Genomic DNA, 57,303 nt, shown 5'->3' on the forward strand with positions numbered 1-57,303 from the left:
TGCGGCGGAGCCAGGCCGATCAGCGGCAGCGCGACCGAACCGCGGTCGTGCACCTCGCACACCAGCTCGCCCGGTCGGGCCCACACCGACAGCCCCGCCTCCGGTGAGCCGTGCTCGACGGCGTTCGTGGCGACCTCGTTGACGGCCTGCACCATGTCCTGCCCACGGACCGTGTCGAAGGCGCAGGTCCGGGCGGCCCCGGCGACGGCCTCGCGCACCCGGGAGAGCTCGAAGGTGTTGTACTGCAGGCGCAGGTCCGGTGGCCCGAGCAGGTGCGGCGGTGCGAACGCCCAGGTGGCGAGTACCTCGGCGGGGGAGCGGTGCGCGGGGTTGGGCAGCAGCTCACCGGCGCCCAGCCGCAGCGGATGGTTGGCCAGGGCGGCGTCGCCGACGGTGCCGTGCAGCGGCAGCCGCGGGTAGACGCAGAGCTGGGTGACCGGCAGGCCGTCGAGCGAGATGTTGAGCGCCGCCTCCAGCTCGATCCAGAAGCCGCCGTCGACGCCGTCGAGCTCCGGGTCGTGCTGGGCGATCACGAGCACCGGCCGTCCCGACGAGGACAGCGCCCGCAGCTCCCGGGACCGCCACGCGGCGACCGTCTGGCCGGACTCCCGGGCCGAGCGGGTCAGCGTGGTCAGTTTCCCGACGCGTGCCCCGCTGTCCGCGAGCTCGTCGCGCAGTGCCTGCTCCACCGGCTCGGTGACCGCCAGCGCGAGCTGCGCGCCGGTGTCCCGCACGGCGGCGGTGGCCGCCGGGACGACCCGCGACACGATCTCGCCCGGGTCGTCGGCGTGCACCAGTGCGTGCACGAAGCCCGGCGGGCGTGGGACGGCGTTGATCTGCATCGCAGCGCTCCGGTCAGCGGGCGGGCGGGGGAGGGTCGAGCTGCGGGGGGTCGTCGTCGAACACGAGCTGCGCGGAGAACGCCGCCCCGCACCGGTCGAGGATCCGCGCCACCCGCGGCCGGACCCGGTGCAGGACCAGCCGGTGCGACGCGGGGAAGCTCTCCGCGGCGTGCACGAACGCGACGGCCGAGGCGACGTCGACGAACCGGACCGAGGCCATGTCCAGGCCGATGTCGGCCGGTGCGTCGGCGGAGCGCAGCACGGCGTCCAGCTGCTGGTGGAGCAGCGTGGTGATCTTGGGGCGGTTGCTGTGGTCGATCTCGCCGGCGAGTCGCGCGTGCCCGGCCCCGACCCGCACGATCCGCAGCAGCCCGTCGTCGTAGGCCCCGGTCACGGCCATGTGGTCCCGGTGCAGGGCCCGCATGATGTCGATCTGGTGGTCCGGGAAGTGCTCGTGGTCGTAGGTGCACAGCGCCGAGAGCGACTCCCGGTTCTCCCGGATCAGCCGGGCCAGCAGGCCGTCGAACTCGGGCAGCGTGCCCGAGGCCCCGGGGGCGAGCGTGGCGTGCATCTGACCGGTCAGCCGGGTGCCCGCCCAGCCCTCGTCGCGGTAGCGGGCGATCTCGGCGGTCATGCCGGCGTGGATGTCGGGCAGCCGGGTGCGGAAGGTCGCCCGGGTGGCCTCCTCGGGCTGGATCTCGAGCTGGCCGCGGCGCAGCGGCTCGTCGATCTCGACGCCGTCCTCGGTGAGCCTGCGCAGCAGCGCGTCCGCCGCGCCGTCGTCGTCGAAGTAGAGGATCTTCTCGCCGCGGCCCAGTCCGTGCGCCACGAACTCGGCCGCGAGCTCGCCGAGGTGCTCGGCGCTGTCCGGGATCGCGCAGACGTGATCGCCGGACGAGACATCGCCCGCGAGCTTGATCACGAATCACCTGCCGTGGCGCACCCGGACAGCACGGGTACGCCCTGTGACGCCTTCCAGGACGGATTCACCGTACGGACGTCCGAACAGTGCACCGGAGACCTCGGAGCGTGCCGGGCGCCGAACAGACGGTGACACGCGACGAGCGGCCCGCCACTGGCGTGCACGCGCGTACGGAGGAAAGGGGGTGTCGCCGTTCGGCGCACGACGAGGGGGTCCGGCCGGGCCAGTGGCGGCAGGCCGCCCGGGCCCGGCCGCCCGGTCAGGACCGGGTCTCGACCTCGACCGAGGTGGTGGCGCTGCCCTTGATCGTCTGCAGGACGACGCAGTAGCGCTCGGTCAGCTTGATCAGCGTGGCGACCTTCTCCTCGTCGGCACCGTTCGTGTCGATGTCGAAGGTCAGCCGGATGTCGCGGAACCCGACCGGCGCGTCCTTCGCGACGCCGAGCGTGCCGCGGAAGTCGAGGTCGCCCTCGGCCCGCAGGTTGCCGGTCACGTCGAGCTCGAGGGCGGTCGCGACCGCCCGCAGGGTCACGCCCGCGCACGCCACCAGCGCCTCCAGCAGCATGTCGCCGGAGCAGAGCTGGGTGCCGTCGCCCCCGGTCGCCGGGTGCAGGCCGGCCTCGGCGAGCGCCTGGCCGGTGCTCACCTTGCAGGCGACGCCGCTGCCCAGCTCGCCGTCCGCGGACAGGGTGACGACCGCGGAGTTCGGGTCGTCCCGGTACTGCTGCTTGAGCGGGGCCTGGAGGTTCTTCAGTGCTGTGGTGTCGGTGTCCGTCACGCCCTCCATCCTCACCCACGGGCGCGACGCACACAGCCCGGAGGCCCGTCTAGGCTGGCCGTGTGGGCGGGGAGGCGGATACGGGTCGGACGGCCGCCGTGCGCCGCAACGCCCGCGAGACGGTGCGCGAGGCCCGGGCCACGGTGCGCGACACCGTCCGGGACTCGGTGCACGACGTCGCCGGTCCGCCCACCGGTGCGGACCGGCTGTGGACCGTCCCGAACGCGCTGAGCGTGGTGCGGCTGCTCGGCGTCCCGCTGTTCCTCTGGCTGATGCTCGGCCCCGAGGCCGACGGCTGGGCCGTCGCGGTGCTGGCGATCGGTGGCTTCACCGACTGGCTCGACGGCAAGCTCGCCCGGGTCCTCGACCAGTACAGCCGGCTCGGGGCGATGCTCGACCCGGCCGTGGACCGCCTCTACATCCTGGCCGCGCTGGTCGGGCTGGCCGTGCGCGACATCGTCCCGTGGTGGGCGGTGCTGGTGCTGGTCGCCCGGGACGCGGTCCTGGCCGGGTGCGTGCTCGTGCTGCGGTGGCGCGGCTACGGCCCGTTCGAGGTCGTGTACGTCGGCAAGGCCGCGACCTTCGTCCTGCTCTACACCTTCCCGCTGCTGCTGCTCGGGGACGGGCCGTCGACCGCCGAGGCGGTGGTGCGGGTGATCGCGCACGCGTTCGCGGTCTGGGGGGTCGTGCTCTACCTCTGGTCCGGGGTGCTCTACCTGGCCCAGTTCGTCCTGGCGCTGCGCCGGCCGCTGCCCGGACGGGCCCTGCCGCCGCCCGGTCCCACCCGGTTCGATCACGGTGGCACGGGGGGCTAGGCTCGCCGCGTGAGCTCGGAGATTCCGTCGGACCTGATCTACACCGAAGCCCACGAGTGGGTTCGCGAGACCGAGGGCGGGGTGGTTCGGATCGGTATCACCGACCATGCCCAGTCCCAACTGGGTGACGTGGTGTTCGTTCAGCTGCCCACGGTCGGTGACACCCTGACGGCCGGGGACGCGATGGGCGAGGTCGAGTCGACCAAGTCGGTCTCGGACATCTACGCCCCGCTGGGCGGCGAGGTCGTGGCCGTCAACGAGGCGCTCGACGCCAGCCCGGAGCTGGTCAACTCGGCCCCGTACGGCGACGGCTGGATCGTCGAGATCAAGACGGCCGAGGGCGTGTCGACGGCGGGCATGCTCGACGCCGAGGCCTACCGGCAGTTCGCCGACGGCACCTGAGGGAAGCGGCGGGACCGCCCGACGCACCGGCCGGGCCGGGCGGCGTTCTCCGTATCGTCGCCGGGGTCGTACCGGTAGGTTCAGCCCCTCTGGCACCGTCAGCACCGTCACCGGCACCGCCGCCTCCGCGCGACCGGCGCCGCTGATCGCCACCCGGACCGCGTCCGGGACCCGTTCCCTACAGGAGGAGACCCCGAGGTGACCACGAACGACCCGCGCGACGTGCCACCGGAGCGCGCACCGGAGACCACGTCGGTCTTCCGGGCGGACTTCCTCGCCGACGTCGAGCAGCCGACCGAGGAGCCGGCCGTCTCCGGTGTCGACGGGCTGCCCGCCGGGTCGGCGTTGCTGGTCGTCCGGCGCGGTCCGAACGCCGGCTCGCGTTTCCTGCTCGACGTGCCGACCACCAGTGCGGGCCGGCATCCGGACAGTGACATCTTCCTGGACGACGTGACCGTCTCCCGCCGGCACGCGGAGTTCCGCCGTGACGCGGGCGAGTTCGTCGTCGTCGACGTGGGCAGCCTGAACGGCACCTACGTCAACCGTGAGCCGGTGGACACCGCCGTCCTCGCGAACGGCGACGAGGTCCAGATCGGCAAGTTCCGGCTGGTCTTCCTGACCGGCCCCCGTGAGCCCGGCCGGGACTGATCCGGGCACGGACGTGAATGCGGGGCGTCGAGCCGACACGCCGTGCGGAACGAGCGTGTGACGATGATCGAAGTACCCCTGCACTCCCCGTCCGGAGGCGCGCATCGGGGGCTCGGCCCGTGTAGCGTCGGAACGTGTCGGTGTCGGGAGCAGGAGCGACCTCGGCCCGCATGACACGGACCAGGCGAGCAAGGTGATCCGGGCGGTCGGGGTGGCGGGTTCACCCGGGCCGGCCGACAGGCCCGCAAGGGCCGGGGAGGCGGGCTGATGAGCGAGATGCGCGTCGTGGGTGTCCGGGTCGAACTCCCGGCGAACCAGCCGATCCTGTTGCTGCGGGAGACCAACGGGGACCGCTACCTGCCGATCTGGATAGGGTCCGTGGAGGCGACGGCCATCGCCCTGGAGCAGCAGGGGGTGAAGCCGGCCCGCCCGCTGACCCACGACCTCCTCAAGGACGTCATCGGGGCGCTCGGCAGGCGCCTCGAGCAGGTGCGGGTGACCGACCTCCAGGAAGGCACCTTCTACGCCGAGCTGATCTTCGACGGCGGGGTGACCGTGTCCGCGCGGCCGAGCGACTCGATCGCGCTGGCGCTGCGGACCGGGGTGCCCGTCCACGCCGACGAGAGCGTGCTGGCCGAGGCCGGGCTCGTCATCCCCGACGAGCAGGAGGACGAGGTCGAGAAGTTCCGCGAGTTCCTCGACTCCGTCTCTCCCGAGGACTTCCGCGGCGCCCAGCCCGGCTGACGGAAATCGCCGCTCGGCGCCATGATCGACCGTTGGGCGTGACCGCCCGACGGCCCGCTGCGGCGGTAGGCGGTGTCCGGTACGCGTACGTCGGCGAGCCGCGTTGACCACCCCGTCCACCGGGCATACCGTCATCAGCACTGATGACATCCGTGGAACTCATCGTCACTCAGCGTGATGATGGTGACGATGCAGAGCCACGGTGCGGCCGATCGAGGGAGAGCACGCGGTGCATACGCCACCACCCGAGGGGCCGGGCCAGGGAGAGCTCTTCCCGGACCCGCTCGTCGGTGAGGGGCTGGACGGGGTGTCCGATCGCCTCGTCGGCTTCCGCGGCCCGACCGCGTGCCAGGTCGTGGGGATCACCTACCGGCAGCTCGACTACTGGGCCCGGACCGGGTTGGTCGTACCGTCCATCCGCGGCGCGGCGGGATCGGGCAGCCAGCGGCTGTACTCGTTCAAGGACGTCCTCGTCCTGAAGATCGTGAAGCGGCTGCTGGACGCGGGCGTCTCGTTGCAGAACATCCGGATCGCCGTCGAGCACCTGCGCAGGCGCGGGATACGGGACCTGGCCGGCATCACGTTGTTCTCCGACGGCACCACGGTCTACGAGTGCACCTCCCCGGAGGAGGTCGTGGATCTGCTGCAGGGCGGTCAGGGCGTGTTCGGCATCGCGGTCGCGGGCGCGATGCGCGAGATCAGCGGCGTGATCAAGGACTTCCCGGCGGAGCGCGCCGACGGCGGCACAGTCGACGAGGCCCCGGAGGACGAGCTGGCCCGCCGGCGGGCCCGGCGGGCCATCTCCTGAGCTTGCCTGCCGCTCACGCGGCCATGCGGTACGGGTCGTGCTCGGCGAGCAGCTTCTCCATCCGCGCCTGGTCGACCCGGTTGACGACGGTCAGGCTGTCCTGCTTGTCGCGCACGCACTTCGCCAGAGTGAACGCCGAGGTGACGGCGTACAGCACGGCGATCGCGAGGAAGGCCTTCACCCAGCCGTCGACCGGCAGGTAGACGGTCCCGATCACGACGGCGGCCAGCGAGACGCCGAAGGACAGGACCGCCTGCATGTGGAACGCGGCGGTCGTGGCGGGCGTGGGGCTCGGGGTGCCGGAGTTGGTCATGGCGCAAGTGTGATCCGACCCGCTCACGGACGACGCCGTGAAAGTACGCAGCAGACCGGTATCCTCGAGGGGTAGTCGTTGACGCCGCGCGGGAGAGCCCCGGTGCAGGAGACCGGGCGCCGAAGGAGCAAATCCCTTCCCGGAATCTCTCAGGCACCAGGACCGTGCGGCCGAGACACCTCTGGAAAGCGATCGGCACCACGGGGAGCCGGTCCGCCGACGGGGAAAGCCGGAAGCCTCCGGTGAATCTCTCAGGCGCCCCGCAGCGGGCACGGACAGAGGGGGAGGGGCCGACCGCCCTGCCCCGACCTGCCTTCCGGAGGCGCCGTGAGCCCCAACCCGCAGCAGGACCACCGCACGCTCGCCGAGCTCGAGCGCGGACTGCCGTTCGCCGACCGGCACATCGGGCCCCGCCCCGGTGAGCTGGCCCGGATGCTCGACGAGCTCGGCGTCGACTCGCTCGACGCGCTGGCCGACCGTGCCCTGCCGGGCACGATCCGGGATCCCGAGCCCGTCGGGTCCTCGCTCCCCGCACCCGCAGGGGAGGCCGAGATGCTCGCCGAGCTGCGCGGCCTGGCCGACCGCAACACCGTGACCGTGCCGATGATCGGGCTCGGCTACCACGGGACCCGTACGCCGTCGGTGATCCGGCGCAACGTGCTGGAGAACCCGGCCTGGTACACCGCCTACACGCCGTACCAGCCGGAGATCAGCCAGGGCCGGCTGGAGGCGCTGCTGGCGTTCCAGACGATGGTCTCGGACCTGACGGGACTACCGGTCGCCGGCGCGTCGCTGCTGGACGAGGCCACCGCGGCGGCCGAGGCGATGACGCTGCTGCGCCGGGCCGGTCGCTCGAAGAGCCCCCGGTTCGTCGTCGACGCCGACACCCTGCCGCAGACCCTGGACGTGCTCCGCACCCGGGCCGAGCCGCTGGGCATCGAGCTCGAGGTGGCCGACCTGTCCGGGGGCACCCTTCCCGGCGGCGAGTTCTTCGGCGTCCTGCTGTCCTACCCCGGCGCGTCGGGCAGGGTCGCGGACCCGGCCGCACTGATCGCGCAGGCGCACGAGCGGGGTGCGCTCGTGGCCGTCGCGTCGGACCTGCTGGCGCTGACCCTGCTGACCCCGCCCGGCGAGCTCGGCGCGGACGTCGCCGTCGGCTCCACCCAGCGCTTCGGCGTGCCGCTCGGGTTCGGCGGCCCGCACGCCGCGTACATGTCGGTGGGCGACAAGCACGCCCGCCAGCTGCCCGGCCGTCTCGTGGGCGTCTCCCGTGACGCCGACGGCAACTACGCGCTGCGCCTGGCGCTGCAGACCCGCGAGCAGCACATCCGTCGGGAGAAGGCGACCTCCAACATCTGCACGGCGCAGGTGCTCCTGGCCGTGATGGCCGCCTGTTACGGCGTGCACCACGGCCCGGAGGGACTGGCGACGATCGCCCGGCGCACCCACCGCATGGCCGCCGTACTGGCCGCCGGCCTGCGTACCGGTGGCGTCGAGATCGTCCACGACGCGTTCTTCGACACCGTCCTGGCCCGGGTGCCCGGCCGGGCGGGCGCCGTGGTCGACGCGGCCCACGAGGCCGGGATCGCCCTGCGGACCGTGTCCGGCGACGCGGTGGGCATCTCCACCTCGGAGATCACCACCGTCGCGCACCTGCGCTCGGTCTGGTCGGCGTTCGGCGTCGAAGTGTCCGATGTGGATGCTCTCGACGCGGCCACCACCGACGCACTGCCCGCGGAGCTCGGGCGGACCAGCGGGTACCTGACGCACCCCACGTTCCACGATTACCGGTCGGAGACCGCGCTGATGCGCTGGCTGCGCCGGCTCGCCGACGCCGACCTGGCGCTGGACCGCACGATGATCCCGCTGGGCTCGTGCACGATGAAGCTCAACGCCTCCGCGGAGATGGAGCCGGTCACCTGGCCGCAGTTCAGCGACCTGCACCCGTTCGCGCCGGAGGCCGACACCGCGGGCTCCCGGGAGATGATCACCCAGCTGGAGACCTGGCTGGCCGATCTCACCGGGTACGCGGCCGTGTCGCTGCAGCCGAACGCGGGTAGCCAGGGCGAGTTCGCCGGGCTGCTGGCGATCGCCGCCTACCACCGCTCGCGCGGCGAGGACGAGCGCGACGTCTGCCTGATCCCGGCGTCCGCGCACGGCACCAACGCCGCCTCGGCGATCATGGCCGGGATGCGGGTCGTGGTCGTCGGCACCGACGGCCACGGCGACGTCGACCTCGACGACCTGCGGGCGAAGATCGCCGAGCACGGCGACCGGCTCGCCGCGCTGATGATCACCTACCCCTCGACGCACGGCGTGTACGAGGCGCAGGTCCGCGACGTCTGCGGTGCCGTGCACGAGGCCGGTGGCCAGGTCTACGTCGACGGTGCCAACCTCAACGCGCTGGTCGGCGTCGCCCGCCCCGGTGCGTTCGGCGGCGACGTCAGCCACCTGAACCTGCACAAGACGTTCTGCATCCCGCACGGCGGCGGCGGCCCGGGGGTCGGTCCGGTCGCGGTGGCCGAGCACCTGGTGCCGTTCCTGCCCGGCCGCACGTCGCGGGAGGACGGCGGGGTCGGCCCGGTGTCCGCGGCCCCGTACGGGAGCCCGGGCGTGCTGCCGATCTCGTGGGCGTACCTGCGGATGATGGGTCTCGACGGGCTGCGCCGGGCCACCCTGACCGCGGTCGCGGCGGCGAACTACGTCGCGAAGCGGCTGGCCGAGCACTACCCGGTGCTGTACTCGGGCGTCGACGGCTCCGTCGCCCACGAGTGCATCCTCGACCTGCGCCAGATCACCAAGGACACCGGCGTGACGGTGGACGACGTCGCCAAGCGGCTCATCGACCACGGTATCCACGCCCCGACCATGTCGTTCCCGGTCGCCGGGACGCTGATGGTCGAGCCGACCGAGTCCGAGGACCTGCCCGAGATCGAGCGCTTCGTGCAGTCCATGATCGCGATCCGCGGGGAGATCGCCCGGGTCGCGGCCGGGGAGTGGCCTGCCGACGACAACCCGCTGCGCAACGCCCCGCACACCGCGGCCTGCCTCTCCGACGACAAGTGGGACCACCCGTACCCGCGCGAGCTCGCCGCCTACCCGGCCGGTGGGACGCCGGGGGTGCACGACCGCAAGGTCTGGCCGCCGGTGCGCCGGATCGACGGGGCGCACGGCGACCGCAACCTGGTCTGCTCCTGCCCGCCGCCGGAGGCCTTCGCCTGATCGGCCGGGGGCTCCGCGGGAACCCGCTCACCGGATGAGCGGGTTCCCGAGGGTCAGGCCCGGGGCAGGCGGGAGCGGCGGTGCGCGGCCATCCGGACCGGCGCGTCGGCCCAGCCGTGACCGTCGTGGGTCCCGGTGCGCTGCACCAGGATCAGGAACAGTCGCCCGCCGAGCAGCTCGGTGCAGACCCCGATGAGGTCGCCACCGCCGTCGCGCTCGTGGAACACCCCCAGCTCCCGGTACGCGGCCATCGTCGCGTCCGGGAGCTCCAGGCGGGCGGCCAGGTCGTCGTGGTAGTTCGCCGGCACGGCCAGCAGCGGGGCGCCCGCGTCCCGGGCGGCGGTGGCGGTGGCGACGACGTCGTCGCAGGCCAGCGCGACGTACTGCGGGTCCGCCACGGCGGGGCTCCACCCGCCGCGCCGCAGCAGCGACACGGTGAGCGCGATCCGGATACGGCGGGCGGGATCGGCCAGCGCGCGGCTGCGGATCAGGCCGAAGGGTGCGGCGAACTCGCCGTCGGCGACGGTGTCCAGGCCGAGCACGGACCGGTGGAACAGCACGGCCTCGTCGAACGCGTCGTAGGGCTGGGTGAGGCCGACGTGGTCGATCCCGGTGATGCCGGTACCGGGGACGGGCGGTTCGTCGACGGCCACGAAGTCGTGCGACCAGACCGGGCCGGGGCCGTCCGGGGCGGTGCGGCAGAAGAACAGTGAGGTGCCGTCCGGGGCGGAGACCTCGGCCAGGTCCGCCTCGTCGGGCCCGGTGCTGCGGGGGAGCAGCGGTGCGCAGAGCCGGGCGGCGCGGCGGGCGGACGCCGCCGGGTCCGCCGACTCGAGGCCGAGCGCCACGATCGCACTGCCGGTACCGCTGCCGCTGCCGCCTGTGTCGGCGCCGGCGTTCACCAGCAGCCGGGCGTCGCCCTGCTCGTAGCGCTCGACCTGCTTGGTGCGGTGCACGCCGGTGCGGCTGAACCCGAGCGCGCGCAGCGCCCGGCCGAGCTCCGGGCCGGCGGCCAGCTCGACGAACGCGGGCCCGGTGAGTGCCGGCGGTCCGGTGCCGACCGGATCGGTGCCGACGCCGCGGTGCGCCGTCGCCTCGGCCAGCGCGAGCAGCGACCGGCGCGCGTCCACGGCGGTGCGGACCGGGTCGGCCTGGCGGAAGACGTCGTTGAACACCTCCAGCGACAGCGGCCCGGTGTAGCCGGCCCGCAGCACGGGGGCGAGGAACCTGGGCAGGTCGAAGCCGCCCTGGCCGGGGAACAGGCGGTGGTGGCGGCTCCAGGACAGCACGTCCATGGACAGCTCGCGGGCGTCGGCGAGCTGCAGGAAGAACAGCTTGTCGCGCTCGACGCCGGCGATCGGCGCCGGGTCGGAGCCGCGGGCCAGCACGTGGAACGAGTCGAGGCACAGCCCGAGCGCCGGGTGGTCGCCGGCCTGCACCGCCCGCCAGGACGCGTCCCAGGTGTTCACGTGCCGGCCCCAGGCCAGTGCCTCGTAGGCGATGCGGATGCCCCGCTCGTGTGCGCGGCCGGCGAGGGTGTGCAGCTGCCCGGCGAGCCGGTCGGGGTCGGCGACCGCGTCCGGGGCGACCGACGAGCAGACCAGGACGGTGTCGGCGCCGAGGCCCGCCATGACGTCGAACGTGGCCTCGGCCCGGCGCAGGTTGGCGGCGAACCGGTCCGGGTCGGTGGAGTCGATGTCACGCAGCGGCTGGTAGAGGTCGATCGACAGGCCGAGGTCGCGGCAGCGGGCGCCGATGCCGGCCGGTGGGAGCGGATCGGCGACCAGGTCCGGCGCGAAGATCTCGACGCCGTCGAACCCGGCGACGGCGGCGGCGTCGAGCTTGTCCTCCAGCGTGCCGGACAGGCAGACCGTGGCCAGCGACAGGCGCGGGGTCTCACGCGACACGACCGGCCTCCTGCGCCGTGTCGTGCACTGTCCCGTGCCCGGCCTGCTCGGCGTCGACCAGCTCGGCGAGGTGGGCGAGCATCCGGGCCGGGTCCGGGGTACGGCCGGTGAACAGCCGGAACGCCTCGGCGGCCTGGTGCACGGCCATCCGCCCGCCGTCGACGGTGCGGCAGCCCGCGGCCCGGGCGGCGCGCAGCAGCGCCGTGTCCAGCGGCCGGTAGACGATCTCGGCGACCCACGGGCGCCCGGCGAGCAGGTCCGCGTCGAAGGGCAGACCGGGATGGTCGGCCATGCCGACCGGGGTGGCGTGCACGACGCCGGTGGCGCCGGTCAGCAGCTCGGCCAGCTCGTCGCGCGGGTGGGCGGTGACGGTGGCACCCGCGGCCAGCAGCGGGGTGAGCGTGGCGGCGAGCCCGGCGGCGCGCTCGCCGTCGACGTCCACGACGTGCAGCGCGCACACACCCTCGCGGGCCAGCGCGACGCCGGCGGCCGCCCCGGCGCCGCCCGCGCCGAGCAGCACCACCCGGTCCGGCGACGCGCCGGGAAGGCCCTCGCGCAGACCGTCCCGGAAGCCGGACCAGTCCGTGTTGTGGCCGGCCAGCGAACCGTCCGCGCCGATCACGACGGTGTTGACGGCGCCGACCGCGGCGGCGTCGGGGGACAGCGTGTCGAGATGCGGGATGACGAGCTGCTTGCAGGGATGGGTGATGTTGAGCCCCCGGTAGCCCTCGGTGCAGGCCCGCGCGAGCAGGTCACCGACGTCGGCCGGCGCTGCACCGAGCGCGTCCAGGTCCCAGCGTTCGTAGCGCAGCGGCAGCCGGAGCGCGGACGCCTCCCGCTCGTGCAGGGCCGGGGACAGCGACGGTCCGATCCCGGCGCCGATCAGCCCGGTCCGTACGGTCCCGGTCGTCGCGGTGGCGGTCGTGGTGCTCTGCACGTGCCCTCCCATTTTATGTACCGTCTGGTTAGTTGTACCGGACGGCGGACGAGTCGCACCAGCCCCGGTCGCCGTGCGGCGGTAGCGTCCGGCCCCGGCGCACAACGAGGAGGTCGGACGTGTCGGCAGCCCCGCAGGGGACCGGGCGGCAGCGGGATCCGGAGCGGACCAGGGCCGACATCCTGGACGAGGCGACCGCCGAGTTCGCCGAGCGCGGGTTCGCCGGCGCCCGGGTCGACGAGATCGCCGCCCGTACCCGCACCACCAAGCGGATGCTCTACTACTACTTCGGGTCGAAACAGGGTCTCTACCTGGCCGTCCTGGAGCGGGCCTACATCGGGATCCGGGCGCTGGAGCAGAACCTCGAGGTCGCCGAGCTCAACCCCGCGAGAGCCGTGCGGGCGGTGGCCGAGCTGACCTTCGACCACCACGAGACGCATCCGGAGTTCATCCGGCTGGTGGCCATCGAGAACATCCACCACGCCGAGCACCTGCGCAGCTCGCCGGAGCTGTCCGGGCTCTCCGGGACGGCCGTCGACGTCCTCGACGGGATCCTGCGGCGCGGCCGGGACGCGGGCCTGTTCCGGGCCGACGTCGACGCGCTCGACGTGCACATGCTGATCAGCGCGTTCTGCGTGTTCCGGCTGTCCAACCGGCACACCTTCGCCGCTCTCTTCGAGCGGGACCTGCTCGACCCCGGCCGTCGCGAGCACTACCGCCGGATGGTCGGGGACCTGGTCGTGGAGTACCTGACGGCGCACGTCGGACGGTCCTGAACCGGTACCGAACGTCTCCGGGTTGACAGCGCCGGATGCTCAACTCACCATTCGGTACGTAACTGGACGGTACATTAGCGCGGCAATCGCCGCCGTGCCTCTGCAACGACGCATCTGCCTGGAGGACCCGTGAGTCCCAGCCCGTCACCGGCCGCCCCGGCCGGCGGCCTGCCCTCGACCGCCCAGCCCAGGCGGGCGGCCCTGGCCGCGTGGGTCGGTAGCGCTCTGGAGTACTACGACTTCTTCATCTACGGCACCGCCGCGGCGCTGGTGTTCAACAAGGTCTTCTTCCCGGAGACGAGCCCGGTCGCCGGCACCCTGCTCTCGCTGGCCACCTTCGGCGTCGCCTACATCGCCCGGCCGCTCGGCGCGGTGCTGTTCGGCCACATCGGCGACCGGCTCGGGCGCAAGAAGGTGCTGGTCGCGACCCTGCTCATGATGGGGGTCGCCACCCTGGCGATCGGCTTCCTGCCGTCGTACGACCAGATCGGTGCGCTCGCCCCGGCCCTGCTGGTCGTCTGCCGGCTGCTGCAGGGCCTGTCCGCGGGCGGCGAGCAGGCCGGCGCGAACTCGATGACGCTGGAGCACTCGCCGCAGGACCGGCGGTCGTTCTTCACCAGCTTCACTCTCTCCGGCACCCAGGGCGGCCAGATCCTCGCGACCGCAGTGTTCCTGCCGGTCGCGCTGCTGCCCGAGGAGGCGCTGCTGAGCTGGGGCTGGCGGGTGCCGTTCTGGGCGAGCGTGCTGGTGCTGGTCGCGGGCGTCCTGATCCGGCGCACGCTGCACGAGACCCCGGTGTTCGAGCGCGAGATCGCCGGCACCACCCCCGACGGCGCGCCGACGCCGGCGACGAAGGACCAGCTGCCGATCGCCGCCCTGCTGCGCGGGCACTGGCCCAACCTGCTGCGGGTGTCGCTGGCCGCGACCGTGGCGTCGGTCAGCACCCTGATGACGGTCTTCGCACTGTCGTTCGCCGTGAACACCGTCGGACTGGAGCGTTCGACGATGCTGTGGGTCGTCGTCGCCGCCAACGTCGTCGCGCTGGCCGCGATCCCGCTGTTCGCGACGCTGGCCGACCGGATCGGGCGCCGCCCCGTGTTCATCGGGGGCGCGCTGGGCAGCGCCGTGCTGCTCGCCGCCTACCTCTGGGCGATCTCGACGGGGAACCTGGTGCTCGTCTTCGTCACCGGCATCCTGCTCTCCGGGGTGGTCTACAGCGCCGCGAACGGGGTCTGGCCGGCGTTCTACGGCGAGATGTTCCCGGCGAAGGTCCGGCTCACCGGCACCGCCGTGGGCACCCAGATCGGGTTCGCGCTCGGCGGGTTCTCCCCGACGATCGCGGCCGCGCTGGCCGGAGGCAGCGCCGCCGGCTGGATCTCGGTCGCCGTGTTCGGTGCGGTGATCTGCCTGGTCGCGGCTGCTTCGGCGTACAGCGCCCGGGAGACCGCGCACCTGAGCCTGCAGGACATCGAGACGCTGCAGGACCGGCCGAGCCGGGTCGGCGCCGGCGCCGGCGCCGGCGTCTGAGGATCCCGGACGAGGTACGGCGCCGCGGTCCCTGGCCGCGGCGCCGCACCCGGTTCTAGCGTGCGGGGCATGGCGAATCGATCACTGCGGATCGGCAACATCTCCGGCTACCTCGGCGACCGCTACTCCGCCGTCGACGAGGCGATGGACGGTGACCCGGTCGACGTCCTCATGGGCGACTACCTCGCCGAGATCACCCTCGCCGCGCTCGCCGCCTCCGCGCGGCGCGGGAAGCCGGGCTACGTCGCCTACGCCATCGACCAGCTCACCCCGCACCTGGCGGAGATCGCGCGGCGCGGGATCCGGGTCGTCACCAACGCCGGCGGGTTCGACCCGGCAGGGATGGCCGACGAGCTCCGCCGCCGGATCGCCGACGCCGGGGCGGACCTGCGCGTCGCCCACGTCGCCGGGGACGGGGTGTTCGAGCGGCTCGCCGACTTCCACGCCGGCGGCCACGGGATGGAGCACCTCGACACCGGTGCCCCGCTCAAGGACTGGGGCGTCGAGCCGATCGCGGCCAACGCCTACCTCGGCGGGTTCGGGATCGCCGCGGCGCTGGCGGCCGGCGCGGACATCGTGGTGACCGGACGGGTCACCGACGCCTCGCTCACCGCGGGCCCGGCCGCCTGGTGGCACGGCTGGAGCCCGGACGACCACGACGCGCTGGCCGGTGCCGTCACCGCCGGGCACGTGGTCGAGTGCGGCGCGCACGCCACCGGCGGGAACTTCTCCGGGTTCCGGGACGTGCCGGGCATGCTGCGCCCCGGCTTCCCGATCGCCGAGATCGCCGCCGACGGCTCCTCGGTGATCACCAAGCACGCCGCGGACGGCGGCGCGGTCACCGTCGACACCGTCACCGCGCAGCTGCTCTACGAGATCCAGGGCCCGCGCTACCTCAACCCGGACGCGACCGTGCACCTGGACACGGTGCAGCTGTCCCGGCAGGGCCCGGACCGCGTCGCGATCGGCCCCGTCACCGGATCCCCGCCGCCGCCGACGGCGAAGGTCGCGGTGTTCGCGCCGATCGGCTACGAGATCTCCACGATGCTGTTCTGCACCGCCCCGGACGTCGCGGGCAAGGTGGAGCTGCTGCGCAACCAGCTCCGCGCCCAGCTGGAGGGCCACGTCGACCAGCTCGACGTCACCCCGCTCGGCGTCGCCGCGGAGAACCCGGCGACCCAGTGGGCGGCCACCGTGCCGATCCGGGTGATCGCCACCGCCCGCGAGGCGGAACCACTGCGCCGGTTCGCCCCCGCCGTCGGGTCGCTCTACCTGCAGGGTTTCCCCGGCTTCCACCACGACGGGCACGCTCCGCGGGCCGCCGAGCCGTGGCCGCGGATCGAGTACTGGCCGGCGCTGCTGGACTCGGCACTGCTCGATCACCACGCCGTCCTCGACGACGGCACCCGGGTCGAGGCGCCCCGCTCGGCCCGTACCGCGACACCCGACGAGCTGGCCCAGCCGGTGCACCCGGAACCGGGCCTCCCGGTCCCGGACGGTGAGCCGGTCGAGCTCGGCGCGCTGACCTTCGCCCGGGCCGGGGACAAGGGCGGCAACGCCAACGTCGGCGTCTGGGCACCGGACCCCGCGCACTGGGACTGGTTGCGTGCCACGCTGTCCACCGCGCGGGCGAAGGAGCTGCTGCCCGAGGCGCAGGGCGCGATCGTGCGGCACGAGTTCCCGCACCTGCGTGCGGTGCACCTGGTGCTCGTCGGGCTGCTGGGCTCGGGCGGCTCGGCGAACCTGCGTGTCGACCAGATCGGCAAGTCGGTCGGGGAGTATCTGCGGGCCAAGCATGTGGCGGGACCTGCGTGAGCGTCACCGAACGCGTCCGCGTCGTCGGTCGCGGCCCCGCCACCGACGACGCGTTCGACCCGGGAGCCGCCCTGGCCGCCACGTCGGTCGGGATGGCGGCGGTGCACCGCGACGTCGGCGCTCACCCGGCGAGCTGAGCCCGCTGCCGGGCCCGTGCCGCCTCGGTGACCGGGGTGAACAGGTTGACCAGGTTGCCGTCCGGATCACGGAACAGCAGGGCCCGGTTCCCCCACGGCATCGTGGTGGGAGGCGTGACGACGTCGTCGAGCCGGTCGACGAGCCGGGCATGGGTCGTGTCGACGTCGTCCACCACGAACTCGACGATCGCGCTGCGGTTCGCCGCGGGTACGGCCGAGCCGGGACCGAACAGCGGAACGGTGGCGACGTCGGCGAGGGCCAGGGTGCCCGCGGGTGAGCGCAGTTCTGCGAACCGAGGAGTGGCCCAGTCGGCCTGCAGGCCCGTGACCTCCTCGTAGAAGGCGACGAGACGGGGGAGGTCAGCAGTGATGATACGGATCGACACGAGGTTCATGATCGGCACGCTAGCGGCGATAGTGGGCAGGAACGGTCCAGTATCGTGGGGAGATGAGCCGTCCGACCTCCCGCGTGCTCACCGTGCTGGAGCTGCTGCAGACCGGCGGTACCCGCACCCGTGCCGAGCTCGCCGAACGGCTCGGCGTCGACGAGCGCACCGTGCGGCGCTACGTCGGGCACCTGATCGACCTGGAGATCCCGGTCGTGTCGGTCCGGGGGCGGTACGGCGGCTACCGGTTGGGCCGCGGGTACCGGCTGCCCCCGCTGATGTTCACCGACGAGGAGGCGGTGGCCGTCTGCCTCGGACTGATCGCCGGGTCGCGTACCGGACTGACGACGGCCGCGGCCGCCGCGGGAGAGACCGCGCGAGCCAAGATCCGGCGGGTGCTGCCCACGGCCTCGGGGGCCCGGCTGGACGCCCTGCTCGGCACGGTGTCGTTCACCGGTGATCCGGTGCGCCGCCCGGCTCCCGGGCCGGACGTGCTCCTGGCCGTGGCCGACTCGGTGCAGCATCGACGGCCGCTCGCGTTCGGCTACACGAACGCCACCGGGGAACGCAGCGCTCGGAGGGTGCACCCGCACGGCCTCGTCGCGCATTCCGGCCGGTGGTATGTCACCGCCCTCGATCCCACCATCGCCGAGGACCGCACCTTCCGCCTCGACCGGATGAGCGACGTCCGAGCGGTGGAGGGTGCGTTCGCACCACCGGAGGATCGGGTCGACGCGGCGACGCGGGTCCTGGACGGCATCGCCGCCGCGCCGCGGGGGCACGAGGTGGTGGTGCGGGTACGCGGGGTCGCGGAGGAGGTCCGGGCCCGGCTGCCCGCGGGTCTGGCCGTGGTCGAGCGGCTGGGACGGGAGTCGCGGGTGACCTTGCACGCGGAACGCCTCGACTGGGTCCCCGGGGTCCTGATCGCGCTCGACCGCGGTTTCGTGGTGGAGCGGCCGCCCGAGCTGCGGGAACGGCTCGCCGAGCTGGCGGCGCGCCTCGTCCGGGCTGCCGTGGCCTCCGAGCACTGACCGCGGCGCGTGTCCGCGGGCGCGCCGTGCGGGGTTCCGGTGCGGGTACCTACCGTGGAACGGTCCGCACCCGTCGAGAGGATCGCATGACCCGACCGCACCGCTCCCGTCCCGGCGCCGGCTCGGGCGGCCCGCCCCGTCGGGGTGGACCGCGCCGGTCCGACGCGCCGCCGCCGTCCGGGATCCGGGGTGACGGCGACGAGCTCGGCTCCCGGCTGCACGGCCTCGACGGCGCGAGCTACGGCGCCTACAAGGGGCTCGCCGGGCGCTGGCAGATGGACGGCTTCGAGCTGGAGGTCCGCAAGGTCCAGGCCGACCCGTTCGCGCCGCCGTCGCGGCTGCGGGTGACGGTCCCCGCGGCCACCGCCGCACTACCCGCCGAGCTCCACCGGACCCGGGTCCGCGCCCGCGCGCTCGGCGGGTTCCTGCTGCGCGCGTTGCGGACCGCGCTGCGCGGCACCCCGGTGACCGTCGACGCGGGCGGCCAGGAGGTTCTCGACCGCAGCGCGATCCGGATCGGGGGCGACGGCGAGGAGCCCGGCACGGTGATCGTCGAGCTCGGCGCCCCGTTCCCCGGGCACGGGCGCCGGATCGCCGGGCACGCTGCGGCCCGCACCCTCACCGACGACCTGCCCTCCGCCGTGCACGCGGCCCTGACCTGGGAACGCGCCGACCAGGACGCCGCGAACGAGTTCGTGGACACTGTGGAGGACGCCGGCGCGTTGCGGGACGCGCTGCGCGACAACGGGCTCGTCGCGTTCGTGGCGGACGGCGCCGTGCTCCCTCGGGCGTCCGGTGTGGACGACCGACGGCTGCGTGACGGGGTGCCGTTCGCGTCGCCGGAGTCGCTGCGGGTGACGCTGCCGGTGCCGCACCGCGGCGAGGTGACCGGGATGGGGGTCCCGGAGGGCGTCACGCTGATCGTCGGCGGCGGCTACCACGGCAAGTCCACGCTGCTGCGCGCGCTGGAGACCGGGGTGTACGACCACGTCCCCGGTGACGGCCGCGAGCTCGTCGTGGCCCGCCCGGACGCGGTCTCGGTCCGGGCCGAGGACGAGCGCTCGGTGCAGCGGGTGGACGTGCGCGCGTTCGTGTCCGATCTGCCGTCGGGGAAGCCGACCGGGGACTTCTCGACCGAGTCGGCGTCCGGGTCGACCTCGCAGGCGGCGTCGACGATCGAGGCGCTCGAGTCCGGCGCGGACGTGCTGCTCATCGACGAGGACACCTCGGCGACGAACGTGATGATCCGCGACGCCCGGATGCGCGAGCTGATCGAGTCCGAGCCGCTGGTGCCGTTCGTCGACCGGGTCCGGCCGCTGCACCGCGGCCGGGGCGTGTCGACGGTGCTGGTGATGGGCGGGTCCGGTGACTACCTCGACCGCGCCGACACGGTGATCCTGCTGCAGGACTACCGGATCTCCGACATCACCGGGCGCGCCCGCGAGATCGCCGGCACCGCTCCCGAGAGCGCCGACACCCCGTTTCCGGACTTCGGCCGTCGCGTGTTCGACCCGGCGAGCGTCGACCCGCAGGTGCGCGGACGGCGCAAGGTCACCGCACGCGGTCGCGGGCGGCTCACGTTCGGCGGCGAGGACATCGACCTGTCGGCGGTGTCCCAGCTGGCCGACCCGTCGCAGACAACCGGCGTCGGGCTCGCGCTCGCCCATCTCGACCTGGACGGCGGCACGCTCGCGGAGGCCCTCGACCGGCTCGACGCCGACGTCGGGCACGGGGGAGCGGCCGCGCTCGCGCACGGATCGCTCGCCGACTTCGCCGTGCCCCGGCGGCACGAGATCGCCGCGGCGCTCAACCGCCTGCGGCCCGCCCGGGTGACCGGCCACCGGGCCGACGGCGAGCGCTGACCCGGATCATCACCCCATCGGGCGGCCTCAGGAACCAGCACACCCGGCCCGCCGACCCCTCACCCGTGGTGCGGGCGTCCGCTCGTGCCGCGGACCGACGAGGGGAGCGCCCGCGTGCGTCACATCGCCACCTTCTGCGGCAGCTGCAACTGCGGCTGCCCCGAGCTCTACGTCGACGACACGGCCGCGCCGGACAAGCGCATCGTGCTCACCGACGACTTCGGGCAGCAGGTCCAGATGAGCACCGACCAGCTCGCCGACCTGGTCGCGTCCGCCCGCAACGGCGTCCTGGACCAGCTCCACGACGCCTGAGCTCGATCGTCGGCCCCGAGGCGCTGCTGTCGTCGGGTCGCTGCAGGTGACCGGAACGTGCTCATCCGTCGTCCGTTGCGGGGAGGAGCTGCTCGATCAGGATCGAGGACAACCAACGTTCGTAGCGTTCGCCGCTCCAGGCCCGGTCGGTCACGAGCAGGCGATACACCTCGGGTGAGGCCAGCGCATGCACGATGTCGCCGGCGTCGGCCTCGCTCAGCCCGTCCCGCAGCGCGCCCGTCCGGGCGAGAGCACCGGTGATGCGCTGCTGGCCGTCGTGGCGCTGCTCGGCGATCTCGGCAAGCGCCGCGGCGGCGCCGCGGTCGGAGCGGGCCGCTTCTTCCAGCACGCGGTGCACAGACGCGGTGCGGGCCATCAGCCCGGCGACCAGCGCGGCGAATCCGTTCAGGGTGTCGCGCGGGTCGGGGTCGTCGACCAGGGCGCGTACCTGGGGGCGGTCGAGCATCGCCACGGCCCGGTCGTCGCCGGCGATCGAGACCTCGAGCACGGCTCGGAGGATCCCCAGCTTGGAGGAGAACAGCCGGTACACCGTGGGCTGGGGCGTGTCGGAGGCCTCGCTGATCGCCTCGATCGTGGTCGCGGCGTACCCGCGCTCGAGGAACAGCTGCCGCGCCGCCGCCACCACTGCCGCCCGGGTGCGCCGGGTCCGCGCCTGCGGTGCAGCGGTGGCGTGACCGCCCTTGACATCGTCAACCACGCTCGTGATAGTAACACTCTCAAATCGAGGGTGGCACTCTCGATTTGACGGATGCCGTCGCACGGCGACTCCGTCCCGCTACACAGAGAGGACCCGTCATGACCCGGATCGAGTCGGTCATCCTGGAAGCTCGCGACCCGGCGGCCGCCGAGGACTTCTACTCCGCGGCATTCGGACTCGGCGACCGGTTGCGCGTCCGCGCCGGCGACAGCCCGACCAGCGGCTTCCGCGGCTTCACGCTCTCGCTGGTCGTCGCCCGGCCCAACATCGTCGACACCCTCATCGACGGCGCCACCCGAGGCGGGGCCACCACGCTCAAACCGGCCACCAAGAGCTTCTGGGGCTACGGCGGGGTGATCCAGGCCCCCGACGGGGCGATCTGGACGCTGGCCTCGTCACAGAAGAAGAACTCCGGGCCCGCGACCCGCCAGATCGACGACTTCGTGCTGCTGCTCGGCGTGGCCGACGTCAAGGCCACCAAGCAGTTCTACCTCGACCAGGGCTTGACCGTGGCCAGGAGCTTCGGCTCCAAGTACGTCGAGTTCGACACCGGCGGCTCGCCTGTCAAGCTCGCCCTCCACAGCCGACGGGCAGCGGCCAAGAACGCCGGGGTCCCTGCCGAGGGCAGCGGCTCGCACCGCATCGTCATCCGCAGTGGCAGCGGGTCCTGTGCCGACCCGGACGGCTTTCTCTGGGAGCCCCCGGTCGCCGGCGGAGACCGCGCCGCAACCCCCTGACGGCCTGACGACGTCGCAGGGAGAGGCACGGACCCGGCGTGCGTGTCTCCCCGGGCGATGAGACGCGACCCACCGCGGTCGGTAGCCGAACCGTCGCTCATGTCACTGCGGACGCCGACGGCCCCTGTCTCTCGACCGTCGTTACACACCGGGGGCCAGGGTCGCGGCGATCCCGATCAGCCGCTCACGCAGGGGCTCGGCGCGGGCGGTGAAGCCCGTCTGGGCCCGGACGTACTCGGCCCGCCCCTGCGGGGTCTCGATCGGAATCGGGGTGAACCCGTGGCCGGTCAGGTCGTACGGGCTCGCCCGCATGTCCACCTCGCGGACGTCCGCGGCGAGTGCGAAACAGTCCGCCACCAGCTCCGACGGCACGGCGGGCGCCAGCTTGTAGGCCCATTTGTAGAGATCCATCGTCGCGTGCAGGCAGCCCGGCTGCTCGAGCTCGACCTGGGACTCCCGGGTCGGGGTCAGCGCGTTGCGGGGCGCGGCGGCGTCGGTGAAGAACCGGTAGGCGTCGAAGTGCGAGCAGCTGATCCGCATCGACTCGACGACCTCGTCGGTCCCGCGCGACCCCAGCCGCAGCCCGGTCGTGGCACCGTGGCGCGGCTGCTCGGCGCGGTAGACCATCGCCCACTCGTGCAGCCCGAAGCAGCCCAGCTGCGGGGCCCGGGACCGGGTCGCGGTGAGCAGCCGGTGCACGAACGCGGCGGTGGTCCGCAGCCGGTCCGGTGCCGCGGCCGGGTCGAACACGACACCGTCCCCGCCGGTGCGGCGGTAGCCGGGACGGTCCAGGAACGCCTCGGCTCCCGCGCCGGTGAGCACCGTCCCGGGCCCGGCGTCCCACCGCTCCAGCAGCGCGGGCCGATGCGAGTAGTAGGTGAACAGGAAGTCCCACACCGGGTGCGCCTCGCCGCGCCGGCGCCGCTCACGGTGCGGGCCGGTCCAGGCGGAGACCCGTTGCCGGTGGGCGGTCGCCCGCGCACGCCACGCCGCGGAGTCGAGCACGGTGCTCCCGCCGGTCGGCGCGGGGCCGGGGTCGGTCCGGGCGTCCGTGGTCACGGGCCGACGGTACGTCCCACCGGTCCGCCGGCCCTGCCCCGGGCGGGAGGCCCCGCCTGGCGGCGGGCCGTGCGCTGCGCCGAACCGCGCCGCGTCGAACCGCGCCGCGTCGAACCGCACCGCGTCGATCCGGGCCCGACCGGGCGTGCCCATCCTCCCGCCGAGGTGCGCCTCATGGCGAATTGTCGATCACCGGACAGCCGTGGGCTGCATCTCGGCGGGGATCCGTGGGGCACGGCCCGGTTCCCGCGGTGCCGGTCGAGGGACGCCGTGCCGGTCAGGGCGCGGTCCCGGTCAGCTCGGCGTGGGTCAGCTCGGCGTGCCGGGGGCGTGCGTGGCGTCCCGGACGGTCCCGACGAACGCCTCGGTCACGTCCTCCATCGTCACCACCCCGACGGTGTCGCCGCGGCCGTCGACGGCCCGGGCCAGGTGCGCCCGCGCATCACGCATGGTCGCGAGCGCCTCGTCCAGGCGGGCGGTGACCGGCACCGAGGGCAGGCTACGGACCCGCTGCGGCGGGATCGGGGCCGAGCCGGCGCCCGCGAGGTCCAGCGCGTCCTTGACGTGCACGTACCCGGTGAGCCTGCCCTGCGCGCCGCGGATCGGGAACCGGGAGTACCCGGTGCGCTCGACGGCGTCGGTGAGGTCCGCGACGGTGGGGCCCGCAGGTAGGCAGACCAGGTCGGCCGACGCCACGACGACGTCGGCCACCGTCGACTCCGCCGAGGTCAGGGTGCGCGCGATCCGGGTGGACTCCTCGTCGTCGAGCAGCCCCTCGCGCCGTGAGTCGTCGATCATCTCGGAGAGCTCGCCGGAGGTGAACGCCGTCTCCAGCTCGTCCTTCGGCGTGACCCCCAGCAGTCGCAGGGTGCCGTTGGCCAGGTGGTTGAACAGGTCGATGAACGGCTTGGCCATCGCCGTCCACACCAGGAACGGCGGGACCAGCAGGATCGCGGCCCGCTCGGGGCCGGTGATCGAGATGTTCTTCGGCACCATCTCGCCGAGCAGCATGTGGGCGATCACCACGATCAGCAGCGAGACCCCGAACGCGATCGGGTACGCCGCCGCGGCCGGGACGCCGAGGGCGTCCAGGGGGCCGTCGATGAGGTGGGCCACGGCGGGCTCGCCGAGCCTGCCGAGCAGCAGCGAGGCGATCGTGATGCCCAGCTGGGAGGCGGCCAGCATCCGGGAGAGGTCGTGCGCGGCGCCGAGCACCCGCTGCGCCCCGGTGGACCCGGCCTCGGCCATCGCCTCGAGCCGGTCCTTGCGCGCCGAGATCAGCGCGAACTCGGCACCGACGAAGAACGCGTTCGCGCCGAGCAGCGCGACCGCTGCGACCAGGGCCCACACGTCCGAGATGCTCACGCGCGCACCTCCCGGTCCGTGGCACGGCCGAGCCGGATCTCCGCCACCCGGTTGCGGTCGCGCCGCAGCACGGTCAGCAACCGGTCGCCCACCACCAGCTGGTCGCCGACGTCCGGGATCCGTCCCAGCCCGGCGTTCACCAGGCCGGCCAGGGTCTCGTACCCGCCGCGCGGTACCCGGAAGCCGGTGGCCTCCTCGACCTCGTCGGTGCGCATCAGCCCGGACAGGACCCAGCCCTCGTCGCCGATCGGGCGGGCCGGGCTCTGCTCGGGCCGGTCGTGCTCGTCGCGGACGTCGCCGACGATCTCCTCGACCAGGTCCTCCATCGTGACCAGGCCCGCGGTGCCGCCGTACTCGTCGACGACGACGGCGGTCTGCAGCCCGGCCGACCGGAGCCGGGTCATGAGCTCGTCCCCGTCCAGCGACGACGGGACGGTCTCCAGCGGCCGGGCGAGCTCCCGCACCGGTGTCGTGGACCGCCGGCCGGCCGGTACCGCGAACGCCTGCTTGACGTGCACCAGGCCGAGCGGCGTGTCCGGGTCGCCGTCGATCACCGGGAAGCGGGAGAACCCGGACCGCCGGGCCAGCGCGACCAGGTCGGCCACGGTCCCGGCGGCGTCGATCGTCTCCACCCGCACCCGCGGGGTCATCAGGTCCGCGGCGACGCGGTCGGTGAACCGCAGCGACCGCTCCAGCAACGTCGCGGTCCCGGCGTCGAGGCTGCCGCTGGCGGCACTGGCCCGGACCAGCGAGCTCAGCTCGCCGGGGGAGCGGGCCGACCGCAGCTCCTCCGCCGGTTCGATGCCGAGCCGCCGCACGATCGCGTTCGCCGCACCGTTCAGCCCGGTGATCAGCGGGCGGAACGTCGCCGCGAAGCCCGCCTGCAGCCAGACCACCGCCCGGGCCACCCCGAGCGGGTGCGCGATGGCCAGGTTCTTCGGCACCAGCTCGCCGAACACCATCGACAGCGTGGTCGCGAGGACCAGCGACAACACGGTCGCGGTGCCCGACGCCCAGCCCCCGGGCAGCCCGACCGTCTCCAGCACCGGGCGGATGAGCCCGGCGACGGCCGGTTCGGCGATGTAGCCGGTCGCGAGCGTGGTGACGGTGATGCCCAGCTGGCAGCCGGAGAGCTGGAACGACAGCGTGGTGTGGGCGCGGTGGACCGCGCGGGTGCGCCGGTCGTCGCTGCGGGCCAGCGCGGAGTCGATCCGGCTGCGTTCCAGCGCCGTCAGGGAGAACTCCGACGCCACCGAGACCGCCGTGCCGAGAGTGAGGGCCAGCACCGCGAGCAGGCCGAGCAACGCGACCAGGACGGTCACCGAGGACCACCCCGGGATCGGTGGGGAACGGGTCGCATCGGGGCCCGACGATACGCACGGTCAACGGCCTGCGCGCGTCGGATCTGCGAGTGATGTCACCGTCCGTACCCGCCGTCCGGGGTCTAGGTTGGTCTGCCATGACCACGGCGACGACGCCCTCCACCCGAGCGCCCCTGGCCGGCCCCGTTCGGGTCGCCGAGCACGCGCTGAGCTCGGTGGCCCGGTGACCGCGGCCGCGTCCATCCCGCCCTACGGCGGGCGCAAGCCGTCGGGGCTGGCGAAGGGCAGCGCGTCGCCGTTCGTCGACTTCGACCGGAGATCGTGGGCGCAGCTGGCGTCCTCGACCCGGGTGCCGCTCTCGGCGGAGGAGCTCGACCAGCTGCGCAGCTTCGGCGACTTCGTCGACCTCGACGAGGTCCGCGAGGTGTACCTGCCGCTGTCGCGGCTGCTGAACCTGCACGTCGAGGAGGGCGGGCGGCTCTACCGTGCCTACCGCCGGTTCCTCGGCGCGGCCAGCGCCCGGACGCCGTTCGTGATCGGCATCGCCGGGTCGGTGTCGGTCGGCAAGTCGACGACGGCCCGGCTGCTGCGGCTGCTGCTCGCGCGCTCGCCGGAGCACCCCAACGTCCAGCTCGTCACGACCGACGGGTTCCTGTACCCCAACGCCGAGCTGGAACGGCGCGGGCTGATGGAGCGCAAGGGCTTCCCCGAGGCCTACGACCGCCGCAAGCTGCTCCGGTTCGTCTCCGAGATCAAGGGCGGCCGGCCCGAGGTAACGGCGCCGGTGTACTCGCACCTGGTCTACGACATCATCCCGGACGAGCGGCTGGTCGTGCGCCGTCCGGACATCCTGATCATCGAGGGGCTCAACGTGCTGCAGCCCGCGGTGGCCGGCGCGCTCACCGTGTCGGACTTCATCGACTTCTCGGTCTACGTCGACGCCGCCACCGCGGACGTGCGGCGCTGGTACGTGGAACGGTTCCTGCGCTTGCGCGAGACCGCGTTCCGCGACCCGCAGTCCTACTTCCGGCGCTACGCCGAGCTCGACCACGACGCCGCCGTCAGCCGCGCCGAGACGATCTGGTCCTCGATCAACGCGCCGAACCTGGAGCAGAACATCCTGCCGACCCGCTCCCGGGCCAGCCTGGTGCTGACCAAGGGAGCGGACCACGACGTCACGCGGGTGCGGCTGCGGAAGCTGTAAGAGGAGCTTGCGGAACGAACCTCAGCGGTGAGAGGAGCTTGCGGAACGAACCTCAGCGGTGAGAGGAGCTTGCGGAACGAACCTCAGCGCAGCCCCTCTACCAAACCGTCGGTGCAGGCCACGATGTTCGCGGCCGAGCAGGTCTCGTCGGTGACGTGCGCGAGCTCCGGGTCGCCCGGGCCGTACACCAGCACGGCCGGATCGCCGAGCAGCCCGGTGAGCACCGACGCGTCGGTGAAGTAGGAGGCGAACGCGGGCGGGCCGTCGTGGCCCAGCACCCGCGCGACCGACGACGCCCGCGGGTCGGCCGGGTCGGTGGCGACCGACGGCAGGTCGATCAGGGTCTCGATCCGCGGTGTCCGGCCGGGCGCCGCGGTGCGGGCGATCTCGGCGACGCGTTCGCGGGCGGCCACCGCGTCGACGCCGGGGACCAGCCGCAGGTCCAGCTCCAGCTCGGCGTGGTCGGGCACCAGGTTCGGCTGGGTCCCGGCCCGGAACACCCCGGGGTTGCAGGTGACGTCGCCTTGCGTGGTGCCGGTGGGCCAGCTGTGGTCGTGCAGCGCCGCCGCGACCCGGCCGAGCGCGACGAGGGCGTTCTCGCCGAGGTCGGGTCGTGAGCCGTGCGCGCTGATCCCCTCCTGCACCAGCCGCAGCCACAGCACGCCCTTGTGACCGTGCAGGACCCGGTTCGAGGTCGGCTCGGTGACCAGCAGCAACGGCGAGGGCTCCAGGCCGGTCAGGGTCCGGGCGCCGTCGCAGCCGGTCTCCTCGCCGAAGGTGAACACCAGCTGCAGCGGCGTGCCGGGGTCGCTGCGCAGCGCCGCGACGGTGATCGCGGCGACGCCGGCCTTCATGTCGGTGGTACCCCGCCCGCGCAGCCGCCCGTCGACGACGTCGCCGGCGTGCGGGTCGAACGACCAGCCGGCCGGGTCGGCCGGGACGGTGTCGAGGTGCCCGGTCAGCGTGGTCGGGGGCGCCGCTGCGCCACGGCGCGCGACGAGGTTGGCCCGTCCGGGCTCCTCCTCCCGGACGTGCACGTCGAAACCGCCGTCGTCGAGCAGATCGGCGAGCAGGTCGGCGGCGGCCCGCTCGCCGCCACCGCGGGTGTCCAGGGCGACGAGGCGGCCGGCGAGGTCGACGGGATCGTGCACGGAGGTCCTCCTTTGCGTGGGTACAACGATCGTGACACGCGACGGGGCCGATGCCGTCGCGCACGCCGATGTTTGGCACGATGTCCCGATGGGTCCGAATTCCGGCCGTGCCGACGCTGCGACCACGGCGGTGACCAGCCGGTTCGAGACGCCCGACGACGAGGTCGCCGCCCGGCTGCGGCTCGCGGTCGGCCGGCTCAACCGGCGGATCCGGATCGACGGCAGCGAGTCACTGCCCCCGTTGCAGCTCTCCACCCTGGTCACCGTCGAGCAGCTCGGCCCGCTGCGGCTCTCCGAGCTCGCCCGCCGCGAGGGCGTCACCGCGCCGACGATGTCGCGGGTGCTGTCGACCCTCGACGAGCAGGGGATGGTGCGGCGTGCCCCCGACCCGGGCGACGCCCGCGGTGTCCTGGTCTCCGTCTCCGAGGACGGCCGGGCCAAGCTGCGCGAGGTCCGCAACCAGCGCACCGCGCTGATCTCGCGGCGGCTCGACCGGCTCGACGCGGAGCAGCGGGCGGCCCTGGAGGCGGCGTTGCCCGCGCTGGAGGCCCTGATCGTCCCGGACGAGGACTGACACATGCCGGCCGGGGCCGTCGCCGCGCTGCGCACCCTGGACCCCCGTGACCCGGACCGCTCCGATCTCGAGCCGCTGGCCCGGATCGTCGGTGACGCGCGGGTCGTGTGCCTGGGCGAGGGCGCGCACCTGGCGCACGAGTTCCTGCTCGCCCGCGACCGGCTGACCCGGTTCCTGGTGGAGCGCCTCGGCTTCACCGCCGTGGTCCTCGAGTCCGGCTACGCCGAGGGCCTCGCGCTCGACCGGTGGGTCGCCGGCGGCCCCGGTGATCTCGGCGAGCTGTCGGTGCACGCCGTCGGCCACGGCCTCGGCGACAACGACGCCACCCGGGCGCAGCTCAGCTGGCTGCGCGCGCACCCCGGCGTGCGGGTCGCCGGCATGGACCTGCCGGGCTCGGGCACCGACCCGGGACCGGCGGTCCGCGAGTGTCTGGACCGGGTGCCGCCGCGCTCCGGCTACGACACGTTGCGGGCGCTGTCCGCGCTCGGCGACCGGGAACCCACGGCCGCGCGGTCCCGGGCGCTGCGCCGGTTCCGCGCGCTCGAGCCGGCCGACCGCGACCGGCTGGTCGCCGCGCTGCGCGCGCTGCCCGGGCGGGCCGGCGGGGACGCGGTCGCGCTGCGCTGCGCCCGCGGTGCGGCCCTGGTCGCAGACTGGCTCACCGACGGGCCGGTGATCGGGCCGGGCTCGAACCCGCGCGACGAGCTGATGGCCGACACCGTGCTCGGACTGCTCGACGAGCTGGGGCCGGACGCCCGCGTCGTCGTGGCCGCGCACGACGGGCACGTCGGGCGGCTACCGGTGTTCGGCGCACCCTCGCTCGGGACGCTGCTGGCACCCCGGCTCGGCGACGACCTCGTCGTTGTCGGTTCGACCTTCGCCGGCGGCGAGGTGATCGAGCTGCGCGCCGACCCGGACGAGGAACTCGTCCCGGGCGACGCGGTGGTCGTGCCCGCCCCGCGGGCCGCCGCCGGTTCTCTGGACGATCTCATGGACGGTTTCGGCCCGCTGCACCTCACCGACCTGCGCCGGTTACCACCCGGCACGACCGACGGCGTCGAGACCAAGGCGTTCCAGCACCTGACCGTGCCCACCGACCCCGCCGCGTTCGACGCGGTGCTGCACGTCCGCGCGGTCACGGCGGAGCCCGGCGCGGCCGGGCGGCTGCGTGCCGAGGTCGCCCACAGCAGTCCCTGAGCGGGACGGGATCAGGCCGGTTCGCCGTCCACGGTCACGGTGATCTGCGAGCCGTCGTCGCGGGGACCGTCGGTCACGCTGCGCAGCCCGGCGATCCGCGACGACTCCGGCAGCGGCTCGGGGTAGTGCCAGAAGGCGTCGGCGATCCTCGTGCCGCCCGGGAGCTCGGCGTGCTCGTAGGCGGCCTCGCCCTTGTACGGGCAGCGGGTGCGGGTCTCGGCGGGGGAGAGCGGGACCGTGACGTCCTCCGGCCGCAGGTACCAGCGGTTCCGCAGGCCCGTCTCGGACAGCACGACGGGTGCGCGGGACTCGGCGAGCACCGTGTTCCGGCCGTCGGCCGCGGTGTGGGTGACGACGACGTGGCGCCGGGTCGGCCGGATGTCGACCCGGGTGTACGGGTCGGTGAGGTGGGCGAAGACCCGCTCCTCCTCGTCGTACCAGGCGTCCGCGGCGTCCCAGTAGAGCGCCACGAGACCGTGCAGCCAGCCGGCGGCCGCGATCGGCTCGGGGTAGGTCCAGACGGCGTTCTCGGCGCTGCGGTCCCCGACCCGCAGTGAGCGGTAGGTGGCGTCACCCTTGAACGGGCAGTGGGTGGTGTGGTCGGTGGGCATCAGGATGCTCGCGTCGATGTCCTCCTCCGGCACGTACAGCACCGGGAGCAGGTTCGACTCGTGCACCAGGAACCCGCGCCGGGTGTCGAGCACGGTCCGCCCGGCGAACTCGGCTCGCACGCGGCGCGGGAACGGGTGCATCAGAAGCTTGTGCGGCGGCCCGTCGATCGAGTAGTTGACCGTCGACGGCGCATACGACGACAGCGGCCCGTCCGTTCGCGTCAGCCCCACCAGTGTCCCTCTCTCTCGTCTCACCGGCCCGCCGGTCTCACCCGGCCCTCGTGCCCACCCGGTTCCACATTCGTGGTCCGCCGGTCCCGTGTCACGCGACCGACGGGTCCGAGTGTGGCCGACCCCGCCCGGCTCGGGTCCGATGGGTGCCACCAGGGAGGTAGCCGTGACGTCGCACATCCCGTGCGCACCTCGCACCCGCTGTAACCCTTGCGAGGTCCGCGCCTCGGTTGCGAGCGAGGTGCGTGGACTGCCGTTCGGTCCGCGGCGGTCGCTCGTCGAGATGGGCGACGGCGGCCGTGACCTGTGCATGGCGGGGTGAGCGCTCCTGGTGATCGCCCGTTGTGGAGTGTTGCGAACGCTGAGCGGACGTCGCGCTCCACAACCGGTGATCACCCGGATCGGGCGGGGGCCAGGAGCGCCATCCCGACCAGCTCGCGGTCGTGACGGTGACCGTGGCGGTGATGATGCGTCCCGGGCCGGAGCGGACCATGGACGACACGATCACCGCCCTTCGCGTCCTCGGGTCCGTGCCCGCTGGGCCTGGGCATCGCAATCGGAGGTCAGCTGCCACGCCCGATCGGCCCAGTCGCGCGGCCGTGTGCCCGTCGAACCTTCCGATCCGCTTACGGGTGATTGCGATCCCCAATGTTGCGGTCCGCAACGTGTGTAGCATGCGAAACATGACGGAACGTCCGATTGGCCCGATTGACGACGACCCGATCGGTGGTGGTGTCGCCACGGCCGAACGGGGCGCCCCGACCGGCATCCGGCGCTCGGATGCCGAGGAGTCGCTGTACTCGCTGGAGAAGCAGATCACCCTGCTCGTGCGGCGCACGATGGAGTCTGTGTGGGCCCACGGCTACGGCTCCGACGACGCCGTCGACCGCTACACCTACCCCGTCCTGATGCTGCTGGACGACGAGGGCGCGCTCTCCCTCACCGCGCTGACCGGCAAGCTCGGGGTCAGCAAGCCCACCGCCAGCCGCCAGGTGTCCCGGCTCTCCCGGGCCGGGCTGGTCGACGTCTCGCCGCACGAGCGCGATCCGCGCTCGGTCAGCGTCGCGCTCACCCCGGCCGGTCTGGCCGCCCGCGAGCAGGTCCGCGCCGCCCGGCTGGCCCCGCTGCGTGACGTCATCGCGCACTGGCCGGACGCGGACCGGGAGTCCCTCGCCGGTCTGCTCGAGCGGTTCACCACCGACCTGGACCAGTACCTGCGCTGAACGCCGCGTCCGGCCCGCCGGTCGCGCACGGTGCGCGCCACGGTCCGCCCACCGGGTGATGCCATAGTGGGGGGCCCGGGTGACGTGACGCGCCCGGGGACGCGAACCGGTGACAGGGGGTCGGTGCGGGCGTGGACGCGCTGGTGGCACTCGTCGCCGGGGCACTGAACGGCATCCGGGGTCTCGGGATCCCGGACGCCTGCCCCGGCGGCTGGGCATGGTCGGTCACCGCCCTGGGGGTGCTCGTCGGCCTGCTGCCGACCGCCGGTGCCGTGCTCGTCGCGCTGGTGCGCCGCCGGATCGGCTCGGGTTCGTCGTCCGGCTACAACGCCGCCGAGTCCGTGCTGCTCGGCGGTATCGGTCTGCTCGCGGCGGGCCTGCTGCCGCTCGCGGTGTTCGTCGGCGCCGGTGAGACGTTCGCGCTGGCCACCCAGGGTGCACCGGCCGTTCCCGGGCTGAGCGCCTCGGCCACCGACTCGATCCGGGTGACGACCTGCGACATCGTCGGCACCCAGAGCAGCTACCTGGGCCGGGGCAGCGTCGCCGGTTCGATCGGCGGGGGCGACATCGTCACGTCGGTGACCGCGGTCGCCCTGCTCGGGATCGTGCCGCTGCTCGCCGTCATGCTGGTCGCCGTCCAGGCCCGCACCGCGCTGCGCCGCGGGCCGCGCTGGCCTGCCAAGTTCTTCTGGCTGTCGCTGTTCTCCCTGATCGTCCTCACCGCGGCGGTGCCCGCCGGTACCGCCGAGCACCTCTGGGTGGGGATCCTCGGCGGCAGCCTGGTCGGCGTCCTGATCGTCCCGATGGTGCCCCCGCCGTCGCGGGACCGGATCGAGCGGATCCGGTCCGGACGGGACGCGCCGCGCGCCTCCCGGGCACTGCCCGCCGCGCCGCGTGCCGCCACGGGCTCGTCGCGGGCCGGGCGCGCGGCCGGCACCGGGGCAGCCCCGCAGAGCGCCGCCGGCGCCACCCCGAGCGTCGCGGAACGCCTCGCCGAGCGGTTCTCCCGGCGCGAGCCGGAACGGCCGGTCGAGCTCTCCGGGCGGACCGGTACCGGCGCGGGCCGGGGGCAGAGCGCCGGTCACGGCCCCGGCGCGGCGCCGGGCGCCGGTGCCGCACCGGTGGCGCAGGCCGCCCCGTACGCCGGGTTCCACGCGCCGCCCGGGCCGGGCGGACGGCCGCCGTCGGCCTACCAGGGCGGCCCGCCACCCGGCGCGATCCCGCCCGGGGGCCAGGGCAGGCCACCGACCGGTCCCGCCGCACACCCGGCGGCCGGGCCGCTGCGCCCGCACGGGCCGCCGTCCGGTGGGCCGTTCCCGCCTCCGGGACCGCCCCCGCGCAGACCGACGCTCGTCGCGCCGGTCCCCGGTGGCCCACCGCGCGCGCCGCGGTTCCGGTTGCTGAAGCGGCTCGGGGCCGGTGGCTTCGGCGGTGTCTGGCTGGCGCACGACGCCAAGCTCGGCCACACCGTCGCCGTCAAGTCCGCGCACGCCGCCGATGCGGAGACCGAGGAGCGGATCCGCCGCGAGGCCGCCGCGCTCGGGTCGATGCGCCACCCGTGCTGCGTGGAGATCTACGACCTGATACACGCCTCGGCCGACCCGGGCCTGCAGGGCATGGACGGTCTGGTCATCGTCATGCAGTACGTCGACGGCATGTCACTGGGCGAGCTCGTCGGCGAGCGCGGCCCGGTGGACGACATCTCCGCGGCCCGGATCTGGACCGGGATCGCCGGCGCGCTGGACACCGCGCACCGGGGCGGGGTGCTGCACCGCGACATCAAGCCGGGCAACATCGTCGTCGACCCGCAGGGACACCCGCACCTGATCGACTTCGGGATCGCCCGCAAGCAGGGCGACTCGACGCTGACCCAGACCGGGTACGTGCTCGGCACCCCGGACTACCTCGCCCCCGAGTCGGCGGCGGGCAAGCCGGCGTCACCGGCGTCGGACGGGTGGCAGCTCGCCGCCGCGGTGTCGTTCGCGCTGAGCGGGCACCCACCGCGCGGGGAGTCGAGCGACGCGGTCGCCGGGCTCCGCGCGGCCGCCGCCGGGGCGAAGCTGACCCACCTGCCCCACCGGACCGCGCACCTGTCGCTGCTGAAGCAGGCGCTGCGGACCGAGCCGCAGCGGCGCCCGGACCTGCGCGCCGTGCAGAACAAGCTGGACGGCTGGCTGCAGCGGCACGGCTACCGCGCCGACGGTCCGGTCACGGCGATGTTCGATCGGCAGTGACGCCGCGGCGTGCGACCGGCAATGACGCTGCGGGTTTCGACCGGCAGTGACGCTGCGGCGTTCGACCGGCGGTGATAGCGCGGCGTGCGACCGGCGGTGATACGGCGGCTCAGAACCAGGCGTCGACGAACAGGTACCCGGCCAGGGCGAGCCCGGCGACGGCGATGCCGGTGCGCAGTGCCCGGGTCGGGAGCCGCCGGGCGACGACCGGGCCGAGCCTGCCACCGATGAGCAGGCCCAGCGCGAGTGCCGGGACGGCCGCCCAGGCGACCTGACCGAGGAGTGCGAACCCGACGGCGGCGACCGTGTTGGCGGCCAGGGTCAGGACGTTCTTCAGGGCATTGGCCCGCAGCAGCGTCGCCCCCGGGAGCGAGGCGAGCAGTGCCAGCATCAGCACTCCGGCGGCGGCCCCGAAGTACCCGCCGTAGATCGCGATCCCGAACACGCCGAGGGCGACCGCCGGGCCGGGGCGCCGGGTCGCGGCCGGGCGCGGCGGGACGAGCAGCAGTACCGCGGCGGCGGCCACGAGGAACGGCACGATGCGCTCGAAGCCACCCTCGGGCGTCACCAGGAGGAGACCGGCGCCGGTGGCGCCACCGAGCAGCGCGGGGACCACCCAGCGTCGTACCTGGGGCCCGGCGCCGCGGAGCTCGGGGCGGGACCCGGAGACCGCGCCGGCCCCCAGGAACAGCATGCAGACCGTGTTGGTGACGTTCGCGGTCGTCGCCGGTAGCCCGACGGCCAGCAGCGCGGGATAGGAGAACAGCGACGCCAGGCCCGCGACCGCCCCGATCAGCCCGGCCCCGACCCCGGCCACGAACAGCAGCGCCAGCTCGGTCGCGGTCACCGGGCGCGGCGAGGGAACGGCGGGTCGAAACAGATGCGAGGACCCTACCCGGTCTCGGCCCGGTGTCGTGCGGACTGCGCGGAGGGCTCGCCACAACTCGGAAGGTCAGGAAGGGAGTCCGAACAGGACCGTCCGAACCCGACGGTCGATACTCTCGGTGATCGACCGGATCCGGTGAGCATGATCCGAATTGGGCCGTTCGGGCCTGTGCGCCGAACGGTTTGGGATGCACTATCGACGCTGGAGTCCCGGTCACGACGCCGGCCCGTAACGGGCCCTGTGTGCCGCTCGGCTCCGTCTCGTCGAACCCTCGACGTGATGGCGAAGCTGGGGATCCGGGACTCGGTCGAGGACATCCTGATCACCTTGGACACCCAGTACCACGTGATCCGGCCGATCTCGTTGCGCGGGGAGGAGCAGCTGTTCTTCTACGTGGCGCTCAACCGGGCGCAGGCGAACCTGGCGATGGCCCGTCGTGACCTGCGGACGATCGTCGACCGGTTCTACGTCGGTGCACCCGATCCCACTCCCGTCACCGGCGTGCCCGGCCGGGAGCCCGCCGGCCGGCACTGATCCGCCGGGCGTGAACCGGGTCTGGAGGCACGGGATGCAAGCACGACCGGCCGGGACGGGCCGAGGAACGTCCGGGGTGTCGGCGGCGCGCCTGGTGCGGTCGCTGCTCGCCCCGCGGTGGTGGCAGCGGCCGATCGGGCTGCGGGCCGGGGCGCTGGTCGATCCGTCGAGCGGGATGCTGATCGACGGGTTCTCCGACGGCCCGGTCGCCGTCGATCTGGAGCTGCTCGGTGCGGTGGCGCGGGCGGAGCTCGCCCGGCTGCAGGAGATCGACGACGCGGTCGACCGGCTGCGCGAGCAGTGGCGGACGCACGGTCGGGCCGACCCCGAGTGGGAGGTCGTGGCCGCGGCGACCCGCGCCCTGCTCGGGGTGGTCCGGCGCGTGGAGGGGGCGGAGCTGCGGCTGCTGGTCGATCCGGGGCAGGGGATCGTGGTGCGGGTGGTCCACGAGGGAGGACGCCCGGTCGCGGTGCTGGAGGTCCTTCGTCCGGCGGCGGCCGGTCCCGCGATGTCCGGACTGCCCGCTCCGGCCGGCGGGAGCGACCGTCTCCGGCTCCCCACACCCCGTGGGCCGGGCCCGGTGGAGTCCACGACCACGCGGCCGCCGGGGGAGGCTCCCGGCCGGTTCCTGCGCTCGGACGTTGCCCGCGAGATCGCAGCCCGCCGCGAGGCCCTGCGAGGGCGCCCGGACGAGCCGCACGTGTGATCGGGGCCGCCCGGACGAGCCGCGCGCGTGATCGAGAGCGCCCGGACGAGCCGTACGCGTGATCGGGACCGCCCGGACGAGCCGCGCGCATGAGCACGGAGTCGTGGCGGTCCGGTGCCACGGACGGCACCGAACCGCCACGACGCGCTGGTCACTGCCCGTCGCCCTCGATGTCAATGGTTCATTGACGCCAGCTCATGGTCAACCAAACGACGACATCTCACGCGCCGCCCGGGCGGCGCGCAGCGTGTGGCCCCACCAGACGAGCTGGTCGGTGAGCACGTGCGCCGCGGTCGCGGCGGCGCCGTCGTCGGCGAGGTTGCCGTCCGCGTCGAACAGCGCCCAGAACTCGTGCAGGCTCACGCCGTCGCGGACCGGCACGGCATGCAGCTCGACGAAGACCGTCCGCAGGTGCTCGACGGCGCGGATGCCGCCGGAGAGACCGCCGTAGCTGACGAACCCGACCGGCTTGGCGGCCCACTCGGTGTGGAACGCGTCGATCGCGGACTTCAGCCCGGCGGGGTAGGAGTGGTTGTACTCCGGCGTGACGACGACGAACGCGTCGGCCGCGCCGAGGCGCCGGCGCAGGTTCTCGTCGGTGCGGTCGAGGCCGGGGGACAGGTCCGCCTCGGCCAGGTCCACGAGGTCGACGACGACGTCGTCGCGCCCGTGGAGCTCCTCGGCGAACCAGCGGGCGACGGTCGGCCCGAACCGGCCGGTGCGGACGCTGCCGATGATCACAGCGGTCCGGATCGGGCCGGCGCGGCCGTCGTCCGGGTCCGCGGTCCTGATGGTGCTGGTGGAGGTGCTCACCGTCGTGCTCCTTCGTGCCGGCGGGCGGCCTCTCCGCCCGCTCCACCGGGACGCTAGGAGCTGGAGCTGGCTTCAGGTCAAGGGCAAGCCCGGCCCCCGGTCGCGCGAGTGCAGTGCGAACCAGAGCTCGGCCCGGACGCCCGGTGAGTCCAGGTCCCGCGCCAGCAGCCCCCCGACCTTCTCGATCCGCGCGCGCAGCGTGTGCCGGTGCACCCCGAGCCGGGTCGCGGCGGGGTCCCACTGACCGTGGTGGGCGAGCCACTCGCGCAGCGAGCCGACCAGATCGCCGCGGCGCTCGGTGTCGTGCCGGACCAGGGGAGCGAGCACGGACTCGGCGAACGCGGCGGCGTCCTCCGGGACCACCAGCGCGGACAGTCCGCTGCCCGCGAGGTCGGCGAACCGGAGCACCGCCCGGTCACGCCGCTCGGCGGCGTCGAGCGCCCGGCCTGCCTCGCGCAGTGCCCGGCCGAGACCGGCGACCGGCGCGGGGTCGGAGATGCCCGCACGGATGTCGCGGACCCGCCCGGCGAGCGCGAGCACCGGCTGCACCGCCTCGGCGCCCACGATCGCCGCCACCTGCCCGTCCAGCTCGGCGTGGAAGCCGACCGAGGCGCGCTCCAGGGCGTCCAGCAGCACGTCCTGGCGCCCGGCCGATCGCCCGCCCAGTGCGACGACCACCAGGTCGCCGTCCGGCAGCGGCCCCCAGGTGTCGGTGAGGACCTGCTCGGCCCCGCAACCGGGCAGTGTGGCCAGCGCCCGCAGGACGGCGGTCCGCAACCGCTGCTCGGCGCGGCCCGCGGCGGCGCTGCGGGCGTGGGCGAGGGTCAGGACCGACACCGCCGACCCGATCACCTGCCGGTCGACCGGGGTGAACTGCCGGTCCCGGCCGACGGCGAGGACGGCAGGCCCCACCAGCCGCACGGGCTGCAGGACGACCTGGCCTCCGCCGGTGGCGACGGTGACGCTGGAGGGACCGGGGTGCTCGCGGACCCGGGCGATCTCCGCGGCCAGCGCCGCGGCACGGCCGGAGGCCTGGCGTGGTGCGGCGTGCCGGACCCGGTCGTCGGCGTCGGAGATCAGGACCCACGCGTCGAGCCGCTCGGCGAGCCGGTCGAGGACGCGCCCGGTACCGGCGTCCCGGTCCTGCCCGAGCGCGGCCGCGGTCAGCGCCCGCTGCGCCTCGTCGGTGCGCACGACCTCGGCGAAGCGTTCCGCGGCCCGTGCCTCGGCGACCGCCCGGGCCAGCGCCAGGAAGGGTGTCCGTTCCGGTACCTCGATCAGCGGCAGCCCCTCCCGGGCGCAGGTGGCGGTGACGGCGGGCAGGCACTCGTCGTGACCGAGGCCGGTGCCGAAGCCGAGGCCGGCCAGGCCGTGCCGGGCGAGCCGGGCGACGTAGCGGTCCGGGTCGGCGGAGGGACCGAGCCCGGTGGTCAGGAGCAGTTCGCCGCCGTCCAGATAGGGGGTGGGGTCGGGGAGCTCGCTGGAATGCACCCAGGAGATACGTCGATCCAGATCCGCGGAGGGACACGCCGCACGCAACCCGAGGTTGCGGGTCCTGCACAGATCGCGCAGCGTGAACGGCACGGAGCCCCCTGACAGATCGGAGTGTCGCCAACATCGAACTCGACGATCCGGACACTACCGCGGCCGGGTGTCGTCGATCACGCTGTCCGGCACGGATCCGGCATCGTCGAAGGGAAGTTCGAGCGTGACCACCACCGCGCCGCGTTACATCGGGACGAGCCTGCTTCGCAAGGAGGACCCGGCGTTGCTGACCGGCCGGGCCACCTGGACCGACGACATCGCCCCGTCCGGGACCCTGCACATGGCGTTCGTCCGGAGCCCGCTCCCGCACGCGCGCATCACGAGCATCGACACCGGCGAGGCGAAGGCCCACCCGGGCGTCCGCGCGGTCTACACCGCCGAGGACGTCGACCACGAGTTCCTCGCCGGGATCCCGTGCGGCTGGCCGGTGACCGAGGACATCAGGATCCCGGACCACCGGCCGCTGGCCCGCGGCGAGGTCAACCACGTCGGCGACGGTGTCGCGGTCGTGCTGGCCACCAGCGCGGCGGCCGCGCGGGACGCGGCCGACCTGGTCGACGTGGAGTACGAGGAGCTGCCGGCCGTCGTCGACATGGCCGACGCGCTCGCCGACGACGCGCCGCTGGTCCACGAGGAGCTCGGGTCCAACCACTGCTACACCTGGCCGCTGGCCACCGGTGACATCGACGCCGCGTTCGCCGAGGCCGACGTCGTGGTGTCCGGGCGGTACCTGCAGCAGCGGGTCATCCCCTCGCCGATGGAGCCGCGCGCCGTGGTCTGCGTGCCGGACCCGGTCGGCGGCGGCTTCACCGTCTACACCGCGACCCAGGTCCCGCACTTCGTCCGGGACCTGCTGGCGGCGGTCACCGGCGTGGCCGACACCAAGATCCGGGTCATCGCCCCGGACGTCGGCGGCGGCTTCGGTGCCAAGCTCAACGTCTACGCCGAGGAGTTCCTGGCCCTCGTCCTGGCCCGCAAGCTCAACGCGCCGGTCAAGTGGACCGAGACGCGTTCGGAGCACCACCAGGCCACCACGCACGGCCGCGGCCAGATCCAGAACATCTCGATCGGGGCCACCAGGGACGGCCGGATCCTCGGGATGAAGATCGAGCTGCTCGCCGACATGGGCGCCTACCTGCAGCTGCTCACCCCGGGCATCGCGGTGTTCGGCGCCTTCACCTTCTGCGGGCTCTACGACTTCGGCAGCTACTCGTTCACCTGCCGCGGCGTGTTCACCAACCTCACCCCGACCGACGCCTACCGCGGCGCCGGACGCTCCGAGGCCGCCTACGGCCACGAGCGGATCATGGACGACCTGGCTCGCGAGCTGGGCATGGACCCGGCCGAGGTGCGGCTGCGCAACCTGCACCCGAAGTTCGACGAGCCGCGCACGGTGCCCTCCGGCGTCCAGTACGACTCCGGCGACTACGAGACCTGCATGCGCCGGGCGATGGAGCTGGCCGACTACGACGCGTTGCGGGCCGAGCAGAAGCGCCGCCGCGCCGAGGGCGGCCCGGTCCAGCTCGGCATCGGGTTCGGCAACTTCACCGAGTCCGGCGGTCTGTCCCCGTCGAAGGTCGCGGCCGGGGTGCGGCTGCAGTCCGGCGGCTGGGAGCAGGCGACCGTCCGGATGACGACCTCGGGCAAGGTCGAGGTCGTCACCGGCACCTCCCCGCACGGGCAGGGCCACGAGACGGCCTGGTCGCAGATCGTCGCGGACAAGCTCGGCGTGCACCCCGACGACATCGAGGTGCTGCACAGCGACACCCTGATCGCCCCGTTCGGCCGGGACACCTACGGTTCGCGCAGCCTGTCCGTCGGTGGCTCGGCCGTGCACCTGGCGGCGGGCAAGGTGCTGGACAAGGCGATGCTGATCGCCGCGCACCTGCTCGAGGCCGACGAGAAGGATCTGGAGTTCGACGCCGGCACGTTCCGCGTCGCGGGCACGTCCGGGCCGTCGGTCACCATCCAGCAGGTTGCCGGGGCGGCAGCGCTGGCGGCGGACCTGCCCGAGGGCATGGAGCCCAACCTGACCGCCGACTCGGCGTTCGACCCGCCGAACTTCACCTGGCCGTTCGGCACCCACGTCTGCGTGACCGAGGTCGACACCGAGACCGGTTTCACCCGGATCCGCCGCTACGTCGCCGTCGACGACTGCGGGGTCGTCGTGAACCCGACGATCGTCGAGGGCCAGCTGCACGGCGGTATCGCCCAGGGCATCGGCCAGGCTCTCTACGAGCACGCCACGTTCGACGCCGACGGCAACCCGACCGCCGGCAACCTCGCCTCCTACACCGTGCCGTCGGCGACCGACCTGCCGAACTTCGAGCTGGACCAGATGGTGACGCCGTCGCCGACCAACCCGCTCGGGGTGAAGGGGATCGGTGAGTCCGGCTCGATCGGCTCGTCCCCGGCGGTGGTGAACGCGGTGATCGACGCCGTGGCGCACCTCGGCGTGACCCACGTGGACATGCCGGCGACGCCGCAGGCGGTGTGGCGGGCCATTGCCGAGGCAAGGCGGGGAGACAACCGCGCCTCGGCGGAGCAGAATTCCTGACGACCGGGGGAGAGGAGGCAGCGCGATGGTGGCCATCAACTGCGACATGGGTGAGTCGTTCTCGATCTACCACTGCGGCGACGACGAGGGGCTGATGCCGTTCGTGACCGTCGCCAACGTGGCGTGCGGCTTCCACGCGTCCGACCCGCGGGTGATGACCCGGACCGTGCGGCTCGCGAAGCAGCACGGGGTGAAGGTCGGCGCGCACCCGTCGCTGCCGGACCGGGAGGGCTTCGGGCGGCGCGAGATGAAGCTGGACCGCGAGGAGCTGACCGCGGCCGTCGTGTACCAGATCGGGGCGTTGTCCGGGTTCCTGCGCGGTGAGGGCATGGAGCTGAACCACGTCAAGGTGCACGGCTCGCTGTACGGGATGGCCTCGCGTGACCCGGAGGTCGCCGAGGCGATCGCGGACGCCGCCGACGTCTTCGGCGCCCCGCTGATGGGCATGGTCGGCACCGTGCACGAGCAGGTGTGGGGGGATCGCGGTGCCGGCTTCATCGCCGAGTACTACGCCGACCTCGACTACCGCGACGACGGCTCGCTGATCATCACCCGCGAGCACCAGGCGTTCGACCCCGTGCGCTCGGCTCAGCGGGCGGTGCGCGCGGTGACCGAGGGTAAGGCGACCTCGGAGAACGGCAAGGAGATTCCGGTGCGCGCCGACTCGGTCTGCGTGCACTCCGACACCCCGAACGCGGTGGAGCTGGCCCGCGCGGTCAACGAAGCGCTCACGCCCCACCTCGACACGAAGCCATAGCACGAAGGAGCTCCAGGTGCCCCGACACGAGGTCATCTCCCCGATCCCCGGTGTGTTCTACCGGCGACCCGACCCGGACAGCCCGCCGTTCGCCGAGGACGGCGGGTCCGTCACCGACGACCAGGCGGTGGGGCTGGTCGAGGTCATGAAGTCCTTCCACCAGATCCCGGCCGGTGCGGCCGGGACGCTCGTGGAGTTCCTCGTCGGCGACGAGGACGAGGTGGACGCCGGCCAGCCGGTGGCGGTGGTGGAGACCTCGTGAGACGACTGCTCGTCGCCAACCGCGGCGAGATCGCCGTCCGGATCATCCGGGCAGCCCGTGATCTGGGGATCTCGACGGTCGCGGTGCACTCGAAGGCCGACGCCGGCGCTCTGCACACCCGGCTCGCGGACTCGTCCGTCGAGATCGGGCCCTCGCCGGCGTCGAAGTCCTACCTGGTGGCCGACGCGATCCTCGCCGCGGCGAAGGACAGCGGCGCCGACGCCGTCCATCCCGGTTACGGGTTCCTGTCGGAGCGGGCGTCGTTCGCGACGGCCGTCGCCGACGCCGGGCTGACCTTCGTCGGGCCGGCCGGATCGGTGATCGAGCGGATGGGGGACAAGGTCGCCGCCCGCGAGGTCGCCCGGGCGGCCGGGGTACCGACGGTGCCCGGCACTCCCGGTGGTGTGTCCGGTGTGGACGAGGCAGTCTCGGCGGCCCGCGATGTCGGCTACCCGGTGATGCTCAAGGCCGCGGCCGGCGGCGGTGGGCGGGGCATCCGCGTGGTGCACGACGAGGACGGCCTGCGGGCGGCCTTCGGTCAGGCGTCCACCGAGGCGCAGAAGGCGTTCGGCGACGGGACGATGTACCTGGAGCGCTTCGTCGAACGTGCCCGGCACGTGGAGGTGCAGGTCCTCGGCGACGGTACCGACGCCGTGCACCTGTTCGAGCGGGAGTGCTCGCTGCAGCGGCGCCGGCAGAAGGTCGTCGAGGAGGCCGTGTCGCCGGGGATCTCGCCGCAGGTCCGCGAGGCGATGACGACGGCCGCGCTGCAGCTGTGCCGCGAGGTCGGCTACGCCTCGGCCGGCACCGTCGAGTTCCTCGTCGACGCCGATGCAGCCGGGGGGGACTCGGGTTCGTTCTTCTTCATCGAGATGAACACCCGTATCCAGGTCGAGCACCCGACCACCGAGCTGGTCACCGGCATCGACCTGGTCGCCGAGCAGCTGCGGATCGCGGCGGGTTCACGGCTGCGGTTCACCCAGGACCGGATCGAGCGCCGCGGGCACGCCATCGAGTACCGGGTCTGTGCCGAGGACCCGGAGAAGGACTTCATGCCGCAGCCGGGCTCCGTCGGACGGATCACGCTGCCGTCCGGGCCGTGGGTCCGCTGCGACACCTGGCTGGAGCCGGACGGGACGGTCCCGCCGTACTACGACTCGCTGCTGGCCAAGGTGGTCGTGTGGGGCGCCGACCGGGACGAGGCACTCGCCCGGTCCCGCCGCGCGCTGGACGAGTTCTCGGTGTCCGGCATCCCGACCACCGCCGGCCTGCTGCGGTCTCTTGTGGACGAGGAGTGGGTCGCCACGGCGGACTTCCACACGTCCACGTTGGAACAGTGGCTCACCTCCCGGAAGGAGACCTCATGAGCGCCCGCTACAGCTGGGGCGGCGACGAGTTCGTGTTCGTCGAGCTGGCCGAGGAGATGAGCCTGCAGGCCAACTTCAAGGCCGTCGCCATCACCAACCTGCTCCGCGACGAACGTCCGGACGGGATCCTCGAGATCTGCTCGGCCAACGCGTCGTACCAGGTGCGCTACGACCCGGACGTGCTGGAGCCGCACGCCTTCCTCGAGCATCTCAAGTCGCTCGAGGCCCGGGTCGGCGACGCACTGGGGGTCACGCTGGCCTGCCGGGTCGTCGAGATCCCGGTGCTCTACCAGGACCCGTGGACCACCGAGACCCTGATGCGGTTCCGCGACCGTCACCAGGATCCCGAGGCCACCGACATCGAGTACGCGGCCCGGATCAACGGCTACTCCTCGGTCGAGGAGTTCATCGCCGCGCACTCCGGTTCGCCGTGGTTCACCTCGATGGTCGGGTTCGTCGCCGGGTTGCCGTTCAAGTACCAGATGGTGCCCCGGGACCGGCAGATCGTCGTCCCGAAGTACCTGCGGCCGCGTACCGACACCCCGAAGCAGACCGTCGGCTACGGCGGCTGCTTCTCCTGCATCTACTCGGTGCGCGGGGCGGGTGGCTACCAGATGTTCGGCATCACCCCGGCCCCGATCTACGATCCGCGCCAGACCAAACCGGACTTCACCGAGCACAAGGTGTTCATGCGGCCCGGCGACATGGTCAAGTTCCGGCCGATCGACCGCGACGAGTACGACGAGTCGCAGGCGAAGGCCGAGGCGGGCGAGTACCGGATCACCGCCCGGGACGTCTCGTTCGACCTGCAGCCGTTCCTGGACGATCCGGACGGCTACAACAAGCGCCTGCTGGGGGAGTTGGCATGACGGCATCTTCGACAACCCTCGAGGTCCGCAAGCCGGGCCTGTCGACGACGATCCAGGACGGCGGGCGCTCCGGCTACTACCACCTGGGCATCCCGCCGTCGGGGGCATTGGACCAGTACTCGCTGGCCGCGGCGAACGCGCTCGTCGGCAACGGGGCTGACGACGCGGTTCTCGAGATTGTCTACATGGGTCCGGAGCTGCGGTTCACCGGCCCGGCCGTGGTCGCCGTGACCGGTGCGGAGATCGCGCCGCGGGTGAACGGGGAGGCCCGGCCGCAGTGGGAGTCGTTCGACGTCGCCGAGGGTGACGTGCTCGACTTCGACTACCTCAAGGCCGGGTCGCGGGCCTATCTGGCCGTGTCCGGCGGCTTCGACACCCGGGTCGACCTGGGCAGCCGGTCGACCTATGTGATCGGCTCGCTCGGTGGGGTGGACGGTCGGCCGATCGCTGAGGGCGATGTGCTGCCGGTCGGCTCCGGGGCCACGGGACGGTCCGGGCTCGTCGTGCCGTCGGACCTGCGCCCGGCGATGTCGCGCGACGTCGAGGTGCGGGTCGTGATGGGGCTCTACGACCACCGGCTCACCGACCGCGGCCGCGCCACGTTCCTGGACACGACGTGGACGCTGACGCCGGTCGCCGACCGGATGGGCTTCCGTTACTCCGGCGGGCAGCTCGAGACCGTCGACCGGGAGCCGCCGTTCGGGGCCGGGCAGGATCCGTCGAACATCGTCGACTCGCCGTACCCGATCGGCTCCATCCAGGTGCCGGGCGGCGTCGAACCGATCGTGCTGCACCGCGACGCGGTGTCCGGTGGTGGCTACATGATGGTCGCGACCGTGATCTCCGGCGACCTCGACGTCGTCGCCCAGTCGGCGCCGCGGACGAGGACCCGGTTCGTGGAGGTGGACCTGGAGACGGCGTTGCAGCTCCGGGCCGAGCGCAAGGACCGGATCGCACGCCTGTACGCCGCGCTGTCGGACTGAGCCCCGGCCCCGTCCGTCCGGGGTAGCCGAACACGACCATCTGGTCCACACTCGGCGCTCGAGCACGGACGTCGCGGCACGGGAGGCGGTTCCGGCTATGAGCGGCAGGCACCGGAGGACGGCCCGGGCGGGGCTCATCAGGAAGGTCCTGGCCGTCACCGTGCCGTCGGTCGGGGTGGTCGCCGTGGCCGCCGCGGTCGTCGTCGGCAGTGGGCTCGGTACCGACCGGACGCCCGTCACGCCGGTCGGTCCGAACCCGGGCGGCCCGGGCCCGGCCGGGTCCCCGCGTTCGCCGGGCCCGTCCGGGCAGCCGCCGGGGCCGCCCGGGCAGCTGCCGGGGTCGCTCGGGCAGCCGCCGGGGTCGTCGCCCGGGCAGCTACCAGGGTCGACCGGGCCGTCGTCGCGGGCCGTTCCTGCCGCTCCGGGTCTGGTCCTGACCGCTCCCGCCGCTGGTGGGCCGGCCCGGGCTGCCGGTGATGCGGTTGCGGCGGCCGCGGTGGCCGGTGCGGCCGCGCGTTCGGGCTCGCCGTGGGCCGGCTCTCTGTGGGCCGGCTCTCCGTGGGGCGATGCGCCGTGTGCTGACACTCCCGGGGCGGATACTCCCAGGCCCTCGGGCTCCGATGAGGGACCCTCGGGGACCTGGTCGGCCTCCTCCGGTTCCGCCGCGCCCGGATCGGCCGGGACGGGGCCTCGCAGCTCGAGCGGCCCGACCGGTTCCGGATCGGCCGACAGACCGGGTGACACCGAACCGCACTCGCAACAGTGGTCCGCACCGCGGACCCGGTCCGAGCCCGCGGTCCCGCGGCAGCGTTCGGCACCGTCCGCCCCGTGGACCCGTCCTGCCACTCCGCCCTTCGAGCAGGGCGGTGCGGAACCGTCGTCCCCGGTCGAGCGCCCGGACCGGCCCGGGCGCAACACCCGCGACGAGGTCCGCGAGGTGGTCCGGGAGGAGGTTCGTGACGGGGATTCCGCATCCGACGACGCACTCCTGCGGCTGCGGCTGCGGCTCACGGTGCTGGAGTCCCAGGACGTCGACGTCCGCATCCCCGGGCCGGCCCTGTCGCTGCTCGGTGAATGATTGCGCGTCCCCGCCCCCAATCGCGTCGCGGTGGACAGCGCGCTGCTGGGGCGCCACCGGCCCGAGGCCGGGCGGTCTTACCCGGGGGCCGGTCAACAGTCGACCGCCCGGCCCGCCCCCGCCCGCCCCGGTGCGACGCCCCCGACTTCGCGGGTGACTCCCGGTCGGGTTCGCGGTCCCGGCCGACGTCGGCATCCAGCCCGGTGGGGGAACGCTCCTGGTGATCGCCCGTTGTGGAGTGTTGCGAACGCTGAGCGTACGTCGCACTCCACAGCCGGTGATCACGCGGTGTCAGCCGCGCTGTGCTCGCCGGATGCCGTGTCGCGCCGGCTGTCCAGCCCGCTCACCGACGTCACCCGGTGAGGGCGCTCCTGGCTGCCCGCCCACCCGTTCGGCCCCTCCCGATCGGCGCGGCGGCGGGTCACGATCATGAGCATGACTACGCCGAACGGCCCAACGGAGCGGGGCTGATGATGGGGCGTCATCGGATGCCGGAGCCGCCGGTCCGGCCGGTCCCGGGGGCGCGCACCCGCCTGCACACTCGTCTGCGCACGGCTCTGGCCGGGACCGTGCCGGTGCTGCTCGTGATGTCGGTGACCGTGGCCGTCCTGATTGGTACGGGAGCGCTGGGCGGTGTCGCGCCGGCCGAGCAGCGGGCCGGGAGGTCGGTGCCGATCCCGACGTTCGCCGATCCACCGCCTGCGGATCCCGACGACGACCTGTCCGACGCCGCCGGGTCGACCCGGGTGTACGGCCCGGCCCCGGTCGAGCCCCCGCCACGGGAGGAGGCTGCCGCGGACGCCGCCGGCGACGCCGCGTTCGCCGCGGCGGTCCGGGCGGCCGACGACCGCGCGACGGCCGAGGCGCGCCGGGCTGAGCTGCAACGGGCCGAGGAGCGGCGGGTGGAGCACCAACGCGTGGAGCAGCGGCGCGCGGAGGAGCGGGCCGAGCAGCGGCGCGCGGAGGAGCGGGCCGAGCAGCAGCGCGCGGAGGAGCGGGCCGAGCAGCAGCGCGCGGACGAGCAGCGCGCCCAGCAGCGGGCCCGGGACCGGGCCGACGAGCTCGCCCGGCGGAGCACGACGGCGGCACCGTCCGGTACGCCGGAGCCGACCTCCTCGCCCGCACCCACCACGACCGGCGAGGACCCCGACGCCCGCGGCTCCACGAGTTCGACGACACCGACGCCCCCGACATCACCGACGACACCGATGACCTCGACGACACCGACGCCCTCGACATCACCGACGACACCGACGCCCTCGACGACACCGGCATCGCCGACGACACCGGTATCGCCGCGCACCACGCCGTCGCCGGCCACCGACGACGGTGTCGCGTGCCGGGTCGTGGCGCTCGCCGTGCTCGGCTGCAGCGGCACCTGAGCCGGCCGGACGAGGTGGCCGCCGGACGCGCCGCCGCCCTGCCGAGCTCGACAACCGGCCACCGGCACCGGTGTCCGGCACCGATGATCGGTGACCCGCGATCGCAGCGTTCCCGGTCGCCGACGCGTCCGGCCACCGCCACCCCGTCGGGTGACCACTCGTCCGGGCGGTCGCGGTAGAGCCCGGCGCAGGCCATCATCGGGGATCGGCGACTACGCCGTTCGGTCCTACGGGGGTGCTGATGAGCGGACGTCATCGCGCGCCCCGGGTGCGCCGCACACCGCTGCGCCACACCGTCATCGCTGCGCTCCCGGCGGTCGTCGCGGTCGCCGCCGTACTCACCGTCGTCGCTGTCGTGGTCGGCAGCGGCCTGCTGACGGCCGGGGCCCCGGCCCCGTTGCCGGCCGGTGCACCGGCCGCGGATGCGACGGCCCTCGCCGCGCCCGCGGCTCGTACGGCACCGCTGCTCCGGCTCCCGGCCCCGGACGCCGCCCCGTCGGCCGCCGCTGACGCCGCCCGAGCGGCAGGCGAGCTGGCGGATCGGGCCCGGTCGGCGCAGTCGGTGTCCCCGGGGGTCTGTGACCTGGACGGTCCGCCCCGGTTCGACGACCCCGAGCGGCCGAACGTGATCACCAACCGGGACTGTGGCTACGTCGACGAGCAGGGCCGCGAGCGGTCCCGGAACCCGTGGATCGACGGCCAGCTGCTCGCCGCCCAGGGCGGATGAGACCAGGCGGTGTTTCGGCCCGCCCCCTTCCGGATACGGAGGAGGGGACAGGAGGCGATCATGATGAGCGGACGGCACCGACGCGCAGTCACCACCCCCGCCCGGCGTGCCCTGCTGGGGACGGTCCCGGTGGTCGGCGCGGCCGGGGTCCTCACGGGCGTGCTGGGCGGGGCGGCTCCCGAGCCCGCCGCACCGGTGGCCGTGGCGTCCACAGAACCGACTCCACCCACCGCGCCGGGGCCCGGCACCGCCTGGGACGACTCGGTGCCCGGGCACGGTGAGGCTGTCATCGACGTCGTCGCCGGCGCCCAGGACGCCGTACAGGCGCGCCAGCGCGTCGACGCCCGCGCCGCCGAGCGGGTCAGCACGGTCGCCGGGGAACTCCGTGACCAGGCCGCCGAGCGGGCCGAGCAGGCACGCGCCGACGGGGACGCCGAGCTCGCCGCCTACCTCCGGGAGGAGGCGCAGCGGCAGGAGCATGCGGCGGCGTCGTCCCGCCCGGTCGTCCCCGCGGACGAGGACCCGGTCACCGACCCGGGGGAGACGTGCACGTCGACGGACCTGCTCCGGCTCGGGCCGCTGGCCGTCGCGGGCCCGGACGATCCGCAGTGCGAGACGGACCCGTGGGTGGCCGACCAGATGGAGGCCGCACAGGAGCGCTGAGCGTCTGCTACTCCAGCACGGTCAGCCCGAGCGCCTCGCAGATCGCTCCGGCCTGGGAGGGGGAGACGACCGCGCCACGAAGGGCGTGCGGGGTGTCCGGGGTGATCTCGCCGAGATCGCAGGACCGCAGGTCGGCCTGCTCCAGCCGGGCGGCCCGCAGTACCGTGCCCCGCAGCCGGCACCGCTCGAACCCGACGGCCCGCAGATCGGCCCCGGACAGGTCGGCCTCGGTGAGATCACATCCCGCGATGCGCAGACCGCGCAGGCCGAGATTCCCGAGATCGGCGATCTGCAGGTTGCAGTCGTTCAGCACGAACGAGGCGGCCAACCCGCGCATCCCGCGCAGTGACGTACCGATCATCCGGCAGCCGTCGAACCGGGTGTCGCCGAGGATCGCGCCGGCGAACCGGGCACCGGACAGGTCGGCCCCGGTCAGGACGGCGTCGGTCAGGTCCGCCTCCCGCAGGTCCGCCCCGGCCAGCGTGGTCCCCGAGATCCTGGCCCGATCCAGCCGGGTTCCCCGCAGGTCCGCCCCCGCCAGCGAACCGCCACGCAGGTCCAGACCGGCGAGATCGGTGTCGCGCAGGTCGCACTCGTCGAGCAGCGGATCCCGCACCGGCTCGCCGGCCCGGACGGCGGCGATCAGTTCCTCGGGTGTGGTCACGTCGGCGGTCACCGCGGCACCCTTGCACGCGCCACCGACAGCCCGGCGTCAGGCCGCGGGCGGCGCCTCCGGCCCGACCGGCAGGCAACGGACCGGCCGGGCGTCGTCCGGGTCGAGGGCGTTGGTGATGTGCTGCAGCGTCACCGGGTCGAACGCGACGGCGACGTGCTCGGCCAGGTCGGTCGGGCAGCCGTCCTGCAGCACGATGTTGGTGGCACCGTCCATCAGTCCGGAGGTGTAGGGCACGACCAGCTCGTCGTACCGGGTGAGGATCATGGTGTAGGTGACGCCGTCGACCCGTGGCCCGCCGTCGGCGTTCATCTCCTCGATGAAGTCCGACCCGGCGAGGAACTGCCGGCACGACGCGCACAGCGGATCGAGGACGGTACCGATCGCGGGGCCGAGGCCGAGCTGTTCGCCGGTGCGGTTGAGGAACGCGAGGCCACTGGTACGGGTGCCGTCCCACAGCGGGGTCAGGCCGACGTAGCGGTCGACCTGCTCGGCGCCGTCGAGGTACTTCACCCAGTAGTTCGGCATCAGCGAGCCCTCGGAGTGGCCGACGATGTCGACCTGGGCCGCGCCGGTCGCGTCGAGGACCCGGTCGACGAAGTCCGACAGCTCCTGCGCGCTCGCCTCCATCGGCGCGAGCCCGCCGACCTGGGTGAGGGGCGGCGGCGCAAGCGGGTTGCGCCCGTAGGTCAGCGAGAACACGCAGTACCCGCGCTCGGCGAGCTGCGGGGACACGTACCCCCAGTTGTTCGCCTGGTTCGCCGACAGTCCGTGCACGAGGACGACCGGGTTCGGGTGCTCGGCCGTCGGCAGGCAGTCCCAGTCGTTGGCGCCGGGCGGCGGCGGGTCGAGCAGGTCCTGCCCGGGCACGGCAGGCGCCGCGGCACCGGCGGGCTCGGATGCCGCCGTCGCGGCAGGGGCTGCGTGGGCCGGCGCGACCAGCGCCATGCCGACCACCACGATCGCCATCCCGATCGACGCGATCGCGCCCCAGTGCCGCTGGTTCATCGCTCGCGTGCCTCCTCGCCGCCCCGTTACCGATCGGTACAACGAGAGCGACGCCCGGAGGTTGCGGCCCAAGATCGCCCGGCCGGGTCAGGCGGGTGGGTCCTGGCGGGGGCGGCCGCCTCGGCGCATGTTGCCGTTCGTGGTGCGGCGTGTGGGGTCGATGAGGCGTTTCCACTTGCCCTGGGCGGCCTGCCTGCTCGACATCTGCGCCTGCACCGCGTCGGCGACCTGCTGCCAGGTCAGGCCGCTCGCCCGCAGGGTGCGGATGAGATCACGCTCGTAGGAGTCGGCGAGCCGGCGCATCTCCTGGACGAGGGCGTACCAGGCGGCGGCCCCGTCGTGGGTGAGCACGCCGTCCTCGGAACGTTGCTTCATCTCGGCGAGCTGCTCGGGGATCGACGTCCGCTTCTTGGCCACCGCCGGATCGGCCCGCTCCAGCCAGCGCTGGGCCTCCTGGAAGTTCATAGGTCAATGATTCATTGACGCAAGCGAAATGTCAACGAAACGCCGACAAACGAACGACGTCACGACAGCCGAGCCGCCACGCCGAGGACAGGGGAGCGGCACCGAGTGGGCCGCCGCGGGACCGGACCCGGTCTCGCCCGCGCTGCGTGGAGCTACGCCGCCCGGCGCACGGGCTCGGGGCGCGCCGCCGCCACTGGGACCGCCGTAGCCGGACCGCGGCGACCGGGTGGTGCAGCGACGACCCTGGTTCCCGCCCGGCGCTGCCGGTGAGGAACCCGGAGATCAGGAACCCGCTCCGGCGCAGCGCGGTTCGTCGAAGCCACGAGCGGGGCGACGGCCTCCGGGGACATGCCAGGGCCCCGGCCTCCGCGGACGTCGCATCCGCCCCGCTCGTACCGTCGCGCCGCGTCGCGGCGTTCGCGAGGACCCTGTGGAAGCCGATTCGGGCTGTATGTGGGCAGTGCTGGTGTCGCCGCGACCCGTAGTCGATCAGTTCCAGGTGTCGCGGCGCGGGCCGGCCGGTATCGGCAGCTGTCGGGCGGGCAGAAGCAGCGGCCAACCGGCCGCAGAGCCGCTCGACGCCGGGCGGGGTGTCGCCATGGACACCGGGAGCTGCGCGCCAAGACTGTCTTCGGCGCGGTCCGCGACGCCTGCGCTTCTGCGCGGAGCAGCCGCGTCCACGGCCGTCCGGCCCGCATGATCGTCGTCTGTGGAGTGTGGCGTTCGTGTCGCGTACGCCACACTCCACGACGGGTGATCATGCCAGGGGCGGGCCACCGCCGGCCGCGCTTTCCCACGGCATCCCGGCTGCGCCACCGTGTGCCGACGCCGTCACGGAGGCCTGGCCGTCATGTCGTGGGCATCGACCGCGGCCTACACCTCTCCCTCAGATGTCAATGTTTCATTGACGTCAACAAAACGTCAACCAAACAACGACAACCAAAAACGCCGAGAAAGCGAAGCGGAAGCCGAACCGCAACGGAAGGAAAGGACCCGAACCCCTCGACGAACTGCCCTGTTGTCGAGTGGAATGCCGTGGACACCCGGCGTGGGGGAGGGCGTGTGACGCGACAGGACGACCAGGCGTTCGTGAAGGTGCTCGGCCGGACGGACGTGCTCGCCGTCGGCTTCGGCGCGATGATCGGCTTCGGCTGGGTGGTGCTCACCGGGGAGTGGGTGGCCGGAGCCGGCACCGCGGGCGCGGCACTCGCGTTCGTCATCGGCGGCGCGTTGATGGCCGTCATCGGGCTCACCTACGCCGAGCTGGTCTCGGCCATGCCGAAGGCCGGCGGCGAGCATCACTACGTGCTGCGGGCGCTGGGTTCGCGGTGCGCGTTCGTCGTCTCCTGGGCGATGGTGCTCGGCTACCTGTCGGTCGTCGCGTTCGAGGCCGTCGCGCTGCCCGAGACCGCGCTCTACCTGTTCCCGGACATGCAGGCGGGTCTGCTGTGGACGATCGCCGGGTACGACGTGTACGCCACCTGGGCGCTGGTCGGGATCGTCGGCGCCGTCGTGGTCACCGGGCTGAACTACATCGGGATCCGACCGGCGGCCGTCGCCCAGACGATCGCGGTGGCGTTCCTGGTCGCCGTCGCCTTCGTGATGCTCACCGGGACGGTCGCCGGTGGCAGCGCAGCCACCGCCGAGCCGTGGTTCACCGGCGGGTTCGCCGGCATCCTCGGTGTGCTCGTCGCGGTGCCGTTCCTGTTCGTCGGGTTCGACGTGATCCCGCAGTCCGCCGAGGAGATCAACCTGCCGCAACGCCACATCGGGCGGCTGCTGGTCGTGTCGGTCCTGATGGCGACCGCGTTCTACGTGGTGATCGTGCTCGGGACCGGGTTCGCCCTCGAGGACGATGCGTTGGCGAGCTCCCAGCTCGCCGCCGCCGACGGCATGGCGGCGCTGTGGGGGCACCCGGCGTTCGGCACGCTGCTCGTTCTCGGTGGCATCGCCGGGATCCTGACCAGCTGGAACGCGTTCATGATCGGCGCAAGCCGGTTGGTGTACGCGATGGCCGTGTCCGGGATGCTGCCGCGCTGGTTCGCCGTGGTGCACCCGCGGTACCGGACGCCGTCGCACGCGGTCCTGTTCATCGGCGGGCTGTCGGTGCTGGCGCCGCTGTTCGGCGACAACATGCTGACCTGGCTGGTGAACGCGGGCGGGCTCACCATCACCATGGGCTACGCCCTGGTCGCGATCACGTTCCTGGTGCTGCGCCGTCGCGAGCCGGGCCTGGTCCGTCCGTTCCGGGTCAGCGCCGGTCCTGTCGTCGGGACGCTGGCGGCCGTCGCCGGCCTGGTGCTGTTCACGCTGTACCTGCCCGGGATGCCGGCCGCACTCGGCCTCCCGGAATGGATCATCATCGGAGGCTGGTGGCTGGCCGGTCTGTACTTCCTGACCCGGTTCCCGGAGGTCGGGCACGGGGTGGACGCCGAGGAACGGCTCATCCGCGCGACGGGGCGCTGAGCACCCGAGCCCGCAGGCCGCGGGCCACGTCGGCGATGATCTCGTACGAGCGGCACCGGTCGTCGTGGTCGGCGACGTACCCGCTGACCATGAGCTCGTCCGCCCCGGTGCGATCGAGCAGTTCCTGCAGGCGTTCCCGCACGGTGTCCGGCCCACCGACGACGTGATGGCGGGTCAGCCGGTGACCTTCGGCCCGGTCGTCCGGGTCTGCCAGCGCCGTCACAGCGGTCGCCACATCGGGCAGTCGTACCCGGCGGCCGTGCCGGGACCGCCATGCCAGCCGCGCCCGGACGGAGGCCGCCACCCGCTCCGCCTCGGCGTCGGTGGGTGCGGCGATCACCGGGGTCTCGAGCATCGTCGGTACGCCGTCGGCGGCAGCCAGCACGGTCACGGCCGTGTCAGGGTCTGCCTCGGCGCGCGTGGCGTAGGGCAGCCCCAGCCGGGCGGCCGTACCCGCTGTCGCCACGGACGAGCCCAGCACCCAGAGCTCCGGGCGGTTCCCGGCCGCCGGCATCGCTGCGGAGTCCTCGTCGAACCAGCGGAGCAGCGCGGTGAGCTGCTCGTCGAACGGCCGGTCGTGCTCGGTGCGCAGGTGCGGGGCGATCCGCCGCGGGGCGCCCGTCGCGCGGCCGAGGCCCAGGTCGATCCGCTGCGGATGTAGTGCCTCCAGCGTCCCGAACTGTTCGGCGACGACCAGCGGTGCATGGTGCGGGAGCAGGACTCCGCCGGCGCCGACCCGGATCCGCCGGGTCCGGCCGGCGAGCTCAGCGGTCAGGACGGCCGGTGCGCACGACGCCACCCCACGCATGCCGTGGTTCTCCGCGGCCCAGTACCGCCGGTAGCCGAGCCGGTCGGCGAGTACGGCGAGGTCGACGGTGTTCCGCAGCGCCTCCGCGGCCGTCGATCCCTCCACCACCGGGGACGTGTCGAGCACCGAGACCCCCACGCCGCCAGGCACACGTCCACCGTACGGTGCCGCCCGGCCCGCGGCCGTCCCACGGAAGGTCTGATCAGAACGGTGCGCCGGGGCAGCACGCAGGGCGAGGGTCGATGGGGCCCCCGGTGTCACCCGGGACGGGGTCGCTACCGTCGTTCGGTGCTCACCGAGAAACCGATGGTCACGGGACGGGAGCCCGTGGACACCTCACGCGACCGGCGCCGGCTGCGCTGGGCGGGCCGGCTCGGCCTGCTCGCGTTCGTACTGGCCGTCGCCGTGCCGTTCCTTCCGGTGGTGCAGCACGAGAACACGATCGTCTGGCCGTCGCCGACGACCGGCACCCAGGAGGTCAACGCCCCGCTGGTCGCCCTGCGGCCCCAGTCGATGTCGCTGACCGTCCCGGCGGACGCGATCCGCAGCCTCGACGCCCGCAGCCCGGCCCCGGCGAGCGTGCTCTCCACCGTGCCGTCGGAGTCCCCGGAGGGCGCCCGGTCCGGGATGGTGCTGTCGGTCGCCGACGGCCAGCTCCTGCTGGTCAACCGCGGTCAGCAGCTCTCCGCGGCCCCCCTGCGCGAGGGCCCCTTCGAGGTGCTGATCACCTCGGACGCCGCCTCGACCACCGTCGACCTCGGCTCGGGGGCACAGACCTTCGAGGGGGACCTGCGGCCGCAGTCGGTCGGAATCTACTCCGACCTGGATGCCGAGCTCGACCCGCTCGGCGGGACGTCGGTCCGGGTCAGCCCGGACACCCGCTTCAACACCAGCCCGTCGGTCTGGAAGACCCTCGCCACCGTCGTCGCCGCCGTCGCCGTGATCGGGTCGCTGCTGGCACTGGCCGGGGTGGACCGGCACCTCGGCCGCCGGCCGCACCGCGCCGGACGGGAGGCGGGCGGGCTCGCCGAGCGCTGGCCGCCACGGCTGCGCCGCTGGTGGACGCGGGCCCGGCCGCGGCCGGTCGATCTCACCGTCACCGCGGTACTGGGCCTGTGGTCCGCGATCGGTACCCAGACCACCGACGACGGGTTCACCCTCGGTATCGCCCGTGACGTCGCCAGCTCGGGCTACGTCGGGAACTACTACCGCTGGTACAACGCCGCCGAGGCGCCGTTCGGCTGGTTCTACGACCTCTACGCGCTGTGGGTGCAGGTCTCGGACTCGCTGCTGTGGCTGCGACTGCCGTCGGTACTGATGGGGATCACGGCGTGGTGGCTGGTCTCCCGTGGCCTGCTGCCACGCCTGGGCCGCCAGGCCCGCCGCTCGCGCGCCGCCACCTGGGCCGCGGCCTCGGTGTTCCTGGCGTTCTGGATGGCCTACAACTCGGGGCTGCGACCGGAACCGGTCGTGGTCGTCTGCTCGTTGCTGGCCCTGGTCTGCGTCGAGCGCGCGATCGCGCTCCAGCGGGTCCTGCCGGTGGCCCTCGGGCTGTTCGCCGCCTCGATGGCGGTCGGTGCGAACCCGGCCGGGCTGCTCGCGGTCGCGCCCTTCCTGGCCGGGATCCGGCCGCTGTGGCACCTGATCGCCACCCGGGTCCGCACGTTCGGGGCGATCCCGGTGCTGGCGCCGCTGCTGGGCGCGGGCACCATGATCCTGACGATCGCCTGGGCGGACCAGAGCTGGGCGGCCGTCGTCGAGTCCACCCGCCTGCGCTCGGACATCGGGCCGGACTGGGAGTGGTACACCGAGATCGCGCAGCGGTACGCACCGCTGTTCGGCGAGGGTGCGGACGGCTCGATCGCCCGCCGTTTCCCGGTCCTGCTGGTCATCCTCTGCATCCTCGCCTGCGTGGTCGTGCTGATCCGCCGGTCCCGGATCCCGGGTGCCGCGCTCGGGCCCGCTCAGCGGCTGATCGGTAGCACGGTCATCGCGTTGCTGATCCTGGCGATGACGCCGACGAAGTGGACCCATCACTTCGGCGACCTGGTCGGGCTGGGCTCGGGCATCGTCGCGCTGGCCGCGATCGCCACCGGATCGGACGCGCTGCGGTCGCTGCGCAACCGGCTGGCGTTCCTGGCCGCGGCGTTCCTGGTGGCTGCGCTGTCGGCCGCCGGGACGAACATGTGGTGGTACACCAACAACTGGGGTGTGCCGTGGGCCGGTGAGCAGGTGACCGTCGGCGGTTTCGAGGCGTCCACGCTGCTGCTGGTCCTCGCGCTGCTGCTCGCGGCCGGTGCCGGGGTCGAACACCTGCGCGGGATCCGCGAGGAGCGCCATCCCGACCAGCTCGCCGGTGTCGAGCGGGCGGTCGGCAGGCTCCCGGTCGTCGGGCGCTGGTGGCGGGCGCGCGACTGGCGCCGTGACGCCTCCGCGGCGCTGTCGGCGACGCGGCGGCTGCGGCTCACCTCGGCGCCGCTGGCCGTGTTGTGCGGGCTGCTGGTGACGTTCAACCTCTGGTCGGTGACGGCGGCGATGCAGAACCAGGCCGACTCCTGGTCGATGGGCGCCGACGCGTTGTCCCACCCGTTCGGCGGCTCGTGCGGCCTGGCCAGCCAGGTCTATGCCGAGCGGCGTCCGGTGGACGGCGTGCTGGCGGCGACGCCGGAGCCGACCGGTATGGCACCGCCGGCCGATCCCGACCTGCTGCCGAAGGTCGCCACGCCGCCCCCGCCCGGGGAGGCCACGTCGACGCCCGCGCCGCTGCCGCCCGGGGTCGTCCCCGCGACCAGCCCGGAGGCCGAGCTGCGCGATCCGGTCAGCGGCGGAACCGGGTTCTGGCGCGACGGCGTCCCGCCCACCGGTGGTGGCACCGGGGTGTCCGGGTTCGAGTACGTCCTGTCCGGCGGCCTGGGCACCGACGCCGCCCCGGCGTTCGGCAGCT

Annotated in this window: 53 protein-coding genes and 1 riboswitch (2 of these 54 cut by a window edge); of the genes, 33 read left to right on the plus strand and 20 right to left on the minus strand. The window is 73.7% G+C overall.

Annotated features, from left to right (window positions below; translation table 11 throughout):
• The 3 genes from JOF36_RS19345 to JOF36_RS19355 all read right to left on the minus strand — a co-directional run.
• Positions 1-842, minus strand: the 5' portion of a protein-coding gene (locus JOF36_RS19345) for an ATP-binding protein (protein ID WP_210028649.1). 112 nt of this gene lie to the left of the window's left edge; the window shows 842 of its 954 coding nt (coding positions 1-842); it begins with the start codon at positions 840-842; the stop codon falls past the left edge of the window.
• A gap of 13 nt (positions 843-855) precedes the next feature.
• Positions 856-1,764 carry an MEDS and STAS domain-containing protein gene (locus tag JOF36_RS40950; protein ID WP_210028657.1) on the minus strand — a complete coding sequence of 303 codons (909 nt, stop codon included), beginning with the start codon at positions 1,762-1,764 and terminating at the stop codon, positions 856-858.
• 259 nt (positions 1,765-2,023) lie between these two features.
• On the minus strand, positions 2,024-2,551 hold the full coding sequence (locus JOF36_RS19355; RefSeq protein ID WP_210028659.1) for an OsmC family protein: 528 nt from the start codon (positions 2,549-2,551) through the stop codon (positions 2,024-2,026).
• A gap of 158 nt (positions 2,552-2,709) precedes the next feature.
• Between JOF36_RS19355 and clsA the strand changes: the two genes are divergently transcribed.
• From clsA to JOF36_RS19380, 5 genes are all read left to right on the plus strand, one after another.
• A complete protein-coding gene (gene clsA / locus JOF36_RS19360; protein ID WP_307862757.1) occupies positions 2,710-3,357 on the plus strand; it encodes a cardiolipin synthase ClsA in 648 nt (215 codons plus the stop codon).
• A 9-nt stretch (positions 3,358-3,366) separates the two neighbouring features.
• On the plus strand, positions 3,367-3,759 hold the full coding sequence (gcvH, locus tag JOF36_RS19365; RefSeq protein ID WP_210028669.1) for a glycine cleavage system protein GcvH: 393 nt from the start codon (positions 3,367-3,369) through the stop codon (positions 3,757-3,759).
• A 198-nt stretch (positions 3,760-3,957) separates the two neighbouring features.
• A complete protein-coding gene (gene garA / locus JOF36_RS19370; RefSeq protein ID WP_093337799.1) occupies positions 3,958-4,407 on the plus strand; it encodes a glycogen accumulation regulator GarA in 450 nt (149 codons plus the stop codon).
• Positions 4,408-4,674: 267 nt separating this feature from the next.
• Entirely contained in the window at positions 4,675-5,151 is a 477-nt protein-coding gene (locus tag JOF36_RS19375) for a bifunctional nuclease family protein (protein ID WP_010224693.1), read from the plus strand.
• 229 nt (positions 5,152-5,380) lie between these two features.
• Positions 5,381-5,959: a MerR family transcriptional regulator gene (locus tag JOF36_RS19380; protein ID WP_372447392.1), complete on the plus strand. Its 579-nt coding sequence runs from the start codon at positions 5,381-5,383 to the stop codon at positions 5,957-5,959.
• 13 nt (positions 5,960-5,972) lie between these two features.
• Here the strand turns inward: JOF36_RS19380 and JOF36_RS19385 are convergent, their stop codons facing one another.
• Positions 5,973-6,272, minus strand: coding sequence for a YiaA/YiaB family inner membrane protein (locus JOF36_RS19385; RefSeq protein ID WP_210028673.1), 300 nt, complete (start codon positions 6,270-6,272; stop codon positions 5,973-5,975).
• A gap of 79 nt (positions 6,273-6,351) precedes the next feature.
• A riboswitch (glycine riboswitch) is annotated at positions 6,352-6,447 on the plus strand.
• Positions 6,448-6,599: 152 nt separating this feature from the next.
• Between JOF36_RS19385 and gcvP the strand changes: the two genes are divergently transcribed.
• Positions 6,600-9,494 (plus strand): aminomethyl-transferring glycine dehydrogenase, encoded by a 2,895-nt coding sequence (gene gcvP / locus JOF36_RS19390; protein ID WP_210028677.1) that lies wholly within the window; start codon positions 6,600-6,602, stop codon positions 9,492-9,494.
• Positions 9,495-9,547: 53 nt separating this feature from the next.
• Here the strand turns inward: gcvP and JOF36_RS19395 are convergent, their stop codons facing one another.
• Together JOF36_RS19395 and JOF36_RS19400 are read right to left on the minus strand one after the other, a co-directional pair.
• Positions 9,548-11,401, minus strand: a complete 1,854-nt coding sequence (locus JOF36_RS19395; RefSeq protein ID WP_210028679.1) for a sugar phosphate isomerase/epimerase and 4-hydroxyphenylpyruvate domain-containing protein — start codon at positions 11,399-11,401, stop codon at positions 9,548-9,550.
• Positions 11,391-12,338, minus strand: coding sequence for a shikimate dehydrogenase (locus JOF36_RS19400; protein WP_307862467.1), 948 nt, complete (start codon positions 12,336-12,338; stop codon positions 11,391-11,393). Before JOF36_RS19400 ends, JOF36_RS19395 begins: the two co-directional genes overlap by 11 nt.
• A gap of 119 nt (positions 12,339-12,457) precedes the next feature.
• On the opposite strand from JOF36_RS19400, the gene JOF36_RS19405 reads away from it, so the two are divergent.
• The 4 genes from JOF36_RS19405 to JOF36_RS19420 all read left to right on the plus strand — a co-directional run bounded on the left by JOF36_RS19405 (position 12,458) and on the right by JOF36_RS19420 (position 16,593).
• Entirely contained in the window at positions 12,458-13,114 is a 657-nt protein-coding gene (locus JOF36_RS19405) for a TetR/AcrR family transcriptional regulator (protein WP_210028688.1), read from the plus strand.
• Positions 13,115-13,243: 129 nt separating this feature from the next.
• Entirely contained in the window at positions 13,244-14,641 is a 1,398-nt protein-coding gene (locus tag JOF36_RS19410; RefSeq protein ID WP_210028690.1) for an MFS transporter, read from the plus strand.
• A gap of 69 nt (positions 14,642-14,710) precedes the next feature.
• Positions 14,711-16,456: an acyclic terpene utilization AtuA family protein gene (locus JOF36_RS19415; protein WP_210028699.1), complete on the plus strand. Its 1,746-nt coding sequence runs from the start codon at positions 14,711-14,713 to the stop codon at positions 16,454-16,456.
• The gene (locus JOF36_RS19420) at positions 16,453-16,593 is read left to right on the plus strand and encodes a hypothetical protein (RefSeq protein WP_210028701.1); all 141 of its coding nucleotides are present in this window, start codon (positions 16,453-16,455) and stop codon (positions 16,591-16,593) included. The genes JOF36_RS19415 and JOF36_RS19420 overlap by 4 nt, the downstream gene beginning before the upstream one ends.
• On the opposite strand, the gene JOF36_RS19425 is transcribed toward JOF36_RS19420, so the two are convergent.
• A complete protein-coding gene (locus tag JOF36_RS19425) occupies positions 16,578-16,988 on the minus strand; it encodes a VOC family protein (protein WP_210028705.1) in 411 nt (136 codons plus the stop codon). The genes JOF36_RS19420 and JOF36_RS19425 overlap by 16 nt on opposite strands.
• Before the next feature lie 53 nt (positions 16,989-17,041).
• Here JOF36_RS19425 and JOF36_RS19430 point away from each other — a divergent pair, with 53 nt between their 5' ends.
• From JOF36_RS19430 to JOF36_RS19440, 3 genes are all read left to right on the plus strand, one after another.
• Positions 17,042-18,010 carry a helix-turn-helix transcriptional regulator gene (locus JOF36_RS19430; protein ID WP_210028708.1) on the plus strand — a complete coding sequence of 323 codons (969 nt, stop codon included), beginning with the start codon at positions 17,042-17,044 and terminating at the stop codon, positions 18,008-18,010.
• An 86-nt stretch (positions 18,011-18,096) separates the two neighbouring features.
• Complete coding sequence (locus JOF36_RS19435; protein ID WP_210028710.1) at positions 18,097-19,872, plus strand: ABC-ATPase domain-containing protein; 1,776 nt, start codon at positions 18,097-18,099, stop codon at positions 19,870-19,872.
• A 114-nt stretch (positions 19,873-19,986) separates the two neighbouring features.
• Positions 19,987-20,184 carry a hypothetical protein gene (locus JOF36_RS19440; protein WP_210028711.1) on the plus strand — a complete coding sequence of 66 codons (198 nt, stop codon included), beginning with the start codon at positions 19,987-19,989 and terminating at the stop codon, positions 20,182-20,184.
• Between the two features lie 61 nt (positions 20,185-20,245).
• Here the strand turns inward: JOF36_RS19440 and JOF36_RS19445 are convergent, their stop codons facing one another.
• On the minus strand, positions 20,246-20,902 hold the full coding sequence (locus tag JOF36_RS19445; RefSeq protein ID WP_210028713.1) for a TetR/AcrR family transcriptional regulator: 657 nt from the start codon (positions 20,900-20,902) through the stop codon (positions 20,246-20,248).
• Between the two features lie 98 nt (positions 20,903-21,000).
• On the opposite strand from JOF36_RS19445, the gene JOF36_RS19450 reads away from it, so the two are divergent.
• Positions 21,001-21,639, plus strand: a complete 639-nt coding sequence (locus JOF36_RS19450) for a VOC family protein (protein ID WP_210028716.1) — start codon at positions 21,001-21,003, stop codon at positions 21,637-21,639.
• Between the two features lie 141 nt (positions 21,640-21,780).
• Here JOF36_RS19450 and JOF36_RS19455 read toward each other — a convergent pair whose 3' ends face one another.
• The 3 genes from JOF36_RS19455 to JOF36_RS19465 all read right to left on the minus strand — a co-directional run bounded on the left by JOF36_RS19455 (position 21,781) and on the right by JOF36_RS19465 (position 25,385).
• Positions 21,781-22,698 (minus strand): 3-methyladenine DNA glycosylase, encoded by a 918-nt coding sequence (locus JOF36_RS19455; protein WP_372447393.1) that lies wholly within the window; start codon positions 22,696-22,698, stop codon positions 21,781-21,783.
• 309 nt (positions 22,699-23,007) lie between these two features.
• On the minus strand, positions 23,008-24,057 hold the full coding sequence (locus JOF36_RS19460; RefSeq protein WP_210035937.1) for a hemolysin family protein: 1,050 nt from the start codon (positions 24,055-24,057) through the stop codon (positions 23,008-23,010).
• Between the two features lie 2 nt (positions 24,058-24,059).
• Positions 24,060-25,385, minus strand: coding sequence for a hemolysin family protein (locus JOF36_RS19465; protein WP_210028722.1), 1,326 nt, complete (start codon positions 25,383-25,385; stop codon positions 24,060-24,062).
• Between the two features lie 274 nt (positions 25,386-25,659).
• On the opposite strand from JOF36_RS19465, the gene coaA reads away from it, so the two are divergent.
• Complete coding sequence (gene coaA, locus JOF36_RS19470) at positions 25,660-26,589, plus strand: type I pantothenate kinase (protein ID WP_210035939.1); 930 nt, start codon at positions 25,660-25,662, stop codon at positions 26,587-26,589.
• A gap of 83 nt (positions 26,590-26,672) precedes the next feature.
• Here coaA and JOF36_RS19475 read toward each other — a convergent pair whose 3' ends face one another.
• Complete coding sequence (locus JOF36_RS19475; RefSeq protein WP_210028726.1) at positions 26,673-27,740, minus strand: M20 family metallopeptidase; 1,068 nt, start codon at positions 27,738-27,740, stop codon at positions 26,673-26,675.
• Positions 27,741-27,828: 88 nt separating this feature from the next.
• On the opposite strand from JOF36_RS19475, the gene JOF36_RS19480 reads away from it, so the two are divergent.
• Both JOF36_RS19480 and JOF36_RS19485 read left to right on the plus strand, forming a co-directional pair.
• The gene (locus tag JOF36_RS19480; RefSeq protein ID WP_210028733.1) at positions 27,829-28,314 is read left to right on the plus strand and encodes a MarR family winged helix-turn-helix transcriptional regulator; all 486 of its coding nucleotides are present in this window, start codon (positions 27,829-27,831) and stop codon (positions 28,312-28,314) included.
• A gap of 3 nt (positions 28,315-28,317) precedes the next feature.
• Complete coding sequence (locus JOF36_RS19485) at positions 28,318-29,511, plus strand: erythromycin esterase family protein (protein WP_210028735.1); 1,194 nt, start codon at positions 28,318-28,320, stop codon at positions 29,509-29,511.
• A gap of 11 nt (positions 29,512-29,522) precedes the next feature.
• Here the strand turns inward: JOF36_RS19485 and JOF36_RS19490 are convergent, their stop codons facing one another.
• Positions 29,523-30,353: a DUF427 domain-containing protein gene (locus JOF36_RS19490; RefSeq protein WP_210028737.1), complete on the minus strand. Its 831-nt coding sequence runs from the start codon at positions 30,351-30,353 to the stop codon at positions 29,523-29,525.
• 683 nt (positions 30,354-31,036) lie between these two features.
• Here JOF36_RS19490 and JOF36_RS19495 point away from each other — a divergent pair.
• The gene (locus tag JOF36_RS19495; protein ID WP_210028738.1) at positions 31,037-31,576 is read left to right on the plus strand and encodes a MarR family winged helix-turn-helix transcriptional regulator; all 540 of its coding nucleotides are present in this window, start codon (positions 31,037-31,039) and stop codon (positions 31,574-31,576) included.
• Positions 31,577-31,707: 131 nt separating this feature from the next.
• Entirely contained in the window at positions 31,708-33,810 is a 2,103-nt protein-coding gene (locus tag JOF36_RS19500) for a serine/threonine-protein kinase (protein ID WP_210028746.1), read from the plus strand.
• 109 nt (positions 33,811-33,919) lie between these two features.
• Here JOF36_RS19500 and JOF36_RS19505 read toward each other — a convergent pair whose 3' ends face one another.
• Complete coding sequence (locus tag JOF36_RS19505; RefSeq protein ID WP_210028748.1) at positions 33,920-34,657, minus strand: sulfite exporter TauE/SafE family protein; 738 nt, start codon at positions 34,655-34,657, stop codon at positions 33,920-33,922.
• A 318-nt stretch (positions 34,658-34,975) separates the two neighbouring features.
• On the opposite strand from JOF36_RS19505, the gene JOF36_RS19510 reads away from it, so the two are divergent.
• Together JOF36_RS19510 and JOF36_RS19515 are read left to right on the plus strand one after the other, a co-directional pair.
• A complete protein-coding gene (locus JOF36_RS19510) occupies positions 34,976-35,230 on the plus strand; it encodes a hypothetical protein (protein ID WP_210028750.1) in 255 nt (84 codons plus the stop codon).
• A 76-nt stretch (positions 35,231-35,306) separates the two neighbouring features.
• Entirely contained in the window at positions 35,307-35,936 is a 630-nt protein-coding gene (locus tag JOF36_RS19515) for a hypothetical protein (protein WP_210028752.1), read from the plus strand.
• Positions 35,937-36,137: 201 nt separating this feature from the next.
• Here the strand turns inward: JOF36_RS19515 and JOF36_RS19520 are convergent, their stop codons facing one another.
• A complete protein-coding gene (locus JOF36_RS19520) occupies positions 36,138-36,749 on the minus strand; it encodes an NADPH-dependent FMN reductase (RefSeq protein ID WP_307862468.1) in 612 nt (203 codons plus the stop codon).
• Between the two features lie 72 nt (positions 36,750-36,821).
• Entirely contained in the window at positions 36,822-38,333 is a 1,512-nt protein-coding gene (locus JOF36_RS19525) for a PucR family transcriptional regulator (protein WP_307862470.1), read from the minus strand.
• Between the two features lie 124 nt (positions 38,334-38,457).
• Between JOF36_RS19525 and JOF36_RS19530 the strand changes: the two genes are divergently transcribed.
• The 10 genes from JOF36_RS19530 to JOF36_RS19575 all read left to right on the plus strand — a co-directional run bounded on the left by JOF36_RS19530 (position 38,458) and on the right by JOF36_RS19575 (position 48,939).
• Positions 38,458-40,851: a xanthine dehydrogenase family protein molybdopterin-binding subunit gene (locus JOF36_RS19530; protein WP_210028756.1), complete on the plus strand. Its 2,394-nt coding sequence runs from the start codon at positions 38,458-38,460 to the stop codon at positions 40,849-40,851.
• A 25-nt stretch (positions 40,852-40,876) separates the two neighbouring features.
• Positions 40,877-41,608, plus strand: coding sequence for a LamB/YcsF family protein (locus tag JOF36_RS19535; protein WP_210028763.1), 732 nt, complete (start codon positions 40,877-40,879; stop codon positions 41,606-41,608).
• Between the two features lie 16 nt (positions 41,609-41,624).
• Complete coding sequence (locus tag JOF36_RS19540) at positions 41,625-41,870, plus strand: acetyl-CoA carboxylase (RefSeq protein ID WP_210028765.1); 246 nt, start codon at positions 41,625-41,627, stop codon at positions 41,868-41,870.
• Entirely contained in the window at positions 41,867-43,237 is a 1,371-nt protein-coding gene (locus JOF36_RS19545) for an acetyl-CoA carboxylase biotin carboxylase subunit (protein ID WP_210028774.1), read from the plus strand. The genes JOF36_RS19540 and JOF36_RS19545 overlap by 4 nt, the downstream gene beginning before the upstream one ends.
• Complete coding sequence (locus tag JOF36_RS19550; RefSeq protein WP_210028776.1) at positions 43,234-44,106, plus strand: 5-oxoprolinase subunit B family protein; 873 nt, start codon at positions 43,234-43,236, stop codon at positions 44,104-44,106. The genes JOF36_RS19545 and JOF36_RS19550 overlap by 4 nt, the downstream gene beginning before the upstream one ends.
• Positions 44,103-45,089: a 5-oxoprolinase subunit C family protein gene (locus tag JOF36_RS19555; protein WP_210028778.1), complete on the plus strand. Its 987-nt coding sequence runs from the start codon at positions 44,103-44,105 to the stop codon at positions 45,087-45,089. The genes JOF36_RS19550 and JOF36_RS19555 overlap by 4 nt, the downstream gene beginning before the upstream one ends.
• 937 nt (positions 45,090-46,026) lie before the next feature.
• The gene (locus JOF36_RS19560; protein WP_210028779.1) at positions 46,027-46,167 is read left to right on the plus strand and encodes a hypothetical protein; all 141 of its coding nucleotides are present in this window, start codon (positions 46,027-46,029) and stop codon (positions 46,165-46,167) included.
• A 470-nt stretch (positions 46,168-46,637) separates the two neighbouring features.
• Positions 46,638-47,549, plus strand: a complete 912-nt coding sequence (locus tag JOF36_RS19565; protein WP_210036444.1) for a hypothetical protein — start codon at positions 46,638-46,640, stop codon at positions 47,547-47,549.
• 241 nt (positions 47,550-47,790) lie between these two features.
• Positions 47,791-48,276, plus strand: coding sequence for a hypothetical protein (locus JOF36_RS19570; protein ID WP_210028781.1), 486 nt, complete (start codon positions 47,791-47,793; stop codon positions 48,274-48,276).
• A gap of 63 nt (positions 48,277-48,339) precedes the next feature.
• A complete protein-coding gene (locus JOF36_RS19575; protein WP_210028783.1) occupies positions 48,340-48,939 on the plus strand; it encodes a hypothetical protein in 600 nt (199 codons plus the stop codon).
• A 7-nt stretch (positions 48,940-48,946) separates the two neighbouring features.
• Here the strand turns inward: JOF36_RS19575 and JOF36_RS19580 are convergent, their stop codons facing one another.
• The 3 genes from JOF36_RS19580 to JOF36_RS19590 form a co-directional block, all read right to left on the minus strand.
• Positions 48,947-49,615, minus strand: a complete 669-nt coding sequence (locus JOF36_RS19580; protein ID WP_210028785.1) for a pentapeptide repeat-containing protein — start codon at positions 49,613-49,615, stop codon at positions 48,947-48,949.
• Between the two features lie 36 nt (positions 49,616-49,651).
• Positions 49,652-50,620, minus strand: coding sequence for an esterase/lipase family protein (locus tag JOF36_RS19585; RefSeq protein ID WP_210028795.1), 969 nt, complete (start codon positions 50,618-50,620; stop codon positions 49,652-49,654).
• Between the two features lie 87 nt (positions 50,621-50,707).
• Positions 50,708-51,085 (minus strand): hypothetical protein, encoded by a 378-nt coding sequence (locus tag JOF36_RS19590; protein ID WP_210028797.1) that lies wholly within the window; start codon positions 51,083-51,085, stop codon positions 50,708-50,710.
• A 1,062-nt stretch (positions 51,086-52,147) separates the two neighbouring features.
• Between JOF36_RS19590 and JOF36_RS19595 the strand changes: the two genes are divergently transcribed.
• The gene (locus JOF36_RS19595; protein ID WP_210028798.1) at positions 52,148-53,551 is read left to right on the plus strand and encodes an APC family permease; all 1,404 of its coding nucleotides are present in this window, start codon (positions 52,148-52,150) and stop codon (positions 53,549-53,551) included.
• Here the strand turns inward: JOF36_RS19595 and JOF36_RS19600 are convergent.
• Positions 53,529-54,509, minus strand: coding sequence for an LLM class flavin-dependent oxidoreductase (locus JOF36_RS19600; protein WP_210028800.1), 981 nt, complete (start codon positions 54,507-54,509; stop codon positions 53,529-53,531). The two genes, JOF36_RS19595 and JOF36_RS19600, sit on opposite strands and share 23 nt — an antisense overlap.
• 138 nt (positions 54,510-54,647) lie before the next feature.
• On the opposite strand from JOF36_RS19600, the gene JOF36_RS19605 reads away from it, so the two are divergent.
• Positions 54,648-57,303, plus strand: partial view of an arabinosyltransferase domain-containing protein gene (locus JOF36_RS19605; protein WP_210028810.1) — the 5' portion only. Its footprint extends 755 nt past the window's final position; only the first 2,656 of its 3,411 coding nucleotides appear in the window; it begins with the start codon at positions 54,648-54,650; its stop codon lies off the right edge, out of view.

The organism is Pseudonocardia parietis (assembly GCF_017876315.1).
Classification (GTDB): Bacteria; Actinomycetota; Actinomycetes; order Mycobacteriales; family Pseudonocardiaceae; genus Pseudonocardia; species Pseudonocardia parietis.

What these genes read in the sequence shown, in the direction of transcription:
- JOF36_RS19355 (WP_210028659.1), bottom strand. Translation starts at nt 2,551, where the DNA reads ATGGAGGGCGTGACGGACACCGACACCACAGCACTGAAGAACCTCCAG.
- JOF36_RS19375 (WP_010224693.1), top strand. Translation starts at nt 4,675, where the DNA reads ATGAGCGAGATGCGCGTCGTGGGTGTCCGGGTCGAACTCCCGGCGAAC.
- JOF36_RS19385 (WP_210028673.1), bottom strand. Translation starts at nt 6,272, where the DNA reads ATGACCAACTCCGGCACCCCGAGCCCCACGCCCGCCACGACCGCCGCG.
- JOF36_RS19415 (WP_210028699.1), top strand. Translation starts at nt 14,711, where the DNA reads ATGGCGAATCGATCACTGCGGATCGGCAACATCTCCGGCTACCTCGGC.
- JOF36_RS19425 (WP_210028705.1), bottom strand. Translation starts at nt 16,988, where the DNA reads ATGAACCTCGTGTCGATCCGTATCATCACTGCTGACCTCCCCCGTCTC.
- JOF36_RS19430 (WP_210028708.1), top strand. Translation starts at nt 17,042, where the DNA reads ATGAGCCGTCCGACCTCCCGCGTGCTCACCGTGCTGGAGCTGCTGCAG.
- JOF36_RS19435 (WP_210028710.1), top strand. Translation starts at nt 18,097, where the DNA reads ATGACCCGACCGCACCGCTCCCGTCCCGGCGCCGGCTCGGGCGGCCCG.
- JOF36_RS19450 (WP_210028716.1), top strand. Translation starts at nt 21,001, where the DNA reads ATGACCCGGATCGAGTCGGTCATCCTGGAAGCTCGCGACCCGGCGGCC.
- JOF36_RS19480 (WP_210028733.1), top strand. Translation starts at nt 27,829, where the DNA reads ATGGGTCCGAATTCCGGCCGTGCCGACGCTGCGACCACGGCGGTGACC.
- JOF36_RS19485 (WP_210028735.1), top strand. Translation starts at nt 28,318, where the DNA reads ATGCCGGCCGGGGCCGTCGCCGCGCTGCGCACCCTGGACCCCCGTGAC.
- JOF36_RS19495 (WP_210028738.1), top strand. Translation starts at nt 31,037, where the DNA reads ATGACGGAACGTCCGATTGGCCCGATTGACGACGACCCGATCGGTGGT.
- JOF36_RS19510 (WP_210028750.1), top strand. Translation starts at nt 34,976, where the DNA reads ATGGCGAAGCTGGGGATCCGGGACTCGGTCGAGGACATCCTGATCACC.
- JOF36_RS19535 (WP_210028763.1), top strand. Translation starts at nt 40,877, where the DNA reads ATGGTGGCCATCAACTGCGACATGGGTGAGTCGTTCTCGATCTACCAC.
- JOF36_RS19550 (WP_210028776.1), top strand. Translation starts at nt 43,234, where the DNA reads ATGAGCGCCCGCTACAGCTGGGGCGGCGACGAGTTCGTGTTCGTCGAG.
- JOF36_RS19555 (WP_210028778.1), top strand. Translation starts at nt 44,103, where the DNA reads ATGACGGCATCTTCGACAACCCTCGAGGTCCGCAAGCCGGGCCTGTCG.
- JOF36_RS19565 (WP_210036444.1), top strand. Translation starts at nt 46,638, where the DNA reads ATGATGGGGCGTCATCGGATGCCGGAGCCGCCGGTCCGGCCGGTCCCG.
- JOF36_RS19570 (WP_210028781.1), top strand. Translation starts at nt 47,791, where the DNA reads ATGAGCGGACGTCATCGCGCGCCCCGGGTGCGCCGCACACCGCTGCGC.
- JOF36_RS19575 (WP_210028783.1), top strand. Translation starts at nt 48,340, where the DNA reads ATGAGCGGACGGCACCGACGCGCAGTCACCACCCCCGCCCGGCGTGCC.
- JOF36_RS19585 (WP_210028795.1), bottom strand. Translation starts at nt 50,620, where the DNA reads ATGAACCAGCGGCACTGGGGCGCGATCGCGTCGATCGGGATGGCGATC.
- JOF36_RS19590 (WP_210028797.1), bottom strand. Translation starts at nt 51,085, where the DNA reads ATGAACTTCCAGGAGGCCCAGCGCTGGCTGGAGCGGGCCGATCCGGCG.